Annotated in this window: 49 protein-coding genes, 1 pseudogene and 1 riboswitch (2 of these 51 only partly in view); of the genes and pseudogenes, 20 read left to right on the forward strand and 30 right to left on the reverse strand. The window is 60.8% G+C overall.

The genetic code is table 11. The annotated features are described in order from the left end of the window. From B3N48_RS15625 to B3N48_RS15635, 3 genes are all read left to right on the forward strand, one after another. On the forward strand, window positions 1-2,668 hold the 3' portion of the coding sequence (locus B3N48_RS15625) for a sensor domain-containing phosphodiesterase (protein ID WP_296186157.1). 164 nt of this gene lie to the left of the window's left edge; the window shows 2,668 of its 2,832 coding nt (coding positions 165-2,832); its start codon lies off the left edge, out of view; the stop codon is at window positions 2,666-2,668. 211 nt (window positions 2,669-2,879) lie between these two features. After that, a complete protein-coding gene (locus tag B3N48_RS15630) occupies window positions 2,880-3,227 on the forward strand; it encodes a winged helix-turn-helix transcriptional regulator (protein WP_296185237.1) in 348 nt (115 codons plus the stop codon). Window positions 3,228-3,419: 192 nt separating this feature from the next. Continuing rightward, entirely contained in the window at window positions 3,420-4,031 is a 612-nt protein-coding gene (locus B3N48_RS15635) for a hypothetical protein (RefSeq protein WP_296185238.1), read from the forward strand. 95 nt (window positions 4,032-4,126) lie between these two features. On the opposite strand, the gene B3N48_RS15640 is transcribed toward B3N48_RS15635, so the two are convergent. The 12 genes from B3N48_RS15640 to B3N48_RS15695 all read right to left on the reverse strand — a co-directional run bounded on the left by B3N48_RS15640 (window position 4,127) and on the right by B3N48_RS15695 (window position 15,281). Continuing rightward, window positions 4,127-4,531, reverse strand: a complete 405-nt coding sequence (locus B3N48_RS15640) for a type II toxin-antitoxin system HicB family antitoxin (RefSeq protein WP_296186159.1) — start codon at window positions 4,529-4,531, stop codon at window positions 4,127-4,129. 20 nt (window positions 4,532-4,551) lie between these two features. Continuing rightward, window positions 4,552-4,749 carry a type II toxin-antitoxin system HicA family toxin gene (locus B3N48_RS15645; RefSeq protein WP_296185239.1) on the reverse strand — a complete coding sequence of 66 codons (198 nt, stop codon included), beginning with the start codon at window positions 4,747-4,749 and terminating at the stop codon, window positions 4,552-4,554. Window positions 4,750-4,966: 217 nt separating this feature from the next. Then, the gene (locus tag B3N48_RS15650; RefSeq protein ID WP_296185241.1) at window positions 4,967-5,902 is read right to left on the reverse strand and encodes a carbohydrate kinase family protein; all 936 of its coding nucleotides are present in this window, start codon (window positions 5,900-5,902) and stop codon (window positions 4,967-4,969) included. Between the two features lie 23 nt (window positions 5,903-5,925). Then, a complete protein-coding gene (gene xylB / locus B3N48_RS15655) occupies window positions 5,926-7,407 on the reverse strand; it encodes a xylulokinase (RefSeq protein ID WP_296185242.1) in 1,482 nt (493 codons plus the stop codon). Between the two features lie 24 nt (window positions 7,408-7,431). Further along, window positions 7,432-8,931 carry a mannitol dehydrogenase family protein gene (locus B3N48_RS15660; protein ID WP_296185244.1) on the reverse strand — a complete coding sequence of 500 codons (1,500 nt, stop codon included), beginning with the start codon at window positions 8,929-8,931 and terminating at the stop codon, window positions 7,432-7,434. Window positions 8,932-8,963: 32 nt separating this feature from the next. Continuing rightward, window positions 8,964-10,067 (reverse strand): ABC transporter ATP-binding protein, encoded by a 1,104-nt coding sequence (locus B3N48_RS15665; protein ID WP_296185245.1) that lies wholly within the window; start codon window positions 10,065-10,067, stop codon window positions 8,964-8,966. 133 nt (window positions 10,068-10,200) lie between these two features. After that, window positions 10,201-11,034: a carbohydrate ABC transporter permease gene (locus B3N48_RS15670; RefSeq protein ID WP_296185248.1), complete on the reverse strand. Its 834-nt coding sequence runs from the start codon at window positions 11,032-11,034 to the stop codon at window positions 10,201-10,203. A 10-nt stretch (window positions 11,035-11,044) separates the two neighbouring features. Then, the gene (locus B3N48_RS15675; protein ID WP_296185250.1) at window positions 11,045-11,977 is read right to left on the reverse strand and encodes a carbohydrate ABC transporter permease; all 933 of its coding nucleotides are present in this window, start codon (window positions 11,975-11,977) and stop codon (window positions 11,045-11,047) included. Between the two features lie 79 nt (window positions 11,978-12,056). Further along, window positions 12,057-13,382, reverse strand: a complete 1,326-nt coding sequence (locus tag B3N48_RS15680) for an ABC transporter substrate-binding protein (protein ID WP_296185251.1) — start codon at window positions 13,380-13,382, stop codon at window positions 12,057-12,059. 239 nt (window positions 13,383-13,621) lie between these two features. Beyond that, the gene (locus B3N48_RS15685; RefSeq protein ID WP_296185252.1) at window positions 13,622-14,527 is read right to left on the reverse strand and encodes an AraC family transcriptional regulator; all 906 of its coding nucleotides are present in this window, start codon (window positions 14,525-14,527) and stop codon (window positions 13,622-13,624) included. Window positions 14,528-14,599: 72 nt separating this feature from the next. Beyond that, window positions 14,600-14,920: a helix-turn-helix domain-containing protein gene (locus B3N48_RS15690; protein WP_296185254.1), complete on the reverse strand. Its 321-nt coding sequence runs from the start codon at window positions 14,918-14,920 to the stop codon at window positions 14,600-14,602. Continuing rightward, window positions 14,913-15,281, reverse strand: a complete 369-nt coding sequence (locus B3N48_RS15695) for a type II toxin-antitoxin system RelE/ParE family toxin (protein ID WP_414704248.1) — start codon at window positions 15,279-15,281, stop codon at window positions 14,913-14,915. Before B3N48_RS15695 ends, B3N48_RS15690 begins: the two co-directional genes overlap by 8 nt. A gap of 115 nt (window positions 15,282-15,396) precedes the next feature. On the opposite strand from B3N48_RS15695, the gene cobF reads away from it, so the two are divergent. Continuing rightward, complete coding sequence (cobF, locus tag B3N48_RS15700; RefSeq protein WP_296185258.1) at window positions 15,397-16,158, forward strand: precorrin-6A synthase (deacetylating); 762 nt, start codon at window positions 15,397-15,399, stop codon at window positions 16,156-16,158. Between the two features lie 205 nt (window positions 16,159-16,363). On the opposite strand, the gene B3N48_RS15705 is transcribed toward cobF, so the two are convergent. Continuing rightward, on the reverse strand, window positions 16,364-17,566 hold the full coding sequence (locus B3N48_RS15705; protein WP_296186160.1) for a glycosyltransferase: 1,203 nt from the start codon (window positions 17,564-17,566) through the stop codon (window positions 16,364-16,366). Window positions 17,567-17,657: 91 nt separating this feature from the next. Next, window positions 17,658-18,020, reverse strand: coding sequence for a response regulator (locus tag B3N48_RS15710; RefSeq protein ID WP_296185260.1), 363 nt, complete (start codon window positions 18,018-18,020; stop codon window positions 17,658-17,660). Between the two features lie 272 nt (window positions 18,021-18,292). On the opposite strand from B3N48_RS15710, the gene B3N48_RS15715 reads away from it, so the two are divergent. The 5 genes from B3N48_RS15715 to B3N48_RS15735 all read left to right on the forward strand — a co-directional run bounded on the left by B3N48_RS15715 (window position 18,293) and on the right by B3N48_RS15735 (window position 25,015). Next, entirely contained in the window at window positions 18,293-21,811 is a 3,519-nt protein-coding gene (locus tag B3N48_RS15715) for a response regulator (protein WP_296186161.1), read from the forward strand. 48 nt (window positions 21,812-21,859) lie between these two features. Further along, window positions 21,860-22,681 carry a CheR family methyltransferase gene (locus B3N48_RS15720; RefSeq protein ID WP_296185262.1) on the forward strand — a complete coding sequence of 274 codons (822 nt, stop codon included), beginning with the start codon at window positions 21,860-21,862 and terminating at the stop codon, window positions 22,679-22,681. Further along, the gene (locus tag B3N48_RS15725) at window positions 22,678-23,295 is read left to right on the forward strand and encodes a chemotaxis protein CheB (protein WP_296185264.1); all 618 of its coding nucleotides are present in this window, start codon (window positions 22,678-22,680) and stop codon (window positions 23,293-23,295) included. The genes B3N48_RS15720 and B3N48_RS15725 overlap by 4 nt, the downstream gene beginning before the upstream one ends. Beyond that, window positions 23,289-24,470 carry a hybrid sensor histidine kinase/response regulator gene (locus B3N48_RS15730; RefSeq protein WP_296185266.1) on the forward strand — a complete coding sequence of 394 codons (1,182 nt, stop codon included), beginning with the start codon at window positions 23,289-23,291 and terminating at the stop codon, window positions 24,468-24,470. The genes B3N48_RS15725 and B3N48_RS15730 overlap by 7 nt, the downstream gene beginning before the upstream one ends. 167 nt (window positions 24,471-24,637) lie before the next feature. Then, the gene (locus B3N48_RS15735; protein WP_166595521.1) at window positions 24,638-25,015 is read left to right on the forward strand and encodes a response regulator; all 378 of its coding nucleotides are present in this window, start codon (window positions 24,638-24,640) and stop codon (window positions 25,013-25,015) included. A gap of 643 nt (window positions 25,016-25,658) precedes the next feature. Here the strand turns inward: B3N48_RS15735 and B3N48_RS15740 are convergent. Together B3N48_RS15740 and B3N48_RS15745 are read right to left on the reverse strand one after the other, a co-directional pair. After that, a complete protein-coding gene (locus B3N48_RS15740) occupies window positions 25,659-27,689 on the reverse strand; it encodes a response regulator (RefSeq protein ID WP_296185268.1) in 2,031 nt (676 codons plus the stop codon). Continuing rightward, window positions 27,686-29,170 carry an ATPase domain-containing protein gene (locus B3N48_RS15745; RefSeq protein ID WP_296185269.1) on the reverse strand — a complete coding sequence of 495 codons (1,485 nt, stop codon included), beginning with the start codon at window positions 29,168-29,170 and terminating at the stop codon, window positions 27,686-27,688. The genes B3N48_RS15740 and B3N48_RS15745 overlap by 4 nt, the downstream gene beginning before the upstream one ends. Before the next feature lie 297 nt (window positions 29,171-29,467). On the opposite strand from B3N48_RS15745, the gene B3N48_RS15750 reads away from it, so the two are divergent. Together B3N48_RS15750 and nudC are read left to right on the forward strand one after the other, a co-directional pair. Then, on the forward strand, window positions 29,468-30,280 hold the full coding sequence (locus B3N48_RS15750; protein WP_296185270.1) for a crotonase/enoyl-CoA hydratase family protein: 813 nt from the start codon (window positions 29,468-29,470) through the stop codon (window positions 30,278-30,280). Window positions 30,281-30,381: 101 nt separating this feature from the next. Further along, window positions 30,382-31,236, forward strand: a complete 855-nt coding sequence (gene nudC, locus B3N48_RS15755; RefSeq protein ID WP_296185272.1) for an NAD(+) diphosphatase — start codon at window positions 30,382-30,384, stop codon at window positions 31,234-31,236. Here nudC and B3N48_RS15760 read toward each other — a convergent pair. From B3N48_RS15760 to B3N48_RS15785, 6 genes are all read right to left on the reverse strand, one after another. Next, window positions 31,192-31,965 carry a TSUP family transporter gene (locus B3N48_RS15760; protein WP_296185275.1) on the reverse strand — a complete coding sequence of 258 codons (774 nt, stop codon included), beginning with the start codon at window positions 31,963-31,965 and terminating at the stop codon, window positions 31,192-31,194. The two genes, nudC and B3N48_RS15760, sit on opposite strands and share 45 nt — an antisense overlap. 324 nt (window positions 31,966-32,289) lie before the next feature. Continuing rightward, a complete protein-coding gene (locus B3N48_RS15765; RefSeq protein ID WP_296185277.1) occupies window positions 32,290-33,429 on the reverse strand; it encodes a Gfo/Idh/MocA family protein in 1,140 nt (379 codons plus the stop codon). A 419-nt stretch (window positions 33,430-33,848) separates the two neighbouring features. Beyond that, window positions 33,849-34,616, reverse strand: a complete 768-nt coding sequence (locus B3N48_RS15770) for an SDR family oxidoreductase (protein WP_296185279.1) — start codon at window positions 34,614-34,616, stop codon at window positions 33,849-33,851. Window positions 34,617-34,655: 39 nt separating this feature from the next. Further along, complete coding sequence (locus B3N48_RS15775; RefSeq protein WP_296185281.1) at window positions 34,656-35,723, reverse strand: phosphotransferase family protein; 1,068 nt, start codon at window positions 35,721-35,723, stop codon at window positions 34,656-34,658. Window positions 35,724-35,949: 226 nt separating this feature from the next. Beyond that, window positions 35,950-36,264 carry an SCP2 sterol-binding domain-containing protein gene (locus B3N48_RS15780; RefSeq protein WP_074756613.1) on the reverse strand — a complete coding sequence of 105 codons (315 nt, stop codon included), beginning with the start codon at window positions 36,262-36,264 and terminating at the stop codon, window positions 35,950-35,952. Window positions 36,265-36,321: 57 nt separating this feature from the next. Next, on the reverse strand, window positions 36,322-37,032 hold the full coding sequence (locus B3N48_RS15785; RefSeq protein WP_296185284.1) for a histidine phosphatase family protein: 711 nt from the start codon (window positions 37,030-37,032) through the stop codon (window positions 36,322-36,324). A gap of 203 nt (window positions 37,033-37,235) precedes the next feature. On the opposite strand from B3N48_RS15785, the gene sohB reads away from it, so the two are divergent. Continuing rightward, entirely contained in the window at window positions 37,236-38,258 is a 1,023-nt protein-coding gene (gene sohB / locus B3N48_RS15790) for a protease SohB (RefSeq protein ID WP_296185286.1), read from the forward strand. A 204-nt stretch (window positions 38,259-38,462) separates the two neighbouring features. Here sohB and B3N48_RS15795 read toward each other — a convergent pair whose 3' ends face one another. Both B3N48_RS15795 and B3N48_RS15800 read right to left on the reverse strand, forming a co-directional pair. Then, a complete protein-coding gene (locus tag B3N48_RS15795; protein WP_296185288.1) occupies window positions 38,463-38,957 on the reverse strand; it encodes a DUF934 domain-containing protein in 495 nt (164 codons plus the stop codon). Further along, a complete protein-coding gene (locus tag B3N48_RS15800) occupies window positions 38,941-40,599 on the reverse strand; it encodes a nitrite/sulfite reductase (RefSeq protein ID WP_296185289.1) in 1,659 nt (552 codons plus the stop codon). Before B3N48_RS15800 ends, B3N48_RS15795 begins: the two co-directional genes overlap by 17 nt. Before the next feature lie 558 nt (window positions 40,600-41,157). Between B3N48_RS15800 and B3N48_RS15805 the strand changes: the two genes are divergently transcribed. Continuing rightward, window positions 41,158-42,246 carry an ABC transporter substrate-binding protein gene (locus B3N48_RS15805; RefSeq protein ID WP_296185290.1) on the forward strand — a complete coding sequence of 363 codons (1,089 nt, stop codon included), beginning with the start codon at window positions 41,158-41,160 and terminating at the stop codon, window positions 42,244-42,246. 18 nt (window positions 42,247-42,264) lie between these two features. On the opposite strand, the pseudogene B3N48_RS15810 reads toward B3N48_RS15805, so the two are convergent. Both B3N48_RS15810 and metH read right to left on the reverse strand, forming a co-directional pair. Continuing rightward, window positions 42,265-42,462 (reverse strand): annotated as a pseudogene (locus tag B3N48_RS15810) (DUF2970 domain-containing protein); the annotation flags it as partial. 211 nt (window positions 42,463-42,673) lie between these two features. Beyond that, entirely contained in the window at window positions 42,674-46,384 is a 3,711-nt protein-coding gene (metH, locus tag B3N48_RS15815; protein ID WP_296185291.1) for a methionine synthase, read from the reverse strand. Between the two features lie 172 nt (window positions 46,385-46,556). On the opposite strand from metH, the gene B3N48_RS15820 reads away from it, so the two are divergent. The 3 genes from B3N48_RS15820 to nfuA all read left to right on the forward strand — a co-directional run bounded on the left by B3N48_RS15820 (window position 46,557) and on the right by nfuA (window position 51,034). Next, window positions 46,557-48,872, forward strand: a complete 2,316-nt coding sequence (locus B3N48_RS15820; RefSeq protein ID WP_296185294.1) for a fatty acid cis/trans isomerase — start codon at window positions 46,557-46,559, stop codon at window positions 48,870-48,872. A 436-nt stretch (window positions 48,873-49,308) separates the two neighbouring features. Then, the gene (locus tag B3N48_RS15825; RefSeq protein WP_296185295.1) at window positions 49,309-50,331 is read left to right on the forward strand and encodes an acyltransferase family protein; all 1,023 of its coding nucleotides are present in this window, start codon (window positions 49,309-49,311) and stop codon (window positions 50,329-50,331) included. Between the two features lie 109 nt (window positions 50,332-50,440). Next, window positions 50,441-51,034 carry a Fe-S biogenesis protein NfuA gene (nfuA, locus tag B3N48_RS15830; protein WP_120126365.1) on the forward strand — a complete coding sequence of 198 codons (594 nt, stop codon included), beginning with the start codon at window positions 50,441-50,443 and terminating at the stop codon, window positions 51,032-51,034. Between the two features lie 807 nt (window positions 51,035-51,841). Here nfuA and cobM read toward each other — a convergent pair. From cobM to B3N48_RS15850, 4 genes are all read right to left on the reverse strand, one after another. Then, the gene (gene cobM / locus B3N48_RS15835; protein WP_296185301.1) at window positions 51,842-52,588 is read right to left on the reverse strand and encodes a precorrin-4 C(11)-methyltransferase; all 747 of its coding nucleotides are present in this window, start codon (window positions 52,586-52,588) and stop codon (window positions 51,842-51,844) included. 116 nt (window positions 52,589-52,704) lie between these two features. After that, window positions 52,705-53,118, reverse strand: coding sequence for a cobalamin biosynthesis protein (locus B3N48_RS15840; protein ID WP_296185302.1), 414 nt, complete (start codon window positions 53,116-53,118; stop codon window positions 52,705-52,707). Next, the gene (locus B3N48_RS15845; RefSeq protein WP_296185304.1) at window positions 53,118-53,843 is read right to left on the reverse strand and encodes a CbtA family protein; all 726 of its coding nucleotides are present in this window, start codon (window positions 53,841-53,843) and stop codon (window positions 53,118-53,120) included. Before B3N48_RS15845 ends, B3N48_RS15840 begins: the two co-directional genes overlap by 1 nt. Window positions 53,844-53,854: 11 nt before the next feature. Next, on the reverse strand, window positions 53,855-54,040 hold the full coding sequence (locus tag B3N48_RS15850) for a CbtB domain-containing protein (protein ID WP_296185306.1): 186 nt from the start codon (window positions 54,038-54,040) through the stop codon (window positions 53,855-53,857). Window positions 54,041-54,142: 102 nt separating this feature from the next. Next, window positions 54,143-54,357, reverse strand: a riboswitch (cobalamin riboswitch). A gap of 220 nt (window positions 54,358-54,577) precedes the next feature. Here B3N48_RS15850 and B3N48_RS15855 point away from each other — a divergent pair. The 4 genes in view from B3N48_RS15855 to B3N48_RS15870 are tightly spaced (at most 24 nt apart) and all read left to right on the forward strand, a layout consistent with a single transcriptional unit that may run on beyond the window. Beyond that, the gene (locus B3N48_RS15855; protein WP_296185307.1) at window positions 54,578-55,879 is read left to right on the forward strand and encodes an NAD(P)/FAD-dependent oxidoreductase; all 1,302 of its coding nucleotides are present in this window, start codon (window positions 54,578-54,580) and stop codon (window positions 55,877-55,879) included. Further along, window positions 55,876-56,790: an ABC transporter permease gene (locus B3N48_RS15860; RefSeq protein WP_296185309.1), complete on the forward strand. Its 915-nt coding sequence runs from the start codon at window positions 55,876-55,878 to the stop codon at window positions 56,788-56,790. Before B3N48_RS15855 ends, B3N48_RS15860 begins: the two co-directional genes overlap by 4 nt. Then, complete coding sequence (locus tag B3N48_RS15865; RefSeq protein ID WP_296185311.1) at window positions 56,787-57,596, forward strand: ABC transporter permease; 810 nt, start codon at window positions 56,787-56,789, stop codon at window positions 57,594-57,596. The genes B3N48_RS15860 and B3N48_RS15865 overlap by 4 nt, the downstream gene beginning before the upstream one ends. A 24-nt stretch (window positions 57,597-57,620) precedes the next feature. Then, window positions 57,621-57,671, forward strand: partial view of an ABC transporter substrate-binding protein gene (locus B3N48_RS15870; protein ID WP_296185313.1) — the start only. It continues 1,023 nt past the right edge of the window; 51 of the gene's 1,074 nt are visible here — the first part of the coding sequence; the start codon lies at window positions 57,621-57,623; its stop codon lies beyond the right edge, outside the window.

Consider the following 57,671-nt stretch of genomic DNA (forward strand, 5'->3'; position numbering starts at 1 on the left):
GACCGAATGGCCTCAGCTGATTCCTCGGGAAGGCTTCGATGCGTTCTGTCGCGATCATGGTTTGCATCGCTGGGTCACGGGGCACGGCGAGAGTCCGTTGGGTTGGCTGCTGACGCCCGAGCACGAGTCGAGCAATCCGTTTCTCCTGGCGCTGGCCGGCCAATTGGGGCTGCGCCTGCAGACCGATGCCCTGACCCGCGCCCAGGCCACTCAGCGGGTGCTGTACGAAATCACCTACCTGGCCAGTTCCACACGCGATCGTTCGGCGTTTCTGCAGGGCGTGCATCGGCAGCTTTCGACCCTGATCGACGCTGAAAACTTTTACCTGGCGCTGTACGAAAGTCACAGTGGCAAGGTCACTTACCCCTATTACATCGACATCACCGATGTGGACGCGCTGGAGGCCGAGACCCAGGAGTTCATCGACCCCGAGCGGCTGTCCATGACCGGTTACGTATTGACCACCGAGCAGCCGCTGTTCGTGGACGCGGCCGGGATTGAACAGGCTCAGGCGCAAGAGCGGTTTTACTGCGTGGGCCATCGACCTGAATTCTGGATGGGCGCGCCACTGAAAAATGCTTCCGACGAGGTGTTCGGCATGCTGGCGATGCAGGTCTATGACGTGTCCCGGGTTTACAGCGTCGAGGATCAGGAGCTGTTTCTGGTGGTCGCCCGGCACGTTGCCATGGCGCTGGACCGCATCCTGCACCGTGCTCACCTCGAAGAAACCGTGGTGCGCCGCACGCTGGAGTTGTCGCGGCTCAACGATGCGCTGCGAAACGAAGTGGCCGATCGCGAGCGCGCCGAACATCTGCAGAGTGCGCTGTTCCAGATCACCGAATTGTCCAGCCAGCCCGGCGACATGACCGACCTGTTCAAAAGCCTGCACGGCATTGTCGGCGAGCTGCTGTTTGCCCTGAACTTCTACATCGCGCTGTACGACGACGCCACGGACGAAGTGACCTTCCCGTACTACGTCGACGAGCGTCTGGTACGCCGCCCTGATCCCCGTCGGGGCGAGCGCGGCTTCACTGAATACGTGATTCGCCAGCGAAGACCCTGCCTGATCGACAGCGCCGAAGCCAGGCGCCTGGAGGGCAGCGGCGAAATCACTATCCAGAACGAGATCAATCGCTCCTGCTCCTGGCTCGGCATCCCGCTGTTCGAGGGCGATACGGTGCGCGGCGTGCTGGCGGTGCAGAGCTATTCGCCCCACGTCAGCTATTCGCTGCGCGATCAGGACCTGCTGACTTTCGTGTCGCGGCACATTGACACCGCGTTGTCCCGTCGCAGCGCCGCTGAAGCCATTCACACCGCCAACTTGCGCCTTGAAGCCAGGGTGCAGGACCGCACGCGGGAGTTGGATTACGCCAACGCCAAGTTGCAGCACGAAAATGCTCACGACTCCCTGACCGGATTGCCCAATCGCAGCCATCTGCAACAGCGGCTACAAGTCGCCTGGCAGGCGTTCTGTAACTACGGTCAGGACTTGGCGGTCATGTTCATCGACCTCGACCGCTTCAAAATGGTCAACGACAGCCTGGGTCATCATTCAGGAGACCTGCTGCTGATTCAGGCTGCGGATCGCTTGCGCAGTTGCATGCGCGACAGCGACCTGCTGGCGCGGTTGGGGGGCGACGAGTTTGCGGTGCTGGCCTACGCCGCGCCGCCAGACGTCACGGTGGCTATCGCCGAACGCATCCTGCTGGCGTTTGACGTGCCGTTCTACATTGACGGCCATGCGGTGTTTTCCTCGTGCAGCATCGGGGTGGTGGGTGCTGATTTGCAGTTCCACAAAGAGCCGGCCGACTTGCTGCGCGACGCCGATACGGCGATGTACCGGGTCAAGAATGCCGGGCGTGACAGCTACGCGGTGTTCAACCAGGAAGTGCGGCGCGAGGTGTCCGACCAGATGGAGCAGGAGGGTGCGCTGCGCAACGCGCTCAAGCGCACCGACGAATTGCTGCCGTACTTTCAGCCGATCATCGACGTCGCCACCGGCAAGATCCTGGCCTTGGAAGCGCTGATCCGCTGGCGTCAGGCCGATGGCCGGGTGATCGCCCCGGGCCTGTTTTTGCCTGCGCTGGAAGGATTGCGCCTGATCGGACGGCTGGACTTGTACATGCTGCAACAAGTGGTGGCGATGCTGGCGCAACCGAGCCATGCGCACTGGCCGACCGTGCACGTCAACTGTTCAAGCTACAGCATCAGTCGCCCGGAGTTCGCCGGCGAGGTGCTGGGGCTGCTGGCCCAACACGGCGTGGCGCCTTCACGCATCTGTCTGGAGCTGACAGAGGGCGCGCTGGTGGCAGAACCGGAACTGGCGCGTCAGGCGATGAAGCATCTGGCAGACAACGGCGTTTCCACGGTACTGGATGACTTCGGTGCAGGCTTCTCGTCGCTCAGCTACGTGCACCAGTACCATTTCAGCGGCTTGAAGATCGACAAATCCTTCACCCTTGAGCTGACCACCAGCTCCCGCAGCCGCGCCATCGTGCGGGCCATCGTGCGCATGGCGGAATCGCTGGGGCTGACGGTGGTTGCCGAGGGCGTGGAAGATGCCGATACCCTGCAACTGCTGCGTGAAATGGGGGCAGGGCAGGCGCAGGGGTATTACTTCTCGATGCCGGTGCCACAGGAGAAGCTGGATTTGAGCGGGTTGCTGTGACCCACCGCAGTCGCTGCCGTTGTGCCTCCGATGTCGCCCACAAGACGGGTGGTGTGCCGACGTTTACCGAACGACACAGACCCTGTGGCGGTCCGGCTTGTCGGTGCTGGCTCTGTGATATCGCCACCGTTGGCAAGCCATGCCGATACTACGATGGCGTTCAGATAACCCACGCTTTCCAGCCCAATACGCCCTTGCTAGACTCGCGCTCATGTCCGAATCCGATCCGAATACTCGCCCAGCTCCTCACGACTACGCGTTCTGCCCGGTGATCACCGCGCTGGAGGTGATCGGCGAGCGATGGGTGATTCTCATTCTGCGCGACCTGCTGCGTAATCCCTCGCGACGTTTTCAGGATTTGCAGGACTCGCTCAAGGGGTGCGCCCCGAGCACGCTGTCCACCCGGCTCAAGGCCCTGGAAGCCAATGGTTTGGTCGAGCGTCGTCTGTATGAGCAGCATCCGCCGCGTCTCGAATACCTGCTGACCGCCAAGGGGCGGGAAGTCGGGCCCGTGGTGGCTTCGCTGCGTGACTGGGGTCTGCGTTTGCAGGGTGAATAGCCACCACGCTGAGCGCCCGGAGCGGCTAAGGCCTGCCGATCCCGGCAAGGCAACGCCGACATTGCCGCTTCCTTCGAAACCTCCTACCCCTTGCACCCTGCGCAGGGCGGGCCTTTCCGTAGATGTATCAGCATGTGGCACTGCTTTTGCTGCTGTCGAGGGTGCATCGATAACCTGATAAGGAGGTGAAAGATGATCATTGATAACAGTACGATCCAGCACTTCGTGTCGAAGGCCGTGGCTCACACGCACTACGACACGACGGACAAGGATGCGTATGCCGCTGCGACGCCCAGCGCTTCCGCGCCGGTCGCCGCGCTGGCGAGCATCACCGACAGTTCCACTCAAAGCAGCGCGGATCAGGGCTACAACGAGTCGTTCGCCAAAATGATGGTGAACCTCAAAGCCTCCCTGGCCAATGCCACGGCCGAGGTGTCGGATGACGACAAAGCAGCAGCGGCAGCGGCGTTCGCGGCGACTGGCGACAAACAGATCGCGGCGTCGGACAGCGTCAGCAAAACCGTCGATACCGAAATGGCGGCGGTCGATAACAGCGACACCAGCAACCGTAGCAGTTCTTCGGCCAAGGCCGATTTTCTGGCGTACATGAACCAGACCGATGCCGAGAAGGTGCGTCAGCAGCTGACCGGCGTGAGCAAGGAACAGTACGACAAAATGACGCCGGAGCAACAAGCGGCCGTGGACAAGAAAGTGGCTGACTTGCAGAAACAGAAAACCGAGCTGCAAACCGCTGAGCAAGAGGTCAAAGCCAAGATCGCCATGGCGAAGGCGGAAATGGCCTGAGTCTTGGATGTTGGCGGTGTGGGGCATGAAAGAAGAAGGGGCGGCGGTGATCACCGCTGCCCCTTTTTTTGGATTGAATATTTGTTCCGTCGGGCTTAAAGCCGCGTCAGCTTTTCCAGTGCAGCGTCTGCGAGAAATGACGAGCGACTCTTGATGTTATGGTCACGCACATATCGGTCAATGCGTTGAATTACGAAGCCGGGCAACGTGACGTTGACCTTTTCCGTTTTGCCTAGATAAGGCGCGATATCGATCTCCAGCATCCCCCAGCCCATTCCCGCATAGTCGGGATGATCATGATGCCGTTTTGCGGAGGTCGGCATGGGTACGGGATGGCCTGCGGTCACCTGCTCTTCCAGCATGATATGAGCAACCTCGACGGCGGCGTTGTAAGCCTCCTCGAATGTGTCGCCCGCCGTCACGGCGCCCGGAATGTCCGGAATGTGAATCCCGACAGCAGTGGTTTCGTTGCCCCACTCGATGGCGATGGGATATTGCATAACGTGCTCCTGCGAAAGAATCAGGCCTGTTCTGCTGGGCTGAGCCATGCGCGCCTCCTGATGCTTTTTACGGTTCCTAAGGGCAGATCTTTTTTCGGGTGTGGCACCGCGATGGAATAAGGGCTGCGCGGATGGGTAAACATGTGATGACTTCCACGACTCCGTTGGAACGTCCATCCTGCCGCTTCCAGCTCTGCTATCAGTTCTCTGCTTTTCACCACCCACATCCCTTTGAGGTTCAAGGTTGTCGATGGTCGTCAAGGGGCGATGGTAGATCAAGGAAGAAGATGTATCTAGAGGTATGAATAACCCACACCACTGCAGCCGCTTTTATAGGGCACGCGTTACCCTATGGCGTTAGACGAATGCCAAGAGGCTGGCTCAAGAAACAAAAAAACCGGCGGCGGGCCGGTTTTCTGATCGTGTAGCAGCTGTTCAAACCACCTGATCCCGATACGGCAAATCAGGCCCCTCGCGGGTGCACGTTACAGCTGCAGCCGCCACGGCAAAGTTCAGCATCTCGGTCAGGGTGTCGCGGCTCAACGTCGGCAGACTGGCCGGGGTGTCGAGTCCGCGTTCGGTGAGAAAGGTGATCAGCGCCGCCTGGAAGGTATCGCCAGCGCCGACGGTATCGGCCGTTCTAACGTCCCGGGCCGGAACGGACCAGTGGCCGAGTTCACGGGTGAAGACCGTGGCGCCCTGGCGGCCGCGGGTCATGATCACCAGTTGGCAGTTGTGCTGCAGCCAGCCTTTGGCCACGGTTTCCGCATCGAGATCGGGGTAGAGCAGATGCAGGTCTTCGTCGCTGACCTTGATGAGGTGCGCGTGCTCGGCGAACTTGGCCACTTGGCTGCGCCACAGTTGGATACTCGGGGCCGGGTTCAGGCGCACGTTGGGGTCGAAGGTGATCAGGCGCTTGCCACTTTCGCGCCGCACCAGCGCCAGCAGCGCGTCGGCCACGGGTTGCACGACCAGCGAGAAGGACCCCACATGCAAACCCCGCACGCTGTCGTCCAGATCGGGAAGCTGATCCGCGGTCAGCAGCCGATCAGCACAGCCCTCGCCGCGAAAGCTGTATTGCGGTGAGCCATCGGCGCCCACCGCGACCATTGAAAGCGTGGTAGGGGCGTCGAATGGGATCAGAAAATCATCCCGTACGCCTTCTTTTTCCAGCACCGCCGCCAGGCGTTTGCCGAGATAGTCGGTGGAAATACCGGCGAAGAAACCGGCGTCCACGCCCAATCGGCGCAGGCCGACTGCGACGTTGAAGGGCGAGCCGCCGGCGATGGCCTGGTAGCCGATTTTGTTGAGTTGTGCGCTGTCCGGCTGACTGAAAAAGTCGAACAGTGCTTCGCCACAGACCAGATACATAGGTGCTCCGTTAAGGGCAGTCGTCAGATGCCCTGCAATTGATTGCGGTAGTGCTGATAAACCGTATGGTAAGCGGCCACATGCTCGGGCAACGGCCTCGTTTCGCTGCTGGCGTCCAGACTGACACAGCGTTCGCACAACGCCTGCAACGACTCGCTGCCGCCGCTGACGTGTGAATGGCACCAGGCTGCTTGAATCGCTGCGCCCAAGGCAGCGGCTTCGGTTCCGGTGGTGCAGATGACCGGTGTGTCCATGATGTCGGCGACGATTTGCCGCCAGATCGCGCTCTTCGCACCGCCGCCGATCAGCCGGATATTGGCGCTTTTGATCCCGCTTTCACGCAGCAGGTCCAGCCCGTACCGCAGACCAAATGTCGTGCCTTCGACCACTGCGCGGCACAGGTTGGCCTGGGTCAAATTGGTGCTGTCCAGCCCCAGAATGCTGCCGGTGGCGTGGGGCAGGGCGGGGACCCGCTCGCCGTTGAGGAACGGCAGCATCAGCACCCCTTGGGCACCGATGGGCGACGACGCGATGGCGGCGTTGAACGCGCCGATGTCCAGCGCGAACAGCTCGCGAATGGCGCTGGTGGCGTTGGTCAGGTTCATGGTGCAGATCAGCGGCAGCCAGCCGCCGGACGACGAACAGAAGGTCGCCACCGATGGCTGCGCGCTGACATTGCCTTCGTCGGCAAACGCATACACCGTGCCGGACGAACCCAGGCTCATGGTGATCGAGCCCGGCGCGATGTTACCGGTGCCAATGGCGCCCATCATGTTGTCGCCGCCGCCGCTCGACACGATCGCCTCGGGATTGAGGCCCAGACGTTCGGCGATGGCGGGCAGGATCTTGCCCACAGGTTCGTGGGCTTCCAGTAATGTGGGCAGCGCTTTGACCAAACGGCCCGTCGGGTCGATGTGGTTGAGGATGTCAACGTCCCATTCGCGGGTCCGCACGTTGAAATAGCCGGTGCCGGACGCATCGCCGAATTCGCTGCAGCAGCGCCCGGTCAGCCAGTAATTGAGGAAATCGTGGGGCAGCAAAATCTTGTCGATCTGCTGGAACAGCTCGGGAAACTGTTCTTTGGTCCAGAGCAGCTTCGACACCGTGTACCCCGGGGCGATGGCGATGCCCAGGCGTTCCAGCGACCCGGATTCACCGCCCAGATAATCGAGCAAACGATCATTCTCGGGGGCTGATTCGGTGTCGCACCAGAGCTTCGCGGGACGCAATACGTGGCCCAGCGCGTCGATCATCACCAGGCCGTGCTGTTGGCCGGACACACCAATGCCCTGAATCTCGGCACCGGAAATGCCCGCTTGCGCCAGCGCCGCGGCGGTGGCCTCCTCAAAGGCCGTGAGCCACTCCTGCACATCCTGTTCGCGACGCCCGTTGGCACCGCTGATCATGTGATGCGCCCCTGAGCCTTCGCCCAAGACTTTACCGCTGACTGCATCCAGGACGATGGCCTTGGTGCCTTGGGTACCGCAATCGATGCCGAGAAACATGTTCACCTCATCCTTATCAAGCGCTCAGACGGTTTGTGCCAACAGGTTTTCCAAGGTTTTGCTGACCCCGAGCTGCTTGAGGCTGTTCAGGTTTTTCTCTAACGACGCTACGAACTCAGGGGATTTCGGAATCGCCGCGCCGAAGATTTCCTCGACCTCCAGCAAGCGCTGAGTGATCAGCACGTCGTCGGCCACCAGCGCTTTGCAGAAGTCGGCGCGAGGGTCGACGACCTTGTACTCGACGCCATTTTCGCCCTTGAAATCACCGGTGCTGTTGCCTTGCAGGTACAAGGCCCATGCGGCCACGACCAGCGAAGCGCGGTCCATATTGCCTTGATCGACGATCAAACGGTTGATGGTCGGCACGGTGAATTTCGGAAATTTCGACGAGCCATCCGAACACACGCGTTCCAGCTGGTCGGCAATCGCCTGATTGGAGAAGCGGTCGATCAGCGTCTGCTTGTACTCGGTCAGGTCGATGCCTGGCACGGGCGCCAGCTGCGGCGTGACGTCGAGGTCCATGTAGGTGCGGATGTAGTCGACGAACAGCGGGTCGTTCATGGTCTCGTGAACGAAGCGATAGCCCTTCAGCGCGCCGAGGTAGGTCAGCGCCAGGTGACTGCCGTTCAGCAGCTTGATCTTCATCTCTTCGTACGGCGTGACGTCGTCGGTGAACTGCACGCCGACTTTTTCCCAGGCCGGGCGGCCGTTGACGAACTTGTCTTCCAGCACCCATTGCACGAACGGCTCGCAAACCACCGGCCAGGCGTCGTCGATGCCTTTGGCGTCATGCAGTTGCAGGCGGTGGGCGGTGCTGGTCATCGGTGTGATGCGATCGACCATGGCGTTGGGGAAGCTGACGTTTTCGGCGATCCAGTCGTGCAACTCGGCATCGCGCAGTCGAGCGAACGCCAGCAGCGCCTTGCGGGTCACGGCGCCGTTGTGGGGCAGGTTATCGCAGGACATCAGGGTGAATGCCGGGGTGCCTTCTGCGCGGCGTTTCGCCAGCGCGGCACACAGGTAGCCGAACACGGTTTTCGGCGTGGCCGGGTGCTGCAGGTCGTGTTGAATCTGCGGCAAGTGGCTCATGAACTCACCGGTGCTGTCGTCGATGCAGTAGCCGCCCTCGGTGATGGTCAGCGAGACGATGCGAATCTCGGGGCTGGCGAGCTTGTCGATCAGCGCGAGGTCGTTGTCGGTGGACATCAGCATCTGGCTCATGGCGCCGATGATGCGGGTCTCGGTGTCCGGGGTGTCGCCCAGCTCAAACAGGGTGTAGAGAAAATCCTGGCCCTTGAGCGCCTCGAAGTTGGCGCGGTCTTCTTCCCGCAGGCTGACGCCGCAGACGGCCCAGTCCAGGCCTTCGCCTTTGTTCATGAGTGCATCGGTGTAGAACGCCTGGTGCGCACGGTGAAAGCCGCCAACGCCAATGTGGGCGATGCCCTGGCGGCGGTCTTCGAGGGCATAGGAGGGCAGGTTGATGCCTGCTCCCAGGTTCGACAGGTTCTGTTTGTTCAGTTTCATGACTGCATTCCCGATTCTGTGAGGGCCGCCGTTCAGGCAGCGGCGTGCAAGGCTTTGCGGATGACCTGGCCCTGTGCATCGAACAGGTGGCAGTGGGCGCTGTCCAGGTGCAGGTTGAGGGTTTCGCCGTACTGGCTGGCCAGGTCGCCGCGAATGCGCATGGTCAGCGCTTCGCCGGATTGCGTGCGTACGTGGCAATAGGTGTCGCTGCCCAGGCGTTCGCTGACGTCAGCGACCACCTGCAGTTGGCAGTCGCCTGCGTTGGCCAGCTCCAGATGCTCCGGGCGAATGCCCAGGGTCACGGCATCGCCGACGCTTTGCTGCGCGTTGGTGAACGGCAGACTGATGGTGGTCCCGGCGTCCAGCGTGACATCGCAGCCGCTGGCGTCGACGCGGCTGACCTTGCCCTTGAGGAAGCCCATTTTCGGTGTGCCGAGGAAGCCTGCCACGAACAGGTTGGCCGGGTGGTGATACAGCTCAAGGGGCGAGCCCACCTGTTCCACACGCCCGCCGTTCAACACCACCACCTTGTCGGCCAGGGTCATCGCTTCGACCTGATCGTGGGTCACGTAAATCATGGTCGCTTCCAGCTCTTTGTGCAGGCGCGACAGCTCCAGACGGGTCTGCACCCGCAGGGCAGCGTCGAGGTTGGACAGTGGCTCGTCGAACAGAAAGATCTTCGGGTTGCGCACGATGGCACGGCCGATGGCGACGCGCTGGCGCTGACCGCCCGACAGCTGCTTGGGTTTACGTTCCAGCAGCGGGCCGAGTTCCAGAATGCGCGCGGCTTCGGCGACTTTCTTCTCGACCTCGGCTTTCGGCGTGCCGGCCAGGTCGAGGGCGAACGAGAGGTTTTTGCCCACAGTCATGTGCGGGTACAGGGCGTACGTCTGGAACACCATCGCCAGGTCGCGCTTGGCCGGGGTGACTTGGGTGATCTCGCGGCCATCGAGTTCGATGCTGCCGCTGGTGACGTCTTCCAGACCGGCGATCAGGCGCAGCAGTGTGGATTTGCCGCAACCCGACGGGCCGACGAAGACCACGAACTCGCGGTCTTTGACGTCCAGGTCGATGCCTTTGATGATCTGGTGGCCGTCGAAGCCTTTTTGCAGATTTCTGATTGTCAGGTTAGCCATGTGGGGCTCCAGTTTTATTCTTCAAATTCATCAGTTGTAGGAGTGAGCTTGCTCGCGATTGCGTGATGTCAGGCGATACATTCGTTTCAGATATACCGCGATCGCGAGCAAGCTCACTCCTACAGGGGTCTTGTTACTTGACTGCACCAAACGACAGGCCACGCACCAGCTGTTTCTGGCTGATCCAGCCGAAGATCAGGATTGGCGCGCACGCCAGGGTCGACACGGCCGACAACTTGGCCCAGAACAGGCCTTCGGGGCTTGAATACGAGGCGATCAGCGCGGTCAGCGGGGCGGCGTTGGACGAGGTCAGGTTCAGCGACCAGAACGCTTCGTTCCAGCACAGGATCAGCGACAGCAGTGCGGTCGAAGCCAGCCCGCCTTTGCAGATCGGGATCAGCACCTTGAAGATTTCCTGGCGCGTGGTCGCACCGTCCAGCCGCGAGGCTTCGAGGATTTCGCCCGGGATGTCCTTGAAATAGGTGTAAATCATCCAGACCACGATCGGCAGGTTGATCAGGGTGTAGATCGCGATCAGGGCGAGACGCGAATCCAGCAAGCCAAACGTCTTGGCCAGCAGGTAGATCGGCATCAGCACGCCCACCGGCGGCAGCATTTTGGTGGAGAGCATCCACAGCAGCGTGCCCTTGGTGCGTTTGGTCTCGAAGAACGCCATGGAATATGCGGCCGGCACCGAAATCAACAGGCACAGGATCGTCGCGCTGAAGGAAATCAGGATCGAGTTCCAGGCGAAGTGGAAGTAGTCGCTGCGCTCCTGAATGTGCAGGTAGTTTTCCAGCGTCGGCGTAAAAATGAACTGCGGCGGCGTGGCGAACGCGTCGATTTCGGTCTTGAAGCTGGTCAGCACCATCCAGAAGATCGGGAAGAATATCAGCGCCGCAATCACCCACGACAGGGTGCCGAGCAGCACGCTTTGCAGGCGACGGGATTGTTTGAGCGTCATCATGACCTTGCCCTCAAGACTTGTCGGTGAGGTTTTTGCCGATCATCCGGATCAGGATGATGGCGGCAATGTTGGCGATGACCACGGCAATCAAGCCGCCCGCCGATGCCATTCCCACGTCGAATTGCAACAGCGCCTGGTTGTAGATCAGGTACGCCAGGTTGGTCGATGCGAAGCCCGGACCGCCGTTGGTGGTGGTGAAGATTTCCGCGAACACCGACAGCAGGAAGATGGTTTCGATCATCACCACCACGGCAATCGGACGCGCCAGGTGGGGCAGGGTCAGGTGCCAGAAGATCGCGATGGGACCTGCGCCGTCGAGCCGCGCGGCTTCTTTCTGTTCCTGGTCCAGCGACTGCATGGCGGTCATCAGGATCAGGATCGCGAAGGGCAGCCATTGCCACGAGACGATGATAATGATCGACAGCATCGGGTAATTGGCCAGCCAGTCGATGGGCTGGGCGCCGAACAGCTTCCAGACGGAGGCGAGGATGCCCGAGACCGGGTGGAAAATCAGGTTCTTCCAGATCAGCGCGCTGACCGTGGGCATGATGAAGAACGGCGAAATCAGCAACACCCGGACGATGCCGCGGCCCAGGAACTCGGTCGCCTCCAGCAGGGCGGAAATCAGCACACCGAGGATCACGCTGATCGCCAGTACAGAGCCCACCAGCAGCAGGGTATTCATCGCGCCGGGAAAGAAGCCGGAGTCCGTGACGAAGTATTCGAAGTTCTCAAGGCCGACGAATTCGTTCTCGCCAGGGTTGAGCAGGTTGTAGCGAATCAGCGAGAAATAGATGGTCATGCCCAACGGGACGATCATCCAGACCAGCAGCAACAGCACCGAAGGGCTGACCAGAAACCAGCCAGGCTTGGTCACGCTGCCTTTCTGTTGGTCTTTATCGCCGGCCGTGGCCGTGCGAGGGGGGAGGGTTGAGGTGTTCATGATGACTCCGAACCGGGGCTAACGCAGTGAACGTGGCAGCAGCGACAGGGCGTCGACTGCTGCCTTGAAACAGAGGGGATCAGCCTTTTTTCGGGTAACCCGCACGCTTCATGTCACGCTCGGTGGCGCTTTGTGCCTGAGTCAGCGCAGCGTCCACCGTGGTCGAGCCCACCAATGCAGCGGAGAACTGTTGACCGACGTTGGTCCCGATCTGCTGGAACTCGGGAATGGTCACCAACTGAATGCCCACGTACGGCACCGGCTTGAGGGTCGGTGCTTTCGGCGTCACGGCCTTAAGGGATTCGAGGGTGATGTTGGCGAATGGCGCCGCCTTTTTGTACTCGTCGGTGTAGGTCGATGCGCGAGTCCCCGGTGGCACGTTGGACACGCCGTCGGTTTTGGCGACCAAGGCGGCGTACTCTTTCGAGGTTGCCCACTCGGTGAACGCGCGAGCGTCCTTGTCGTTCTTGGCGCTGGTCGGAATCGCCAGGGCCCACGAGTACAGCCAGGCCGAGCCTTTGTCGGTGACTTCGTGCGGCGCGTAAGTGAAGCCAACGCTGTCGGCGACCTTGCTCTGGGATTTGTCGGTCACGAAAGAACCGGCGACGCTGGCGTCGACCCAGATGGCGCACTTGCCGCTGTTGAACAGCGCCAGGTTTTCGTTGAAGCCGTTGCTGGAGGCGCCGGGAGGGCCGTCCTTTTTCATCACGTTGACGTAGAAATTCAGCGCGTTCTTCCACTCTGGCTGGTCGAACTGCGGTTTCCAATGCTCATCGAACCAGCGTGCGCCGAACGAGTTGGCGACGGTGCTGATCAGCGCCATGTTCTCGCCCCAGCCGGCCTTGCCACGCAGGCAGATGCCGTACTGCTCTTTCGATTTGTCGGTGAGTTTGTCGGCGAATTCGGAAATCTGGGTCCAGGTCGGACGTTCCGGCATGGTCAGACCGGCGGCCTGAAACAGGTCTTTGCGGTAGTAGGTGATCGAGCTTTCGGCGTAGAACGGCAGGGCAAACAGCTTGCCGTCTACGGACAGGCCGTCACGTACCGAAGGGAAGACGTCGTCCAGCGCATAGGATGCGGGCAGGTCGTTCATTTCCTTCAGCCAGCCCTTGGCGCCCCAGAGTGACGCTTCGTACATGCCGATGGTCAACACGTCGAACTGGCCGCCCTTGGTGGCGATGTCCGTGGTCAGGCGCTGACGCAGCACGTTCTCTTCGAGGACGACCCATTTGAGCTTGATGTCGGGATGTTGTTCTTCGAAGGTCTTGGACAACCGCTGCATGCGGATCATGTCGCTGTTGTTGACGGTGGCGATGGTTACATCGCCCGCTGAAGCACTGTTGCAGAGGGTGAAACCGAGAGTGAGACAGGTGCCAGCCAGCAGAACTTTTGCAGAGGTCTTCATGTATCTCTCCTCTTCTGCGCCCAATGAACGACAGAAGCCTGGTTATTGTTTTTGTTCCTTCCGGAGTCTGGAGGAAGTCAGTGGATTACAACGGTCCGCACGGGCAATGACAAATCCTGCCGCACACTTGAACTGATACTTTCTTGCACTGGGAGTTCAGACGCCGAGACCCCCAAACGGCGTTTGGGCATGGCGCGGCGCAGTTCCAGCGTAGTTGACGGGGGCGGATGCGTAGCGAATCAGTACAGGTTTTGTTCGGTCAGGCGTTGCACGGCCAGCCGCCGATAGTGCGACGGCGTCATGCCTTTAAGCTGCTGGAAGCGCCGGTTGAAATTGGAAATGTTGTTGAAACCGGACTCGAAACACACGTCAGTCACCGGTTTGTCGCCATCGGCCAGCAGCTCGCAGGATTTGCTGATACGCAGCCGATTGACGAATTCGACGAACGTCCGGCCAGTGGCTTGCTTGAACACGCGAGAAAAATACGTGGGCTTCATTCCCAGATAGTCCGCCACTTCTTCGAGGGTCAACTCCCGCGCGTAGTGGGTGAAGATATAGTCCACTGCCTTGTTGGTGCGCTCGACCGCATGATCATCCGACAGCTGCGACGCCCTCGTCCCCGACAGCAGCTGAAAATCATCACTGGCGGCCAACAGTTCCAACAGAATGAAGAAATGCCCCAAGCGGGTCATGCCATTGGAATCGGCGATCTTTTGCATCAGCTTCATCGCCTGGCGGATCGTGCGCTTGTCGCGAAACTCGATCCCGTACTGTGCCCGCTCCAGCAAGGGGGTCAGCGTCTTCAATTCGGCGAACACCTGATTGCCGCTCTCCAGCAGCTCTTCCGTGAAATTCACCAGCATGTCGCGCTTGGGCACCACCTCGTCTTCCTCGACCTGGCTGATCCAGTTGTGTGGCAGGTTGGGGCCGGTAAGAAACAGCGTGCCAGGGTAGAAATTGCCGATGTAATCCCCGACGAACACCTTGCCCGAGCTGGCGACGATCAGGTGCAGCTCGTACTCCTTGTGAAAATGCCAGCGCACCAGCGGGCACGGAAAACCATGCTCGCGATAAATGATCGACAGGCCATTGTGATCGTCCATCAACTCATAGGACGGGTCGGTGACTTTTGTTGTTTTGGTCATGCGGGTGCCGGGTGTAGGGGGCTGCGTGGGGTTAATGTGCACTATTTACCGAGCGGAATACAGCGGCGCTCCTCAAACGAAGACGACCTCCACCCGACCTTCCTTGCGTGAGCGAGGGGCCGCCTTCACTACGATCTGCACGTCACGACCAAGGCGCGCCAGGCAGTCGATCATCTTGGTTTCGCTGATGCCGCGAAATTTTCCTCTTAGCATTTCCGACACCTTCGGTTGTGGCATGCCCAGGATTTCTGCGGCCTGAGCCTGGGTCAGGTGACGCGCTTTGAGAATGCTGCCGATTTTCGCTGCCAGCTGCGCCTTGACCAGCATTTCCCCCGCATCCGGGAGGCCAACGTCGGCATAGACGTTGCCGCTGCCATGCTCGATTTCAGTCATGTTTCATTCCTTTCCAATGGGATTCTGCGGCCATGAGCCGAGCCTTGATCATGTCGATGTCAGGCTGTGGTGTCTGGATGCCCCGATTCGATTTTTTCTGGAAACAGTGCAGCACATACACCGCCTCGCCGAACCGTAAGGTGTAGACCGCCCTGTACGTGTTTCCATAGCAGTCCTCGACCACCTCCAATACGCCGGCATGACCGAAACCTTTCAGCGGTTTTGCATTCGAGTGCCTGTTTCCGGTTTGCGCGAGATACAGCGCATAACCAAAAGTGTCCTGAACGTCCGCGGGCATGTTGATGAGGTCCTTTCTACTGCTAGCCACCCAGAAAAGTGGCTTTTCAAGTCCGTGAGACATGGCCGAAATTATACCTATATGGGTATCAAGTCAAACTGTCGCCTTTGCAACGACAGACCAGGCCAGTCACTATCCTGACCCACGGCCTTTGGCGCCAACCTGGAACGGTTACCCCATGAAAAAAATCCTCGTCATCGGCATCGGCGCGGGCAACCCCGAGCACATCACCATTCAGGCGATCAAGGCGTTGAATCGGGCGATGGTGTTTTTCATCCTCGACAAGGGGTATGCCGATGATGAGTTGTTGCGCCTGCGGCGGGAGATTTGCGAGCGGTATATCGAAGGTGATGGGTATCGCCTGGTGCAGGTGCAGGACCCTCGCCGTGAGGAGGATCCGGCTTCCTATCAGCACGGCATCGAACACTGGCACGAGCAGCGGGCGGCGTTGTGGGAGCGCTTGATCACCGAGGAACTGAAGCCGGACGAAACGGGCGGGTTCCTGGTGTGGGGCGATCCGGCGCTGTACGACAGCACGCTGCGGATTCTCGAACGAATCCTGTCGCGGGGGAACGAGGCGTTCGAGTATGAGGTGATTCCAGGCATCACCAGTGTTCAGGCTTTGGCAGCGCAGCATCGAATTGCCTTGAACCGCATTGGCGAACCGATTCGAATCACCACCGGGCGCAGGCTGGCTCAGGAGGAGGGGGGCGACATCGACAACGTCGTGGTGATGCTGGACGCGCAGTGCGCGTTCGAACGGTTTGCCTCGCACGACCTGCACATTTATTGGGGCGCGTACTTGGGGACTGAGGATGAGGTGCTGATTTCAGGGCCGTTGAAAGACGTGAGCGAGCGGATCAAACAGGCCCGGGAAGCGGCGAGGGCGAGGAAGGGGTGGATCATGGACACCTACCTGTTGCGGCGGGATTTAGGGTGAGCGGCTCGGCGCGGGCCGGGATGGATAGTCTGGCTTGGACTGTGGGAGCCGGTTTGCTGGCGAATATGGTGCTTCAGACAACATTGAAGTGTCTGGTGTGACGCATTCGCCTGCAAGCCCGCTGCCACGGGATGTATTCATTCGGAAATCGCCTGCCGTATGCGTAATTGTGTAGAAGGGCGCGGTAGCAAGCCGGGCAGGCGCTTCAGTCTTTCCGATTCTTCGCCTCGATCCACTGCGACATGTATTGCGTGCTTTTGTGCTGGTGGTGCCGAAGCATGGCGCCGGTGAAATTCGCGGCCCGGTGGGCTGGCAAATCTTCGAGTAACTGCCGAATACGCTCAACCAGCGTTTTGCAGTGCACCTCGAAGCGAAAGCGTTCAGCCAGTATGTGCCATCCCGCCGTTTGGGCGTCTTGCCAGGCCACCTGATCGGTGTACAGCCGAACTGCCTCATCTGCCAGGGCCTGAGCATTACCCGCCACTGCGCCGGGAAACGGCAGGTCGCCCTGCATGCCCTCGGCACCGATCGGCGTGGTGACCGTTGGGGTGCCGCAGGCCATGGCGTCCATCACTTTGCCTTTGATGCCCGCACCGAAGCGCAATGGCGCCAGGGAGACCCGCGCGGCCGACATCACTTCCAGCGCATCCTCGGCCCAATCTTTAATGTGAAAGCCCTGGGCCGCATTATGCAGCGCTGTCGCCTTGGGCGGCGTGTAAGCGCCATAGACGTGCAGCTGCGCCGTCGGCAACTGCTGGCGGATCAGCGGCCAGAGGGTGTTCTTCAACCACAGCACGGCATCCCAGTTGGGCGCATGGCGGAAATTGCCGATGGTGAGAAAGTGCTGACGCTGGTCAAAGCCCCGACCGTGGGCAGGTGGGTCGCGCAGCATCAGTGGGCAGAGATGCAGCAATTCGGCAGGCACCCGAAAATACCGGGTCAGCAGATCGAGCTCGACGTCGGACACCAGCAGATTCAGGTCGCAGCGATAGAACGAGGCGATTTCCCGCTGAGCCAGGTCGGTCACGGCCATCCGCCTGAACATCTCTGCATCGGGGGCAGCGAACAGGGCATCCGAACAATCCCTACCCGCTTTTACGACGTCTTTGAGCAACTGCTGCCGGGCCTGCCGCAAACTTTGCAGGTCGCAGGTTTCCAGCACCCGCAGGGCGTCTGGCGCATGTTTCTCGACCCGCCAGCCGAATTGCTCCTCCATCAAAAACTGATCGAACAGCACCACGTCCGGCTGAAGCTCAGCGACAAACGTGTCGAAGCGGCTGTCGTTCACGGCAATGGCGACTTCGTCGATGCCCAGGCGGGTCAGATCGGCGCGTCGCTCGCCCTCGGTGGCCGCGCTGGCGAACGTGATGCGCCAGCCCTGTTCGAGAAAGCAGTCGATCAATTGCATGACATGGCCGCTGGCGGCCGAAGAGCGTGGCTCCGGCCACACATAACCGATGATCAGGACATGCAAATCGGGTGCGGCCAGAGCAGAACGATCACTTGCCAAGGATGCCGTTCACCTTGTCCCGCAACTGATCGATGGAAAACGGCTTGCCGATCGAATGCATGCCTGCGGGCACGTCAATGTTCTCGGCGTAGCCGCTGGCGAACAGGATCGGCAACGTCGAGCGCAGCACCGCCGCCTGCTTCGCCAGATCGATGCCGTCCATGTCCGGGAGGCCCTTGTCGGTCATCATCAGATCGATGACCTGCGTCTCGTCCTGCAGGAAGGTCAACGCCTCGCCGCCATCGGCCGCTTCGAGCACGGTGTAGTCGAGCTCTTCGAGAACGTCGACGATCAACATCCGGACGATGCTGTCATCTTCAACCACCAGGATCGTGCTGGTTGGGTGGGGCATAAAATTTCCTTCGAAATGGCAAAAGACGGAACGAGCGACTTCCGCCCGATCTGCTGAAAAATAAAGCCAGCGATTGTGACAAGTTCCGCGCCGCAAAACGACAATCCAATTGAGTGTGATAGCGCGAGGCAGTCACTCGAACGTATAGTACGCCGACTTTTACTCCCTGACCAAAGTCAGAAAATTCAGTCGTGTATGTCAGAAACTGGAGTCTTTTTCTGAACATTGCGGCAAACTCCGTTGTTTAGCCGAATATGTCCTGGGCCCTTGCGATGATCCACACCTCTGCTGTCGATGAGCAACGTTTCCGCAAACTCCTGAGCCGCAATGTCAGCTTGCCCTTGGCGGTCGGCGTTCTCAGTGCCGCTTTCTTCGTGATCCTGATTACCTACCTGCTGTCGGTGATCCAGTGGGTCGAACACACCGACCGGGTGATCAACAACATCAACCGGTCGTTGAAGCTGTCGGTGGACATGGAAACCGGCATGCGCGGCTTCCTGTTGACGGGAGACGAACGCTTCCTGGACCCCTACGAAGTCGCCAAGCCGAGCATCATCGCCGAGCTGAAAGGGCTGGAGGATCTGGTCGCCGACAACCCCGAGCAGGTGGACCGTTTCAAGCGCCTGGCCGCCATGCAGGAATCGTGGAACCAGTTTGCGCAGGAGATGATCGCGCTGCGTCGCAACGGCGGTGATTACGCCACGCCGATCCAGAACCGTCGGGGCAAGCGTCTGGCCGATGAAATTCGCGATCAATACGATCAGGCAGCGAATATCGAACACCAATTGCGTCTGAACCGAAACACCGACGTCACCCACACCACCGTGGTTTCGGTCGCGCTCTACATCGTGTTTATCCTCATCGTCAGCGGCATTCTGGCCTGGGTCGGGCGTCGCGACATGACCGCGCTGTCGTCCACCTACGCGTCCAATCTCAAGGCCCAGCAAGATGACGCCGAACGCCTGGCCCATGTCGCGTGGCTGCGTAACGGGCAAAGCGATCTGGCCGAGCAAGTCATTGGCCAACTGACCCTGAACCTGTTGGGGCGCAATGTCCTGCAGTTCTTTGCGCACTATCTGGGCGCGGTGGTGGCTGCAGTCTACGTGCGTCAGGAACACGGCGGCCTGGTGCGTGTCGCTTCGTATGGTTTTTCCCGCGAACAGGAATTGCAGGAACAGTCGCTCTACAGCGGCGAAGGCGTGGTCGGCAAATCCGCCGAGCAGGACGAAATCATCACGCTTAATGACGTGCCGATGGACTATTTCAAAGTCTCGTCGGGGCTGGGCGACGGCGCGCCGCGCAGTGTGATTGTGGTGCCTACGAGCAACGATGATCAGGTCAACGGCGTGATCGAACTGGGCTTTCTCCGCGAACTGACCCCGCGCGACATCGAGTTCCTCGAACTGGTGGCTGATAACGTCGGCACCTCGATCGAGGCGGCGCGTTATCGTCAGCGTTTGCAGGAGGTCCTGGCCGAGACTCAGCAACTCAACGAAGAGCTGCAAGTGCAACAGGAAGAGCTGCGCACCGCCAACGAAGAACTGGAAGAGCAGTCGCGGATTCTCAAGGAATCCCAGGCCCACCTGGAAACCCAGCAGGCCGAGCTGGAGCAGACCAACGAACAGCTCGCGGAACAGAGCCAAGCGCTGGCCGACCAGCGCGACGCCCTGGACCGCAACAATGAAGAGCTGAATATCGCTCAGATCGAGCTGCAAGCCCGTGCTGACGAGTTGCAGCGTTCAAGCAAATACAAATCCGAATTCCTCGCCAACATGTCCCATGAGCTGCGCACGCCGCTGAACAGTTCGTTGATTCTGGCGAAACTCCTGGCCGAGAACCCGCTGGACAACCTCACCCAGGAGCAGGTGACGTTTGCCGAGTCGATCTATTCCGCTGGCAACGACCTGCTGAACCTGATCAACGACATCCTCGACATCTCCAAGGTCGAGGCCGGCAAACTGGACATGCGCCCGGAAAACAGCAGCGTCAGCCGCCTGGTGGACAGCCTGCGCATGACCTTCCAGCCCGTCGCCGCCGACAAGCAGCTGCAGTTCTCGGTCGAGGTTCAGCCGGGTGCGCCGGTGTCGCTGTACACCGATCGCCAACGTCTGGAACAGATCCTCAAGAACCTGCTGTCCAACGCGATCAAATTCACCGAAACCGGCTCGGTCAGCCTGACCGTGTCCCGTCAGCCCCACGAAGGCATCGTCTTTACCGTGCGCGACACCGGTATCGGCATTGCCCCTGATCAGCAGGAAAGCATCTTCGAGGCCTTCCGTCAGGCCGACGGCACCACCAACCGTCGCTACGGCGGCACGGGGCTGGGCCTGTCGATTTCGCGGGATCTGGCGCGTCTGCTGGGCGGTTCGATCACCGTCACCAGCGAACCGGGACAGGGCAGTATCTTCACGCTAGTGCTGCCAGAAGAGTACGTCGAACAGAACCCGTTCATTGACGCCACCCCCGTGACCGCGCAGGCCGCCCCTGCGCCTGTTCTGGCTCCGCCTGCACCAGCGCCGGCGCCAGCGCCTGTGGCCACCAGGCCGGCGCCTGCCGCCGAAGCCGTGCCACGCTTCGCTGACGACCGCGACAAGGCGCCATTCAGCAAGCGCTGCATTCTGGTCATCGAAGACGAGGTGCGTTTCGCCCATATCCTCTATGACCTGGCGCACGAACTGGGCTACCACTGCCTGGTCGCCCATGCCGCAGACGAAGGCTTCGATCTGGCGTCGAGCTACCTGCCCGATGCGATCTTGCTGGACATGCGCCTGCCGGACCATTCAGGCCTGACGGTATTGCAACGTCTGAAAGAACTGCCGAGCACCCGGCACATCCCGGTTCACGTCATTTCTGTCGAAGACCGCCAGGAAGCCGCGTTGCAAATGGGCGCCATCGGCTATGCGGTCAAGCCGACCACCCGCGAAGAACTCAAGGACGTGTTCGCTCGCCTCGAAGCCAAGCTCACGCAGAAAGTGAAGCGGGTGCTGCTGGTCGAAGATGACGCCCTGCAGCGCGACAGCATCGCCCGCTTGATCGGCGACGATGACATTGAGATCACCGCCGTCGGCTTCGCCCAGGATGCGCTTGAATTGCTGCGCGACAACGCTTACGACTGCATGATCATCGACCTGAAACTCCCGGACATGCTCGGCAATGACCTGCTCAAGCGCATGTCCACCGATGAAATCTGCGCATTCCCGCCGGTCATCGTCTACACCGGCCGCAACCTGACCCGCGACGAAGAAGCTGAGCTGCTGAAGTATTCGCGCACCATCATTATCAAAGGCGCGCGCTCCCCTGAGCGCTTGCTGGACGAGGTCACGCTGTTCCTGCACAAGGTCGAGTCGCAACTGTCGAACGAGCGGCAGAGGATGCTCAAGACCGCCCGCAGCCGCGACCGCGTGTTCGAAGGCCGCCGGATCCTGGTGGTCGACGACGACGTGCGCAACATTTTTGCCCTGACCAGCGCGCTGGAACACAAAGGCGCCATCGTCGAAGTGGGGCGTAATGGTTTAGAGGCGATCGAAAAGCTCAACACCGTCGAGGACATTGATCTGGTGCTGATGGACGTGATGATGCCTGAGATGGATGGTTTCGAAGCGACCACCCAGATCCGCAAAGACCCGCGCTGGCGCAAGCTGCCGATCATCGCCGTGACCGCCAAAGCCATGAAAGACGATCAGGATCGCTGCCTGCAGGCCGGTTCCAACGATTACCTGGCCAAGCCGATCGACCTGGACCGCCTGTTTTCGCTGATCCGTGTGTGGTTGCCGAAAATGGAACGTATCTAAAGGGATCGGATCAATTGACCACGCCCGTTGAAAGACCAGGTTTTACCGATGGCCCATGAGCGAAACACCGAGATCGAACTGCGTTTGTTGATCGAGGCGATTTACCTGAAGTACAGCTACGATTTTCGCGATTATTCGGGCGCGTCGGTCAAACGACGCGTCGTTCACGCGCTGCGTCATTTCGAGTTGAATACCATTTCGGCGCTGCAGGAGCGGGTGTTGCACGATCCGTCGGCGTTCATGCAACTGTTGCAGTTCCTGACTATCCCTGTGAGCGAGATGTTTCGCGACCCGACGCACTTCCTGGCGATTCGGCAGGAAGTGGTGCCGTTGCTCAAGACCTACCCCTCGCTGAAAATCTGGATTGCCGGATGCAGCACGGGGGAGGAGGTGTACTCGATGGCCATCCTGTTGCGTGAGGAAGGGTTGCTGGAGCGGACGATCATCTACGCCACCGACATCAACCCCACGTCGCTGGAGAAAGCCAAGCAGGGCATTTTCTCGATGGAGAACATGCGCGGCTACAACGAGAATTACCTGAAAGCTGGGGGTAAGCGTCTGTTTTCCGAGTACTACACGGCGGCCTATGATCACGCGATTTTTGACAAGACCTTGCGCGAGAACGTGACCTTCGCCGACCACAGCCTGGCCACTGACAGCGTGTTTTCCGAGACGCAGCTGATCTCCTGTCGCAATGTGCTGATCTATTTCAACAAGAAGCTGCAGGACCGGGCGTTCGGGCTGTTTCACGAGTCCCTGTGTCATCGCGGCTTTCTGGTGCTGGGCAGCCGGGAAACCCTGGAGTTTTCCGGTTTCAAGGACAGATTCGAACCCTTGGTCAAACATGAGCGGATTTATCGCAAATCATGAGAACGACGTTTCCAGGCGGCGCGTCTGACCTGCCCGCGTTACCGAAGGTAGACGCGATTGTCGTCGGCGCCTCTGCGGGTGGGGTCGAGGCATTGCTGAAAATATTCAAATCGCTGCGCCGGGGCTTCAGTCTGCCTATCATCGCCGTGCTGCATTTGCCTGACGAACGCCGTAGCCTGCTGGCCGAGGTGTTCGCTTCGCGCTTGGCGATACCGGTGAAGGAGGCCGATGACAAGGAGAGCATCGTCCCCGGCACGCTGTACTTTGCCGCACCCGGTTATCACCTGTCCGTGGAAGCGGACAGAACCCTGTCGTTCAGTCAGGAAGAGCGGGTTTATCACTCCCGTCCCAGCATCGATATTCTCTTCGAATCCGCTGCGGACGCGTACGATGCACGGCTGGCCGGGGTGTTGTTGACCGGCGCTAACAACGATGGTGCCAAGGGAATGGCACGAATCAAGGAATACGGTGGTCTTACCGTGGTCCAAGACCCTGCCCAAGCGCTGGCACGCACCATGCCCGACGCTGCACTGGCCTTGCTCACACCGGACTTTCTCCTGCCTTTGCCCGACATTGGCCTCTTGCTTGTCGAGCTGGAACGAATTGCATGCTGAGTGAAATCAAAGCCAAGTTGCTGATCGTCGACGATCTGCCGGAAAACCTGCTCGCGCTTGAAGCACTGATCAAGCGCGAAGATCGACAGGTGTTCAAGGCGCTGTCCGCCGACGAAGCGTTGTCGCTGCTGTTGGAGCATGAATTCGCCATGGCGATCCTTGACGTGCAGATGCCGGGCATGAACGGGTTCGAGCTGGCCGAGATGATGCGTGGCACCGAAAAGACCAAAAACATTCCCATCGTGTTCGTCAGCGCCGCGGGCCGTGAGCTGAATTATGCGTTCAAGGGCTATGAAAGCGGGGCGGTGGACTTCTTGCACAAGCCGCTGGATATCCATGCGGTGAAGAGCAAGGTCAACGTGTTCGTCGATCTGTATCGCCAGCGCAAAGCCATGAAGCAGCAGGTCGAGGAATTGGAGCGCAGTCGTCAGGAGCAGGAAGCGCTGCTGCGTGAATTGAAATCCACACAGAACGAACTGGAACACGCGATTCGCATGCGCGACGACTTCATGTCCATCGTCTCCCATGAAGTGCGCACGCCGCTCAACGGGTTGATTCTGGAGACCCAACTGCGCAAGTTGCACTTGGCCAAGGACAACTCGTCGGCGTTTACCATGGACAAGCTCAAGGCCATGGTCGAGCGTGACGAACGCCAGATTCAGAGCCTCATCCGTTTGATCGAAGACATGCTCGACGTGTCGCGCATTCGCACCGGCAAGCTGTCGATCCGGACCAGCGCGTTTGATCTGGCAGAACTGGTGGTCAATCTGGTGGAAAGCTACGCCGCGCAAATTGCAGCTGCCGAAAGCGTGGTGACGCTGCACGCCAGTGAACCGGTGATCGGCGTCTGGGACGAGTTCCGCATCGAGCAGGTGTTGGCAAACCTGCTGACCAACGCGCTGCGCTACGGCGCTCATAAGCCGATAGAAGTGCGGGTCTACAGTGCAGGCAACGAGGCGCGGGTCGAGGTCAAGGATCAGGGCATCGGCATCAGCGCTGAAAATCAGAAGCGTATCTTCCAGCAGTTCGAGCGGGTGTCCGCGAGCCACGCCGTCAACGGACTTGGGCTGGGCCTGTTCATTTCCGACCAGATCGTCGCGGCCCACAGCGGTACGATTTCGGTGGAAAGCGAGGAGGGCAGCGGCTCGACCTTCCGCGTCAGCCTGCCCCTGTAAACGCTCGTTCGGCCTGTCAGCCGCGTAGCAGACGGGCGCGTTCATCGTTGTTGACGCGGCCGTTTAAAACGTCAGCGGCGTCCGGGTAAATATCTGATTTTTCTGCGCAACCTCCAGAGCGAGCCATGGTCGTAATGGCAGCTATTTATAAGATTGAAGGCGTTCCAATGAGCTCTGATGCTGAAAATGTCGTACTGATCGTCGAAGACGAGCCGCTGATCCTGATGCTGCTGTCCGACTATCTGTCAGGGGAGGGATACCGGGTCCTGCAAGCGGAGAACGGCGAGCAGGCGTTCGAGATCCTCGCGACCAAGCCGCACCTGGATTTGATGATCACCGACTACCGCCTGCCGGGCGGGGTTTCCGGGGTGATGATTGCCGAGCCGGCGGTGAAGCTGCGACCGGAGCTCAAGGTCATTTTCATCAGCGGTTACCCCGCAGAAATCATCGAAACCGGCAGCCCCATCGTCGGCAAAGTGCCTATCCTGGCCAAGCCGTTCACCATGGAAACGCTGCACTCGAAGATTCAGAGTCTGTTGAATTAATCGAAGCGGCATGCCGGTTGCGCAGGAACGGCCTGTCCGCGATCTGTAGCGCAGGGCGGCAGATACTCAATTAGCGTTCCGTCCGACGCATTGGGATGCCTGGTTTTACTGCCGCTCCGCGCCAGATCGCAGGCAAGCCTACTCCTACAGGTTTGGCGACGGGCCGAAATTCCCCGCACGGCGCAATCTCCGTAGGAGCCGCCGGAGGAACAACGGCAGCGATGGCGTCAGCTCAGTCAAAAACACATCGCCTGACCCACCGCCATCGCGGCCGTCGTGCCTCCGGCGGCTCCTACAGGTTTGGCGACGAGCCTGAATCCTCCACACGGCGCAATCTCAGTAGGAGCCGCCGGGGGAACAACGGCAGCGATGGCGTCAGCTCAGTCAAAAACACATCGCCTGTCCCACCGCCATCGCGGCCGTCGTGCCTCCGGCGGCTCCTACAGGTTTGGTGGCGGACCCAAATCCTCGGCGTACCGCGATCTTTGTAGGAGCCGCCGGAGGAACGACGGCCGCGATGGCGTCGGGTCAATCAGAGACAAATCATCTGATCCACCACCTCCCTGGCTGCTCCTGCAGGCAATATGTCTGATTCCGCTGCCGCCTTGCGCGGGTGGGCGCTCATACCAGGCCTGGCTGAGGCTCACCCCTCAATCATCTCCCTGACCTTCGCGGTCAATTGATCGAACGCGAACGGCTTGGTGATCATCTGCATGCCTTCTTCAAGAAACCCGGCGCGGGTGCCGGCGTTTTCCGCGTAGCCGGTGATGAACAACACTCGCAGCTCAGGGCGTAACTGGCGGCCGATGTCCGCCAGTTGTCGTCCATTCATCCCCGGCAGGCCAACGTCGCTGATCAACAGATCGATTCGCTGCCCGGATTCGAGGATCGGCACCGCGCCGAGCGCGTCTCCGGCCTCCAAGTATCGATAGCCCAATTCGCTCAACACCTGGCTGACCAGCGCCCGCACTGCCGGGTCGTCTTCTACGATCAGGATCGTCTCGCCCTCGCGGGCTTCCACGGCCTTGTGATGGGCGGGGAAGTCCTCCGCGTCCTTGTGGCCATGGAAACGCGGCAGAAACAGCTGCACCGTGGTGCCGTGGCCTACCTGACTGTCAATGGAGACGTGGCCGCGAGATTGCTTGGCGAAGCCATAGATCATCGACAACCCGAGCCCTGTGCCCTGGCCGATGGGTTTGGTGGTGAAGAACGGGTCGAACGCGCGGCTGATCACGCTTTCCGGCATGCCCGAACCCGTGTCGGTGACGCTGAGGACCACATAATCACCGGGCAGCAGGTTTTCGTAGGCGTTGGTGAATGAGCGGTCGAGGGTACGGTTAAAGGTTTCGATCATCAGCATGCCGCCATTCGGCATGGCGTCACGGGCGTTCAGCACCAGGTTGAGCAGGGCGCTTTCGAGCTGGTTGGGGTCTGCTTCCGCGGTCCACAGTTCGGGCTCCAGGCACATGTCCAGGCGCACGCTTTCGTTGACACTGCGGTGCAGCAATTCGCCCATGGAATTGACCAGCGCATTCATTTCCACTGGCTTGGAGTCCAGCGACTGGCGTCGGGAAAACGCCAGCAGACGATGGGTCAGGGCGGCCGCGCGGTTGGCGGATGTCACGCCCAGGTCGATCAGCCCGTCGAGGTCTTCGGTCCGGCCCTTGGCGATGCGGCGCCTGAGCAATTCCAGGCTGCCGATGATGCCGGTAAGCATGTTGTTGAAGTCATGAGCGATGCCGCCTGTGAGTTGCCCCACGGCTTCCATTTTCTGCGACTGACGCAGCACTTCTTCATTCTGCCGCAGCTGTGAGGTGCGCTCTTCGACTTGCTGCTCAAGGGTTTCATTGAGTCGACGCAACTGTTGCTCGGCCTGCTTGCGTTCGGTGATGTCCGAAGTCACGCCGGCCAGCAGGCTGACCCGGCCATTGCGTGCACGCAGGGCTCGGGCACGCACGTCGACCCAGTGCAGCGAGCCATCGGGCCACAGGTTGCGAAACTCGATGATGAAGTCGTCGCCGGAGTCGAGACTGCGCTGTAACGCTGACTGCATGCGCGGTTGGTCGGCGGCGTACACCGATTCCAGCCACTCGTGGTAGGTGAAAGGTGCGTGTTCGTCGCGCCCGAAGTGCACTTTGCTGATGCCCGAACAGTCCAGTTCGAGGAATTCGACCTCAAGCTGCCACGAACCTAAACGCCCCGCTTTGAGTGCGTGCTGCAAGCGCTGTTCGCTTTCCAGCAGGTCTTCCAAGCGGCTGCGGGCCTCGTACTGCCGACGGCGGCCGCGCACCGCGGTGGTGACCAGGCTGACCAACGTCGCCGGATGAAAAGGCCGTTCCAGGAACGTGACGTTGCCGAGCAACTTGCCGAGGCGGGAAGAGGGGTTCTGCTCCGGGCCGCCGTGGTGGGTCAGTAGCACGATAGGCAGATCAGACCAGGCCGCTTGATGGCTCAACAGGCTCAGCAACGGGTTCAGGTCGATACCGTGCAGGGCTTCGTCGGCAACGATGGCCAGGCCTGCACCGGAAATCAGCTCTTTGCACAGACCTTCCAGGTCATGGGTGATGAGCGCCGGGAACCCTGCTTCCTGCAGGATTCTCAAGGCGATCTGACTGTCCCGGCCATGGGGGGCCAGGATGATGGCGCGTTCCGACAGTTGTCCCGGTGTACTCACACGTCCTCGTCCCGTAACAGCGGATTGCTCTCGCCATAATAATGAGGCACCCCACGCAAGACGCCTTGAAAGGCTTCCAGCGGCGCGCCGATGGTCATGCCGGAGCCGCCGATGCGGTATTCGCGGATGGTCGACTCATGGGTACCCGTGCGTTTCTTGATGATGGAGATCGCGCGACGGACTTTGCCTAGCGCTTCGAAATAACGCAACAGGATCACCGTGTCGGCGAGATAAGTGATGTCCACCGGCGTGCGCATGTCACCGACCAGGCCGTGTTGCGCAACCGTCATGAACGTTGAGGCGCCTTGGCGATTGAGGTACAGCAGCAACTCATGCATGTGCAGCACCAGCGCATTTTCCTCTGGCATTGCCGCCTGATAGCCGTTCAGGCTGTCGATGATCACGGTGCGAATGCCTTTCTCGTCGACGCAGCGGCGCACACGGTGAGAAAACTCGCCCGGTGACAGCTCGGCCGCGTCCACCTGTTCGATCGTCAGGTTGCCGGTGTCCTGCAGTGCTTGCAGATCGATGCCGACTTTTTTCATGCGCTCGAACAGCAGCCGCAGCTCTTCGTCGAAGATGAACAGCCCGACTTTCTCGCCACGAGCCACGGCAGCCGCGGCGAACACCAGGGCGATTAGCGATTTGCCGGTGCCGGCAGGGCCGAGAACCAGCGTGCTGGACCCGCTGTCGATGCCGCCGCCGAGCAGTGCATCGAGCTCGGGGATATCGCTGCTCAGCGGAATGCTCTGGTAGCCGTTCCGGTGTTCGGCTGCGACCAGGCGCGGAAAAACATGAATGCCGTCTTCCAGAATGTTGAAGTCGTGATAGCCGCCACGGTATTTCTGGCCCCTGTATTTGACTACCCGCAGCCGCCGACGCTCGGCGCCGTAGGAGGGAGTCAATTCCTCAAGACGAATGACGCCGTGGGCGACACTGTGGACGGTTTTGTCCAGCGCCTCAGTGGTGAGGTCGTCCAGCAGGATGACCGTCGCGTCGTAACGCGCGAAATAATGCTTGATCGCCAGAATCTGCCGACGGTAGCGCAACGAGCTTTGCGCCAGCAGGCGGATTTCAGACAGGCTGTCGATGACCACCCTTGAGGGGCGGACACGCTCGACCACTTCGAAAATCTGTTTGGTAGCTTCGCCCAGCTCAAGGTCCGACGAGTACAACAGGCTTTGCTGATGCTCGGCGTTGAGCAGGTCTTCTGGCGGGGTCAATTCGAATACATCGATCTGCTCGCTCAATTCCCAGCCGTGGGAGCGGGCGCCATCGCGCAATTCGCGCTCCGTCTCGGACAGCGTGATGTACAGACAGCGTTCACCTGCTGCAGCCCCTGCCAACAGGAATTGCAAGGCCACGGTGGTCTTGCCGGTTCCGGGTTCTCCCTCAAGAAGAAACACATGACTGCGTGAAAGACCTCCTGCAAGGATGTCGTCCAGGCCCACGATGCCGGTTGCCGCTTTTGATGTAGTCAAGAATCGCCCTCTTGCGACCTGAAAAAAATGTGGGCGTCAATCGTGGATCGATCGCCCCGGGCACGCGCAAACACGGCAAATGCAGTGTTCAAGTGCTCTGTCTCTGGACCATGGGTGTACTAGGCGGTTCACTTTTTCTCGGTGGCAGGATGATAGCGCCGGGCGGTTTTCGCGTCTGCCCCGCCACTCCCCGAGTCCGGCAAATGGCGCAACCGTGGCCTGCGACGCCCGGATCGCCTTGATATAGTCCGGCCTCTGGAGTTTTCAACCATCGTAGGCCATTCAAGGATCATCGCCGTGTCCGACTACAGCGCTTTCAACGTCGAACTGACCGAGCACATTGCCCACGTGCAAATCAATCGCCCCGAAAAGATCAATGCCATGAACGCGGCATTCTGGCGCGAAATCATCGAGATTTTTCAGTGGATCGAAGACACCGACGATGTGCGCGTGGTGGTCCTCAGCGGGGCGGGCAAGCATTTTTCGTCGGGGATCGACTTGATGATGCTGGCCTCGGTGGCCAACGAATTGGGCAAGGATGTAGGGCGTAACGCTCGCCTTTTGCGGCGCAAGATTCTGCAGATGCAAGAATCCTTCAGCGTGGTGGACCGTTGCAGCAAGCCAGTGTTGGCGGCGGTTCAAGGCTATTGTATCGGTGGCGCCATCGACCTGATCAGCGCCTGTGACATGCGTTATGCGGCGGACGACGCGCTGTTTTCCATTCGCGAGATCGACATGGGCATGGCCGCTGATGTCGGCACCCTGCAACGCCTGCCTCGGCTGATCGGCGACGGCATGATGCGGGAAATGGCCTACACCGGTCGCAACGTCAAGGCTGACGAAGCCCTGCGCATCGGGCTGGTCAATCGAACCTTCACGGATCAGGCGCAACTGTTGGAAGGCGTGTTCGGCATCGCCCGCGACATCGCCGGAAAATCACCCATCGCCATCAGCGGCAGCAAGCGCATGATTGGCTACATGCGCGATCACAGCGTCGACGACGGCCTGGAATACGTTGCCACCTGGAACGCTGCCATGTTGCAATCGGCAGACCTGAAGCTGGCAATGGCCGCCCACCTGGGCAAGCAGAAGCCGGTTTTCGACAATTGACCGTGATTATCAACCGGCAGGCACCGGGCGCTTCCGGGCTCTGACTCCTTGAGGGTGTCGGGCCGGGAGTGGCGTCGGTCGCGGCCCAGAGGAGTGTTTTCATGACGCGCCCCAGGCGTTGGACCACCGCAGTGCTCGATACGCAGGCTGTGGGCGGGTGGGCTGTGGTCCACAGTGATCAGGGCTTTTTGCTGGACAGCAACGGCGCACTGTTTCCCCGCCAATGGTTGAAGGGACAGGACCTTCCGCTGATCAGCGAACACGGTATCGGCCACTTCGATGGCGAGCCGGTCTACGTTTACGTGCTTGAACACCCGGTTGAGTTGGAAGGCACGCGTTGGCAGACGCTGCGCCAATTCATGCTGGGCGACGATGCCGAGCTGTTTCAGGTGCTGGGCTACGCGGCGCAGATCAGCACCTGGGCCAAGGAGCATCGCTTTTGCGGCAATTGCGGCAGCCCGAATGTGCAGATTCCAGGCGAACGTGCGATGCACTGCACCCGTTGCGACCTGCGCGCCTATCCGCGCATCTCGCCCAGCATGATCGTGCTGATCACCCGTGGCGATGAGGTCCTGCTGGCGCGCTCGCCGCGCTTCGTGACCGGCGTCTACAGCACGCTGGCAGGGTTTGCCGAACCGGGGGAGTCTGCCGAGGACTGCGTGCGTCGGGAAGTCATGGAAGAAGTGCAGATCAAGGTCAAGAACATCGAGTACAAGGGCAGCCAGTGCTGGCCGTTCCCGCACTCGATGATGCTGGGCTTTCACGCTGAATACGACAGCGGTGACATCGTGCCCCAGGCCGACGAGATCGAAGACGCGCAGTGGTTCAGCATCCACGACATGCCGCCGTTGCCGGCCAGTCGCTCCATCGCGCGTTATCTGATCGACCTCTACCTGGCCAAACGGCTGGGCTTAGTGGAACCAGTGCTGCCAGGCCAGGCGGACAGTCAGTCCTAACACAACGGTGATGAAGACAGGGCGGATGAATTTGGCGCCGCCCTGAATCGCCGTCCTCGCCCCCAGAAACGCCCCCACCATCAGCGCAGAGCCCATCACCAGACCGATGGCCCAGTCCACCGAGCCGTTCAGGGCGAAGATGCTCAACGCCGCCGCGTTGCTGACGAAGTTCATGCTGCGCGCCACGCCACTGGCCTTCACCAGGTCAACCGGGTACATCAGCAGCGTGCTGACCGTCCAGAACGCACCCGTGCCGGGACCGGCAACGCCGTCGTAGAAGCCCAGCCCCAGACCCTGAGGAAGCTGCCACTTGGTTTTGATCGGTGCATCGCTGTCCAGCGGTGCCTTGGGCGTGCCGCCAAACAGCAGGTACAGGCCGCAGCCGAAGACGATCACAGGCAGCATCTGGTTCAACAGCTCGGCGGGCAGAAAATGGGCAATCACGGCGCCCACCCACGCACCGATGGCGGTGCCGATCAGGGCGCGGGTCCACTGTTTCGGGTGAAACAGCTTGCGACGATAAAAGGTAAAGCCGGCGGTGGCAGACCCGAACGTCGAGCTGAGCTTGTTGGTGCCCAGCACCAGATGCGGCGGCAGGCCGGCGGTTAGCAGAGCGGGGGTGGTCAACAAGCCGCCACCCCCGGCAATGGCATCGATGAAACCGGCCACGAAGGCGACGAGGGCAAGCACCACGAGCGTGGTGAGGTCTACGGACAGTTCGAACGACATGGGCAAGGCTTACTGGGCAGGCAGGCAGAATGGCTGCCCGGAAGCGCGGCATTCTACCGGTAAGCCAGGCCCCGGTGGAGGGCGAATCCGTTTTTTACGGCACAAATAGCGGATCTGAAACCCGGCCGTGTGGCAGCGGGCTGGCTGGCCTGCCGTCTTCCGGAACTGGCGGTAAACCCTGTCGATGCGGAGTATCAGGGGTACCGCGTCCACCGGGTCTGCGATGGCTTCGGTCATACGTAACCCGGAGCGATCGGGGGCGAACCAACGGCTACGGCCTGGGCCCAGAATCAAAAACGGTTCGCATCACCCGAGCCTGTATCGTCAACTATCTGAAACCTTCACCCAGCGCATCTCCTTCGCCGCCACCCGAATCGCCGTCGCCAGCCGCTCCACCTCCAGTGCTTCCGCAAAGTCCGGTCCTTCACTGCTGTTACCCGCGAGTGCCTGAATCAGCGCATGCACTTCCAGCGTCTTCAATTCGTTGTACCCCAGCTGATGCCCCGGCGCCGGGCAGAACGCGGCGTACTCCGGTTGTGCAGGGCCAGCCAGAATGCGCTGAAACCCATCGCGGCCCGGCGCCCCGGAGCGGTAAAGGCGAAGTTCATTCAGCCGTTCCTGATCGAATGCCAGCGTGCCCAACGTCCCGCTGATCTCGAAGCTCAAGTGGTTCTTGTAGCCGTGCTTCAACCAACTCGTCCCAAAGGTGCCCCGTGCGCCATTGGCGAAGCGCAGCAGGGCGTAGGTGTGGTCGTCGACGGCTATCGGGCGGTGCGCCTGACTGCCCTGCGTCGCGGGCCGTTGCGCATGAACGGTCTGCGAATCCGCGCACACTGCGTCGACATCGCCCATCAGGTAGCGCGCCATGGCCAGCAAATGGCTGCCGAGGTCCGCCAGCGCGCCCCCGGCATGGGCCTGCTCGCAGCGCCACGACCATGGCTGCTGCGGATTGCCCATGAAGTCTTCACTGAACTCGCCCTGGAAACTGACGATCTGCCCCAACTCGCCGCTTTGAATCATCTCGCGGGCCAGGCCGATCAACGGGTTGTGTTGGTAGTTGTAGCCCACCCGAGTGACGACTCCGGCGCTTTGCGCAGCGCTGTGCATCTCGCGGGCCTGCTCCAGACTGACAGCCAGCGGCTTCTCGCAGTACACCGCTTTACCGGCTTCGAGGGCGGCCATGGCCATGGGGAAGTGCAAGTGATTGGGGGTGGTGATCGCCACCAGGTTCACGGCGGGATCGCTGATCAGTTGCTGCCAGTCGGCATAGCTGCGGTCGAACCCCCACGACGTTGCGCAGCGCGCGGCGCGAGCGGGATCGGCATCGGCCAACGCCAGCAGTTTGAGGTTGACCGGCAGGTCGAACGTGGTGCGGGCATTGTGAAAGGCCAAGGCATGTGACCGGCCCATGAAGCCTGTACCGATCAGGCCCACGCCCAGGTCTGGAAGCGACGATTCGCGCATGACAGCGTCCTTGAAGGAGGAGTGTTATGCGGAAAAGGTATTCGCTACAGAGAGTTGATGGAATCTTTATTCCATCAAATGGGCCTCAGATTCGCCTCAGTTCGGCGTGTCAGACGATGCATCGCCACCCGGACCATCGCGTCGCTGCCGTCGTGCCTCCGGCGTCTCCTACAGGATCGGCGGCGTGGCGAAATTTCAGACTCGGCACTGAATCTGTAGGAGCAGCCGGAGGCACGACGGCCGCGATGGCGGAGTGTCAGATAACACGTCATCGACTGACCCGACGCCATCGCTGCCGTCGTTCTTCCGGTGTCTCCTCCAGGGTGGCTCGCTGGCGAATGGGGTGTGTCCGCCGGCTTTGACGTTTCCGGCACGCCGCTTTCGCTAGCAAGGTAGCTCCCGCAAGCGGCACCAGCTATTCAGGACAAAAACCCGCCATCCACATTCAATGCCACGCCTGTGGTGTAGCTCGATGCGTCACTTGCCAAGTAGAGGACCGTGCCAGCCATCTCACTCGGTGCGGCCACGCGTTTGAGGGGGATCTGCGCCAGCGCGGTGTTGAGGATCTTTTCGTTGCTCACCAGCGCCGAGGCGAATTTGGTGTCGGTCAAACCCGGCAGCAGCGCGTTGCAGCGGATGCCGAACTGCGCGCATTCCTTGGCGAAGACCTTGGTCATGTTGATCACGGCGGCTTTGGTCACCGAATAGATGCCCTGAAACACGCCAGGCGAGACGCCGTTGATTGACGCCACATTGATGATGCTGCCGCCACCGTGTTCGCGCATCAGCTTGCCCGCTTCCACGGACATGAAGAAATACCCGCGAATGTTGACGTCAACGGTCTTTTGAAACGCGCCAAGGTCAGTGTCCAGCACGTTGCAGAATTGCGGGTTGGTCGCCGCGTTGTTGACCAAAATGTCGAGGCGCCCGAACTCTTCGCGGATACGGGCGAAGACGCCGCTGATCTGTTCCATTTCGCCGATATGGCAGGCGATGGCTGTGGCTTTGCCGCCGTCGGCGATGATTGCGTCGGCCACATGCTGGCAGCCGTCCAGCTTACGACTGGAGACGATGACGTGGGCACCTTGCTGGGCCAGCAGCTTGGCAATGGCTTCACCGATACCACGGCTGGCGCCGGACACGAAGGCGATCTTGCCGTCGAGGTCAAACAGTTGGGTCTTGGACATGTTGTCTTCCTTATCTTGTCACAAAAGGGCGGAGCGCTTTCAGAGGCTGGAACGGCCAACGACCTGCAAGGCCATGTGTTCCAGCAGCGCGTTCATATGGATGAACGGGGCGAAGCGTTTGTCCTGGGTCTGGCCGTGGAAAAACCGGTAGTAAATCTGCTGGACGATACCGGCCAGGCGGAACAGCCCGTAGGTGTAGTAGAAATCGAAGTTGTCGATGCGAATCCCGGACCGTTCGGCGTAATACGCCACGAACTGCTCGCGGGTCAGCATGCCCGGTGCGTGGCTGGGTTGGCGGCGCATGAGCTGGACCGGTGCAGGGTCGTCGGCCTGAATCCAGTACGCCAGGCTGTTGCCGAGGTCCATCAGCGGGTCGCCCAGCGTCGTCAATTCCCAGTCCAGCACGCCGATGATCTGCATCGGGTTCTCGGGGGACAGAATCACGTTGTCGAAGCGGTAATCGTTATGCACCAGGCTGGAGGTCGGGTGATCGGCCGGCTTTTTGTCGTCGAGCCAGCGGGCGACCTTTTCCCAGCTTGGCGCGTCCGGGGTGCGGGCTTTTTCGTAGCGCTCCGCCCAGCCGCGAATCTGCCGCTCGACATAACCCTGAGGCTTGCCCAGATCGCCCAGCCCGCAGGCGGTGTAATCCACCTGATGCAAGTCCACCAGTTTGTCGATGAAGCTTTTGCACAGCGCTTCGGTCTGCGCCGCGTCGAAGTTCAGCTCGGCCGGCAGCTCGGCGCGCAGGATGATGCCTTTGACACGCTCCATCACGTAGAACTCGGCGCCGATTATCGTTTCGTCGGTGCAGTGCACATAGGCCCTGGGGCAATAGGGGAAGGCGTCTTTCAGTTGGTTGAGAATGCGAAATTCGCGGCCCATGTCGTGGGCGCTTTTTGCTTTATGGCCGAAGGGCGGACGGCGAAGAACGAACTCCTGCTCGGGGTACTTCAGCAGGTAGGTCAGGTTCGATGCGCCACCGGGAAACTGGCTGATCTGCGCAGAGCCGCTCAGGCCCGGAATGTGAGCCTTGAGGTATGGGTCGATCGACGCCGCGTCGAGTTCTTCGCCGGATCGAACCTGGGTGGACTGGTCGGTGAGCGCCATGCGTATCCCTGTTGGTTATTCTGGAGGGTCAGGATCATTGGCTAATCTAATGCGCGGCCCGTTTGCCGGACAAGCCGTGAGGGGGTGTTATTGGCGGGCGTGTTACGCGTCGATCAGTGGCCTTGATCCGCAGTGCCCAGAATCCCAGGCGCACAAAAAACCGAAGCCCGGGGACTTCGGTTGGGCGCGATTTTTAAAGTGGCGCCTGTAGGCGCGCGCAGCGGCCTTACGACGGAAACAGATCGCTCAGTTTCATCGCCAGCATCATGTCGCCTTCAGCGCGCAGCTTGCCGGCCATGAACGCCTGCATGCCATCGGTTTCGCCGCTGACGATGCCTTCCAGGGTTTCGCCGTCCATGACCAGCGTCACTTGGGCGTCAGGGTTTTCGCCTTCCTGCAGCTCGCAGGTCTTGTCCTTGACGATCAGCGAGAAGTTTTTGGTGTCGTCGATACGGAAACCGAACACCAGGTCCAGGCCCGCAGCGGCTTCCGGGTTGAACTTGGCTTTCATGGCTTGTACGGCGTCGGCTACGGAGGTCATGGGGTCATCCTTTTATATGAGTGATTGCAGGCACCTTGCGGGTGCGATTGGCCGGGCTCAACGGTAGGTGATGAGCTCCGGCACCTTCATCAGTTGCAAGTGCGCGAGACTGTTGAAGGAAGCCAGCGACACCTCGCGCCCCTTGAATTTCAGGTGGTTGAGCGAGGTGTTGACGATTTGCCAGTTGAGTTCGAACGCCTGAGTCGCAGGCATCCGGGTAATCAGGTGGAGCAGGGCGGTGATGGTGCCGCCGGACGTGAACACGGCGATGCGGTCGTGGTGGCTGGCGCTGTCGAGAATCCGGTCGAGTCCCGCTTTGACCTGTTCGACGAACGCCAGCCAGCTCTGCAGCGCCGGGGTGTCGTGCTCGCCCCCCAGCCAACGGCCCACAATCAATGCGAACAGGCGTTGGAATTCAGCGCGGTTTTGGCCGGCATTGCGCATGACCTCCAGCGCCTCCGGCTCCTCGGTCAACATGGCAGGGAGCAGGGCGCGGATCACCGCTTCGGCGTCGAATTCATTGAACGCGGCATCGGTTTCCAATGCGGGAGTGATCAACCCTGCAGCGTCCATTTGAGCCAGCGCCGTTTCGGCGGTGTGGCGTTGACGAAACAGGTTGCCGGACAGGCAGCGATCGAACGTCAGGCCCAGCTGTGAGAGGTGCGCGCCGAGCACTTCAGCCTGGCGATAACCGATCGGTGACAGAACGTCATAATCGTCCGCACCAAAGGAGGCCTGGCCATGTCGTATCAGATAGATGCTGCCCACGTCCGCGTCGTCCCGGTACGTTGAAGGTGCAGCGAGGTTATGAGGACCAGACCAGATCTGTCAATGAAAAAACATACGTTCGTTTGAATCGATTAACAGTCATGATCTTTGGTGGTTGTGTCGCTGGTTTGGCGCCGGGAGCGTCGGTATGCTGGGTCATTCGCGATCCCGTCCCGGATCAGACGTACAGGTAAGGAGTTTCTGTGGAGTTTATGTTCGATTACGCCAGCTTTCTGGCAAAGACCGTCACGGTGGTGGTCGCGATCGTCGTCGTGCTGGTGGTCATTGCGTCGATGCGTGGCCGGGGCCGTCGTGGTGGCGGGGGTCAGTTGCACGTGACCAAGCTCAACGATTTCTACAAAGGCCTGCGTGACCGCCTCGAAGGCTCGCTGCTGGACAAGGCCCGGCTCAAGGCGCTGCGTAAAGCCCAGGCTAAAGAGCTGAAGAAGGATAAGAAGCAGCCGGTGGTGAAACCCCGGGTCTACGTGCTGGATTTCGACGGCGACATCAAGGCGTCCGCCACTGAAAGCATGCGCCATGAGATCACTGCGTTGCTAACGCTGGCGACGGACAAGGATGAAGTGGTCCTGCGCCTGGAAAGCGGCGGCGGCATGGTTCACAGCTACGGCCTTGCGTCGTCGCAACTGGCGCGGATTCGTCAGGCGGGCATTCCGCTGACCATCTGCATCGACAAGGTCGCGGCGAGCGGCGGCTACATGATGGCCTGTATCGGCAACCGCATCATCAGTGCGCCGTTCGCTGTCTTGGGTTCGATTGGCGTGGTGGCGCAGCTGCCGAACGTCAATCGCTTGCTCAAAAAGCACGACATTGATTTTGAAGTGCTGACGGCGGGCGAATACAAGCGCACATTGACGGTCTTCGGTGAAAACACCGAGAAAGGCCGCGAGAAATTTCAACAAGACCTCGACATCACTCACGAGCTGTTCAAGAACTTCGTCGCCAGCTACCGTCCGCAATTGCAGATCGACGAAGTCGCTACGGGTGAAGTCTGGTTAGGCATGGCGGCCAAGGACAAGCAACTGGTAGATGAACTGAAAACCAGCGACGAGTATCTGGCCGACAAGGCCAAAACCGCCGAGGTCTTCCACCTGCATTACGCCGAGCGCAAGAGTTTGCAGGAGCGCGTGGGCCTGGCGGCGAGTGGGTCCGTGGACCGGCTGGTGACGGGGTGGTGGAGCAAGTTGACGCAGCAGCGATTCTGGTAACACAGCACGCTTCATTGCTGTGGGAGCCGGCTTGCTGGCGAAAGCGACGGGGCAGCACCATCGCAGTGTCTGGTGCACAGCATTCGCCAGCAAGCCGGCTCCCACAAACAGTGTGTCAGCGCGGGGTGTGGTGCCAGCCCTAAACAAAAAGCCCCGGCTTCTCACGAAACCGGGGCTTTTTGTTGCGCGGCTTTCAGCGGCGATTCAACGACGACGGAACAGTGGCAAAGGCTCATCGGCGGCGGCCTGATAGGTCACCGAGAAGTCTTTCAGGCTGTCCAGTGCTTCGTACGGGTCTTTGTCCGCGCGGATCGCAAAGGCATCGAAACCGCAGCGACGCAGGTAGAACAGCTGATCGCGCAACACATCGCCAATCGCCCGCAGTTCGCCCTTGAAGCCGTAGCGGTCCCGCAGCAAACGTGCGTTGGAGTAGCTGCGGCCGTCGGTGAACGCCGGGAAGTTCAGGGCGATGACCTGAAACTGACTAACGTCGTCGCCAATTTCCTCGGCTTCTTCGTCAGCGTCCAGCCACACGCCGAGGCCGCCGTCGCGGGCCTTGAGTGCGTGCGCATGTTCACGCCACAGGGCCAAGGGAACGATCAGGTCATCGCAGTTGGACAGCCCGTCCAGAGGGGTGTCCTTCGGCAGCAAGTGCCAGGTCTCGTCGATGACCTCGTTGTTCTTAATGATTCGCTGCATAGACGCGCTCCTTGAAAGGGTCGATGCCAATACGCTGATACGTGTCGATGAAGCGCTCGTCTTCGTTGCGTTTTTCGACGTAGACGTTGATCAGCTTCTCGATGACATCCGGCATGGCGTCCTGTGCGAACGACGGGCCAAGGATCTTGCCCAGGCTTGCGTCACGGCTGGCGCTGCCACCCAGAGACACCTGGTAGAACTCTTCGCCTTTCTTGTCGACGCCCAGGATGCCGATATGGCCAACGTGGTGGTGGCCACAGGCGTTCATGCAGCCGGAGATGTTCAAGTCCAGCTCCCCGATGTCGAACAGGTAGTCGAGGTCGTCGAAACGGCGCTGGATGGATTCCGCGATCGGGATCGACTTGGCATTGGCCAGCGAGCAGAAATCGCCGCCAGGGCAGCAGATGATGTCGGTCAGCAGGCCGATGTTCGGTGTCGCAAACCCTTGCTCACGCAGCTCGCCCCACATCGCGAACAACTGGCTTTGCTCGACGTCCGCCAGAATGATGTTCTGCTCGTGGGACGTGCGCAACTGGCCGAAGCTGTAGCGGTCGGCCAAGTCGGCGATACCGTCCAGTTGCTTGTCGGTGACGTCGCCAGGGGCCACGCCGGTGGGTTTCAGCGACAGGGTCACAGCGGCGTAGCCCGGCTTTTTATGGGCCAGAACGTTACGCGAGCGCCAGCGGGCAAAACCCGGGTGTTGCTGATCGAGCTGGGCCAGTTCCGCGCTGTGATCGGCGAGGGTCTTGTATTCAGGGTCGACGAAGTGCTTGGCGATGCGGTGGACTTCGGCTTCGGTCAGTGTGGTCTGGCCGCCACGCAGGTGGGCCATTTCCGCTTCGACCTTCTCGGCGAAGACTTCAGGCGTCAGCGCCTTGACCAGAATCTTGATCCGCGCCTTGTACTTGTTGTCGCGACGGCCATAGCGGTTGTACACACGCAGAATGGCGTCGAGGTAGCTCAGCAGGTCCTGCCATGGCAGGAATTCATTGATGAACGCACCGACCACGGGCGTACGACCCAGACCACCGCCCACCAGCACGCGGAAGCCCAGTTCGCCCGCCGCGTTCTTCACTGGTTCAAGGCCAATGTCATGGACTTCGATGGCGGCACGGTCGGACGTCGAGCCGTTGATCGCGATCTTGAACTTGCGGGGCAGATAGGCAAATTCCGGGTGGAAGGTCGTCCACTGACGAACGATCTCGCACCAGGGGCGCGGGTCAACCAGCTCGTCGGCAGCGACGCCGGCGAATTGGTCCGTGGTGACGTTGCGCAGGCAGTTACCGCTGGTCTGGATGGCGTGCATTTGCACGGTGGCCAGCTCGGCGAGGATGTCAGGAATGTCTTCCAGCGCGGGCCAGTTGAACTGCACGTTCTGGCGGGTGCTGATGTGCGCGTAGCCCTTGTCGTAGTCGCGGGCGATTTTCGCCAGCATCCGTGTCTGACGCGAGGTCAGTTGGCCGTAAGGCACCGCGACGCGCAGCATCGGCGCGAAGCGCTGAATGTAGAGGCCGTTTTGCAGGCGGAGCGGGCGGAACTCTTCTTCACTGAGCTCGCCGGCCAGATAGCGGCGGGTCTGGTCGCGGAACTGCTTGACGCGGTCCTCGACGATCCGCTGATCGTACTCGTCGTATACGTACATGGTGGTCCTGTTCTCAGGCGGTTCACTGCTGTCCGGACGATCTGAGAGGCGATGCGACGCCGCCTGCATTCAGGGTGTCCCGACAAATCTGCGCGCACGGTCGCGCAGCCTCCAACGAGGCCGGGCGGAGGTTACCAGTTTGTGGATATGCGCAAAAGTGATGTTTGAATATAAGCAAAGAACCGAACGTGCTAAGCGCTTCGTCAGTTGGCGATGCCCACACTTGTGATGAGGGAAAGCCTCGACTTTACTCAGTTCAACGCCGGGGTCAACCGTTGCCGGCGCGCGTGTCCTGCAATCAGCCATAAGACCGACAAGAGGCGATGCAATGAGGAATCACCACCCTAAAACTGCCAAGTCCGACAGCCATGTGGATGCCTGGGCCATCTTCTTTATCATCGTGCTTGTCGTGGGGGCCGCGATTTTCTGGGGCACTCACCAATAGCGCCAAGACCTTCGCCGAGGCGGTGGGCACAACTTTAGCCAAGCGTTGCCGATAAGGTATAAGCAGGCCTGTGCAGGTCGTCTGCATACTTTTGGCGTTGAGGCTCGGTGTCCATGATCAGGTGTTTCAGTGGCTGCCTCGTCGGCGTCGCAGGTTGGCTATGGCTGGGCGGTGCCTGGGCCGCGTCAGTGGTGTTTCTCAATCCGGGATCGGCGCCCGATCCGTACTGGAGCAGCTATTCGCGCTTCATGCAGGCGGCGGCTCAGCGCTTGGGCATGGACCTGACCCTTTATTACACCGACCGCGACACGCGCACGTTGCTGACCCTGGCGCGCAACGTGTTGCAGGGCAGCCCGCGCCCGGATTACCTGGTGTTCTCCAACGAGCTGAATGTGGCGCCGGAAGTCCTTCGCCTGTCGCTGGGCAGCGGGGTGAAGCTGCTGGCGGTGAACAACACGTTGACCGACGACCAACTGAGCATCCTTGGCGACCTGCCCAGCCGCTATCCGGACTTCCTCGGCAGTGTGGTGGCCAATGACGACGAGGGCGGCTATCTGGTCGCCAAGCGCTTGATCGAGTCCTATCCCCCCGCGCGGCCCGGGGAAACCATCGACATGCTGGCGTTCTCGGGTACCAACAGCACGCCGGTGTCCTTGCAGCGCGAACGCGGCCTCTATCGTGCGCTGGCCGAGCACCCGGAAATACGCCTGCGGCAGATCGTCCTCGGCGGCTGGCGTCGGGACCGTGCCTACGAACAGGCGCAAGTGCTGCTCAAGCGTTACCCGAACGTGCACCTCATCTGGACGGCGAGCGATCAGATGGCCTTCGGCGTCATCGATGCTGTGCGTGAAGCCGGCAAGCAACCGGGCAAAGATGTTTTGCTCGGTACCATCAACGATTCAACAGCGGCTTTGCAGGCCCTGCTGGAGGGGCAGCTAAGCGTGGTCGCGGGCGGACATTTCACGTTGGGCGGCTGGGCACTGGTGCTGCTGAACGATTACGACCGCACCGATCCACCTGCCCGTCAGCCTGTCGGCGCGTGGATCGTTCGGGCGATGCAGATCAGGGAACGCCGAGACAGTGTGCACTTCATGCAGGTCAATGCCCGCGACGACTACGACATTGACGTGAGAGCGTTTGTCGGTGGCCACAGCCCGGCAGGCGTAACGTACCCCTTCGTGCGGCTGGAAACGTCGAAATGAGTGGTGTCGTCGGTTGAGCGCGAAATACAGCACCCGTTGCACGATGCCCAGCAGCCCCAGCGGGAACATTGCGGCAAAGGCGATGCCCATGATCACCCAATGCGACGGCTTGGCCTAGGTAAAATCCCGCGCGCGGTGCTTGTGGTTGTGCACCCCGAACCTCGCGGCCATGACGCTGTGCAGCCTCTGCCAAAAGGTGGGCGGCTTGGGGGGCATCGGGGTGATGGGGTGAGTGGTTGGATGGGGTGTCCATGTTCGCTCCAGCGCCTGTGAAGGCCTGAAGAAAGCAGAGTCGCAAAATGACGGATGACCCTGTGGGAGCCGGCTTGCTGGCGAAGGCGTCGAGTCAGTCAATTTCTCATTGCCTGATGTATCGCATTCGCCAGCAAGCCGGCTGCCATAGGGTTAGCGCATGGCAGGCGACCCTTTACTCGTCATAGCCCAGGTTAGGCGCCAGCCAGCGCTCGGTCACGCGCATGTCCTGGCCTTTACGGGCGTTGTAGCTTTCGACCTGGTCCTTGTCGACTTTGCCCACGGCGAAGTACTGCGCCTGCGGGTGGGCGAAGTACCAGCCGCTGACCGCTGCCGCCGGGAACATCGCGTAATGCTCGGTCAGGAACACGCCGCTGACGCCTGGTTTGCCGTCGCCCTGGGTCGGGTCGAGCAGGTCGAACAGAACGCCCTTCTCGGTGTGGTCAGGGCAAGCAGGGTAGCCGGGGGCAGGGCGGATGCCGACGTATTTCTCTTTGATCAGGTCTTCATTGTTCAACTGCTCGTCGGTGGCGTAGCCCCAATATTCCTTGCGCACCTGCTGGTGCAGCCACTCCGCGCAGGCCTCGGCCAGACGATCCGCCAGGGCCTTGACCATGATCGCGTTGTAATCGTCGCCCTTGTCCTGATACGCCTTGGACACCTCTTCGGCGCCGATGCCCGCCGTGGTGATGAAGCCGCCCACGTAGTCAGTCACGCCGCTGTCTTTCGGTGCCACGAAGTCGGCCAGCGAGAAGTTCGGCTTGCCGTCGGTCTTGATAATCTGTTGACGCAAATGGTGCAGCTTGGCGAGCGGTCGACCGTGGTCGTCGAACAGCTGAATGTCGTCGTGGTCCACCTGATTCGCTGGCCAGAAACCGAACACCGCGCGGCTGCGGATCAGCTTCTCGTCAATCAGCTTGCGCAGCAGTTCCTGAGCGTCGTTGAACAGCGAGGTCGCCGCTTCACCCACCACTTCGTCGGTGAGGATGCGCGGGTATTTGCCCGCCAGGTCCCAGGAAATGAAGAACGGCGTCCAGTCGATGTAATCCACCAGCACGTTCAGGTCGATGTCTTCCAGCACCTTGACCCCGGTGAAGGTCGGCGTGTGTGGCTGGTAGGCCGTCCAGTCGAACTGCGGCTTCTTGGCGATGGCCGCGCTGTAGCTCAAGCGCTCGGTGCGGGCGCTACGGGCTGAGGTGCGTTCGCGGACTTCAACGTATTCGGCACGGGTCTTCTCGATGAAACCCGCTTTCAATTCCTTGGACAGCAGCTGCGTCGCCACGCCAACGGCGCGTGAAGCATCGGTGACGTAAATCACGGCGTCGTTGCTGTACTTCGGCTCGATCTTCACTGCCGTGTGCGCCTTGGAGGTGGTCGCGCCGCCGATCATCAGCGGCAGGCTGAAGTTCTGACGCTGCATTTCTCGGGCGACGTGGACCATCTCGTCCAGCGACGGGGTGATCAGGCCGGACAGGCCGATGATGTCGCATTTTTCGTCCTTGGCCACCTGCAGGATCTTCTCCGCAGGCACCATTACGCCGAGGTCGACGATGTCGTAGCCGTTACAGCCCAGCACCACGCCGACGATGTTTTTGCCGATGTCGTGTACGTCGCCTTTCACCGTGGCCATGAGGATCTTGCCCTTGGCTTCCGGTTTGTCGCCTTTCTCCGCTTCGATGAACGGAATCAGGTGCGCCACCGCCTGCTTCATCACGCGGGCGGATTTGACCACTTGCGGCAGGAACATCTTGCCCGAGCCGAACAGGTCGCCGACCACGTTCATCCCCGCCATCAGCGGGCCTTCGATGACCTCGATGGGCCGTGCGAAGGACTGTCGCGACAGCTCGGTGTCTTCAACGATGTGGGTGGTGATGCCCTTGACCAGCGCGTGCTTGAGGCGCTCATTGACCTCCCAGCTGCGCCATTCTTCGGTCTCGGCCTCTTTGACCGAGCCGTCGCCCTTGAACTCGTCGGCAATGGCCAGCAGCTTTTCAGTGCCGTCTTCATTGACGTTCAGCACCACGTTTTCCACCGCTTCACGCAGCTTGGCCGGGATCTCGTCATAGATCTCCAGCTGACCGGCGTTGACGATGCCCATGGTCAGGCCGTTGCGGATCGCGTGCAGCAGGAACACCGAGTGGATCGCCTCACGCACCGGGTTATTGCCGCGGAACGAGAACGACACGTTAGACACGCCACCGGAGGTCAGCGCGTACGGCAACTCGTCACGGATATAGGCGCAGGCGTTGATGAAATCGACCGCGTAGTTGTTGTGCTCCTCGATGCCCGTGGCAATGGCGAAGATGTTCGGGTCGAAGATGATGTCTTCCGGGGGGAAGCCCACCTCGTTGACCAGGATGTCGTAGGAGCGTTTGCAGATTTCTTTCTTGCGCGCTTCGGTGTCAGCCTGGCCGGCTTCGTCGAACGCCATCACCACTACCGCCGCACCATAACGTTTGCACAGTTTGGCGTGGTGAATGAACTGCTCGACGCCTTCTTTCATGCTGATCGAGTTGACGATGCCCTTGCCCTGAATGCACTTCAGGCCAGCCTCGATCACTTCCCATTTCGAGGAGTCGATCATGATCGGCACGCGGGAGATGTCCGGCTCCCCTGCGATCAGGTTGAGGAAGGTCACCATGGCCTTCTTCGAGTCCAGCATGCCCTCGTCCATGTTGATGTCGATCACCTGGGCACCGGCTTCGACCTGCTGCAAGGCGACTTCCAGGGCTTCGGTGTAATTGTCTTCACGGATCAGGCGGGCGAAACGGGCAGAACCGGTGATGTTGGTGCGCTCGCCGACGTTGACGAACAGCGAGCTGCGATCGATGGTGAACGGCTCCAGGCCCGACAGGCGACAGGCTTTCGGAATCTCCGGAATCGTGCGTGGCGGGTACTTGGACACTGCGTTGGCAATGGCCTTAATGTGCGCCGGGGTGGTGCCGCAGCAACCGCCGACGATGTTGAGAAAGCCGCTCTGGGCGAACTCTTCGACGACCTTGGCCATCTCGGCGGGAGACTCGTCGTATTCCCCGAATTCGTTGGGCAGGCCTGCGTTCGGGTGCGCCGAGACTTGGGTGTCGGCCTTGTTCGACAGCTCTTCGAGATACGGCCGCAGATCACTGGCGCCCAACGCGCAGTTGAGACCGACGGAAATCGGCTTGGCGTGACGCACCGAGTTCCAGAACGCTTCGGTGGTCTGGCCAGAGAGGGTGCGGCCCGACGCGTCGGTGATGGTGCCGGAAATCATGATCGGCAGCTCGAAACCGATGTCGTCGAAGACCCCCTGCACGGCGAAGATCGCGGCCTTGGCGTTGAGGGTGTCGAAGATGGTCTCGATGAGAATGAGGTCTGCGCCGCCTTCGATCAGGCCTTTGGTGGCCTCGGTGTAGTTCTCCACCAGTTCGTCGAAGGTCACGTTGCGGTAGCCGGGGTTGTTGACGTCCGGCGAGAGCGAGCAGGTGCGGCTGGTCGGGCCCAGCACGCCGGCGACGAAACGCGGTTTGTCCGGGGTCTCCAGGGTCTTGGCATCGGCGACCTTGCGCGCTAGGCGCGCGCCTTCGACGTTCAGCTCGTAGACCAGCGCTTCCATGCCGTAGTCGGCCTGGGACACCTGAGTGGCGTTGAAGGTGTTGGTCTCCAGAATGTCGGCGCCGGCGTCCAGGTACTCTTTCTCGATGGCGCCGATGACGTCCGGGCGGGTCAACACCAGCAGGTCGTTGTTGCCCTTGACGTCGCTCGGCCAGTCGGCGAAGCGTTTGCCGCGGTAGTCTTCCTCTTCCAGTCGATAGCTCTGGATCATGGTGCCCATGCCGCCATCGAGAATCAGAATGCGTTCCTTGAGAGCTTGTTGAAGTGCTTGAAGACGCGCGCTGCGATCTGACATTGGCTTACCCGGACAAAGAAATACGGAAAAAGGGTGATGCTGAAAGGTGCGAAATGATAGCAAACCTGCGTGGTTTTAAACCGGGACGGCTTTTAGATGAATTCTGTTCATGTTGATGGCGCCTCGCCAGGGGTAGAATTGGCGGGTTTTTTATTTTCAGGACGCCCGTTCCATGTTGCATCGCGTTTTCGCCACCCTGGTGGCCCTTTTTGTGTGCGGTGCAGCGTTCGCGCAGTCACCTCCATCGTCTTCGTCAATCCCGCATCCCGTGATGTCCTACAGCCGGGACATTCAGCCGATCTTCACCGAGAAATGCGTGGCCTGTCACGCCTGCAACGATGCGGCATGCCAGTTGAACCTCGGTAGTGGCGAAGGGGTGTTGCGCGGGGCCTCCAAGGTGCCGGTGTATCAGGGCGAGCGCAGCCAGGCGATCGCGCCGACGCGGATTTTCTACGACGCCCAAGGCCCTGAGGCGTGGCGCAGAAAAGGCTTTTATTCGGTGCTGGATGGCCAGAGCAATCAGGCGGCGTTGCTGTCGAAGATGCTCGAATTTGGCCACAGTGCGCCGCTGGTGCCCAATGCCAAGCTGCCAGACGACATCGTGCTGGGGCTCAATCGCGAAAACATGTGTCCGCTGCCTCAGGAGTTCGAGGGCTACGCCAAGTCGCACCCGGGGCAGGGCATGCCCCTTGCAGTCACCGGCTTGACCGATGCGCAATACACCACCCTGCAAACCTGGCTGGCCCAGGGCGCGCCGGTCGAGCAAACCCCGGTGCAGCCGAGCGCAGGCGAAGCGGCGGAAATCAACGAGTGGGAAAACCTCTTCAACCGGCCGGGGTCGACCGAGGCGCTGGTGGCTCGCTGGTTGTACGAGCACCTGTTTCTGGCCCATGTCTATTTCACCAACGGCGAGCAGGGGCATTTCTTTCAGTGGGTGCGTTCGCGCACGCCGAGCGGGCAGCCGGTGGACCTCATCGCTACCCGCCGTCCCGATGACGATCCGGGCACCACCTTTTATTACCGCTTGATGCCGGTGCAGGGCGTGATCGTGCACAAGACTCACATCACCTACCCGATGGGGCCACAGAAACTGGCGCGGGTGAAGCAGCTGTTCTACAGCGGCAACTGGCATGCCACCGAGCTGCCAGGCTATGGCCCTCAGCGGCGGGCCAACCCGTTCGATACCTTCAAAGAAATCCCGGCAGTGGCGCGCTACCAGTTCATGCTGGATAACGCCGAATATTTCGTGCGCACCTTCATTCGCGGCCCGGTCTGTCGCGGCCAGATCGCCACGGACGTGATCCGCGACCATTTCTGGGCGTTGTTCCAGGAACCGGCCCACGACCGCTACATCACGGACGCGGCGTATCGCGGCAAGGCCACGCCGCTGCTGGCGATGCCGGGGCAGAACGACGATGTCGGCAGTGTCTTGAGCCTGTGGCACGGCTACCGCGACAAGCGCAATGCGTACGAAGACTTGCGCCGCGATGCCTACGCGCACATGCCGCCGCCAGGGTGGGCGACGCTGTGGGCAGGCAACGACAACGCCTTGCTGACGATCTTCCGCCACTTCGACAGCGCCACCGTGAACAAAGGCCTGATCGGCGATTTGCCGACGACCGTCTGGCTGTTCGATTACCCGCTGCTGGAGCGCACCTATTACCAATTGGTGGTGAATTTCGACGTGTACGGCAACGTATCTCATCAAGTGCAGACGCGCCTGTATTTCGACCTGATTCGCAACGGCGCCGAGGTCAACTTCCTGCGTTTGATGCCTGCGGACGCCCGTGACGACATTCTCGGCAGTTGGTATCAGGACAGCGGCAAAGTGAAGATGTGGCTGGATTATCAGGCCATCGATGACGACACCCCGTCCGGACTCAAACTGGATGAAAAATCCCCCGAACGTGACTTCGAGCGCAAGCTGATCGAGCGCGCCGGGACGCTGAATGCGGCGCCGGACCCGATCAACCGCTGCAACGGGGCGTACTGCTCGCGACAAGGCGTAGGGCCGGTGTTCAGTGATGTCGAGCAGTCGTTGAGCCGACTGGTGTCGCGTCCGGCGGCCGGCTTGCGGGTCATCGACCAACTGCCGGAAGCGACGATGCTGCGGATTCAGGATGGCAGCGGCAAACGTATCGTTTACAGCATGCTGCGCAACCGCGCGCACAGTAACGTCGCGTTCCTGTTGGGCGAGGCGTACCGCTACCAGCCCGGGCTCGACACGTTGACGATTTATCCCGGCGTACTCAGCAGCTACCCGAACTTCATCTTCAACATCCCGGCCAGCGAAGTGAGCGCGTTCGTTGATGCCATGGAGCAGGCCCGGGAACACAAAGCGGCGTTCGAGAGGATCGTCGAGCGCTGGGGCGTGCGCCGCAGCCATCCGCTGTTCTGGACCTACTTCCACGACCTGGATCGCTACATTCAGGAGACCGAACCGAGAGAGGCGGGGGTGTTGGACATGAATCGGTATGAAAATCTGTAAACGAGTTCATTGACTGGCCGCGTTCCACTTGTAGGAGCCGGCTTGCTGGCAAAGGCGATGTGACAGGCGACTCATTTGTTGCTGACACCGCGCATTCGCCAGCAAGCCGGCTCCCACGCATACGACGTCGGTCACAGATTTTATGAGCTATGCATGACCCCTGTGGGAGCCGGCTCGCTGGCGAATGCGGTTTGCCAGCGAGCATAGAATCTCCCACACTGTTTTGCGCCATCCAATAGCGTGGTGTCACCCCCATTCCCGCTGAGTGAAACCCGAAAACCCTTATAAAACATGGCCTGCAGCCATTATGCAGCCCGTCAGGCCTGCCGAACCTTTTCGCAAAACTCGCAGTCGGATCTCCCAAGCCGTTCCTGCATCATGGGCGTTTTCGATGTCCAGGGGCGTGGGTCAAACCCGAGCAAGCAAGAGGTTTTAGATGTTGATTTCGGTTCAAGCCCTGCGGGCACTCGCCGCGTGGGTCGTTGTGTGTCACCACTTCATGCAGATTTTTTTCGACTTTCATCCCAGCGGCCCCGTCGGCCGATTCTTCACCGAAAAAGGCGCCGTCGGCGTCGACATCTTCTTCGTCATCAGCGGTCTGGTGATCTACCTTTCGACGTTGGACAAAGACATTCCCGTCCGCCGCTTCATGCTCAACCGCATCATTCGCATCGTTCCCGCCTACTGGCTGTACACGCTGGTCATGGGGCTGCTGGTGGTAGTCGCGCATCCGCTGCTGCCTCACCAGGTCGTCGATTGGCAAAGCTTCCTCTTCTCACTGATGTTCATTCCTTCGGAAAACCCCGGCGGTTATGGGTTGTACCCCACGTTGAACGTGGGCTGGACGCTGAACTACGAGATGCTGTTTTACCTGCTGTTCTCGATGGTCTTCCTGTTCCAGCAGCGTCTGCGTCCCTTGATCATCGCCGCTGCGCTGTTCGCCGTGACCGACGTGCTGGGCCGGTCCGGGCTGATCAGCCGGTTCTACGCTAACGACATCGTTTACGAATTCCTGCTCGGGATCGGCATCGGCGTGATCTACCGCCGGGGCTGGATCGGCGAGCGCCTCTGGCTGCCTTTGCTGGCTATCGGCGGGGCACTGCTGACCATCAAGCAACTGCCGCCGGATGTGCGCATTGTCAACTGGGGCCTGCCCAGCGCGGTCATCGTAGTGGCGTGCATTTCCCTCGAACCCTACCTGCGCGGCAACCGGCTGCTGAAAGGCCTGGGCGACTGTTCGTACTCGGTGTACTTGCTGCATGTGCTGGTGCTGTATGGCGGCTGGCTGGCCACCCAACGCTTCGGGCTGAACCCGTACGTGGCGTTCGCGGTGTGCGTGCCGGTCATCGCGCTGGGGGCGTGGTTGAGTTACGAGTGGATCGAGAAGGGCCTCTATCGCCGGATGAAAGGCTGGTTGGACAGTCGGCGGGCAATCAAGGAAGCGGCAGCGCTGACATGAACAGCGGGATGAAATTGCCTCGCAGTTGCATTACCTGACCGATTTACTAGGACTTTGTCAGTTGCCGTGGAATGGCGTAAACTCCGTGCCACGTCTGCGAGGAATTTTCATGACCGCTATTACTATTACCGATGCCGCCCACGATTATCTGGCCGATCTGCTGCAAAAGCAGAACACCCCCGGCATCGGCATCCGCGTGTTTATTACCCAGCCTGGCACCCAATACGCTGAAACCTGCATCGCCTACTGCAAGCCGGGCGAAGAGAAGCCGGAAGACAAGGCCATTGGCCTGAAGAGCTTCACGGCGTGGATCGACTCCTTCAGTGAGGCGTTTCTGGACGATGCCGTGGTCGACTATGCGACCGACCGCATGGGCGGTCAGCTGACGATCAAGGCGCCGAATGCGAAGGTGCCGATGGTCAATGCTGATAGCCCGATCAATGAGCGCATCAATTATTACCTGCAGACCGAGATCAATCCCGGTCTGGCCAGTCACGGCGGGCAGGTGACGCTGATTGATGTGGTTGAGGAAGACGAAGCAAATATCGCGGTGTTGCAGTTCGGTGGCGGTTGCCAGGGCTGCGGTCAGGCGGATGTGACGCTGAAGGAAGGGATCGAGCGTACGTTGCTGGAGCGGATTCCCGAGTTGTCCGGGGTGCGTGATGTGACGGACCATACTCAGAAAGAGAACGCTTACTACTGAGTGGTCTTCGCGGTAGTCGAAAGCCCCGATTTAGTCGGGGCTTTTTTATGCGTGGCATTCGGGGGATTGAGGTGGGGTACGGTAAGAGCGGATAGGTTGCGACCATTCGGATGGGGGCATATCCGTTTCCTTTATCTGGGCGGCCTAAAGTTCCGCCCTCACTTCGGCGACGCTCCGTGGGCCCGCTGGTCGGCGACAGATCAGTTGCCATCGCTACGCCATAAAACCCTAGGAGACGCCGGACGCACGACGGCCGCGTTCTGGCGCGCAGCGGCAGCAGATCCTGTGCATGCGGTGTGTGGAGATGTAACGCGGTATCGACAGCGTTAGGTCAGGAGAGTCGTCGGCAACCGATGGGCCGCCATCGCTGCCGTCGTTCCTCCGGCGGCTCCTACAAGGCATTCCGCATGCCGGAAGACGTGAACGCCTCCAATACGTCAGCAAGGGTGATCACCAACCTTCGATATGCCACAAAGCCCGTAGGAGACGCCGGAGGCACGACGGCCGCGACCTGGCGCGCAGCGGCAGCAGATCCTGCGCATGCGGTGTGTTGGGCGTAAGGCGGTATCGACAGCGTTAGGTCAGGAGAGTCGTCGGCGACCGATAAGCCGTTATCGCGGCCGTCGTCCCTCCGGCGGCTCCTACAAGGCATTCCGCATGCCGTAAGACGTGAACGCCTCCAATACGTCAGCAAGGGTGATCACCAACCTTCGATACGCCACAAAGCCTGTAGGAGACGCCGGAGGCACGACGGCCGCGAGGCGGAGGAGCTGACACCCCTGCGTTTCACAGGCCTCAGCAGTGGGCTCATGGCCGGTAAACGTGCGCATGCCCTGCGTGGTAGAGCGAAGATTCGCTGAATACGTCGTTGCCGAGCACGCGTCCCACGAGGATCAGTGCCGTTCGGCGAAAGCCTTTGACAGCGACTTTGGCTTCGATGTCGGCGAGGGTGCCGATCACCCAATCCTGATCCGGCCAGCTGGCGCGGTGGACGACGGCGATGGGGCAGTCATCGCCGTAGTGGGGGGTGAGTTCGGCGACGATCTTGCCAAGGTTGTTCACCCCAAGGTGGATCGCCATGGTGGCTGTGTGTCGCGCCAGTTCGCCCAGATCTTCCCCTACCGGCATGGCGGTTTTGTCGGCGTAGCGGGTGAGGATCACGCTCTGCGAGATGTCTGGCAGGGTCAGCTCGGTTCCAAGCAGGGCGGCGCAGGCAGCGGTGGCGGTGACACCGGGGATGATTTCGAAGGGGATGCTCAGCTCGCGCAGGCAGCGAATCTGTTCGCCGATAGCGCCGTAGAGGCTCGGGTCGCCGGAGTGCACGCGGGCGACGTCTTGGCCGTGTGCATGAGCCGATTTCATCAAGGCGATGATCTGTTCAAGGTGCAATTCGGCGCTGTTGATCACCTGGACCGCCTGATGGCCCTGCAAAACAGCCTCTGGCACCAGCGATCCGGCGTAGATGATCACCGGGCAGGTGCGGATCAGGCGCTGGCCTTTGACCGTGATCAGGTCGGGATCGCCGGGGCCTGCGCCGATGAAGTAAACGGTCATTGAATCTCCAGAAAACGAAAGGGCGGCACAACTATGGGAGCGCGCTTGGCCGCGATGACGATCTGCCTATAAAAGCTGGGCCGCCTGAGACGACGCCATCGCGGGCAAGCGCGCGCCTACAGTGGAAATGAAACGGAGGTGGCCAACGCGAACGTGGCCCGTGAGCTGTTTCGTCGCTCGATCAACAGCCGCGCCGACGACCCACTCAACCGCGCCGCCATCGCCAGCGCCGCGCTTTCGGCCACGCCATAACAGCCAGTGCTGTCGAACGCGATCTGCGAGTGATGGCTCAACTGCGGCTCGAACATTGCCAGTTCTTCAGCGCTGAAAAAAGCCAACGGCAGGCCGAGCCGTTCCGCGAGTTCGAGCATGCCCGCTTCTGACGATTTGAGGTCGATGGAGGCGAGGGCGGTGATGTCGGGCAGTGTCAGGTGATGCTCCAGCAAACTGACCTCGATCAACCCCTGAAGCACCGACGCCGGGCAATCGCGCTGACAGCCGAGGCCGATCACACGAATGCCCGCGCTCATCAGGCAGGGCTCAGCTCGGTGATAGTCCGCTGCGCGTCGTAACGACGAAACAGCCAAGCGCTGATCAGGCCCATGGCGACCCAGAACGCCGCGTTGGTCAACTGCGAGGCGATCTTGAATTGCGCTTCCAGGTTTTCCGGTGCCAGGGCCGAATGGACCGCCGGCTGCGGCGCGCCAATCACGTGGGGCACCAGCAAAATCGCGGCGCCCAGGACTTTCAACAGCCAGTGACGGGCGAAGACCATCAGTGCCAGGCCAACCGCCGTGGAGGCCGCTGTGCTGATCCACCACGTCTGGCGCAGGGTCAGGTCCGCCGCTGCAGTGCCTGGCAGCTCAGGCGGAAGGCCCAGCGTCGGCGCGAAAACGAACACCGCGTAACCGGCCAGGCCCCACAGCGCACCCTGCCGAACACTAGTGGGCGTGCGCAAGGTGTACAGCGCCGCCAGCATCAGCGCGAAACCCACCGCAACCACCAGATTGCCGCCTGTGGTCGACAGCACGCGCTGCCAGCCGTCCTCCGGCTCCCAGGCCTCTTCGTCATGAACATGGGCCGCCATGGCGTCTCCAGCGTGTTCATGCTGATGCACCTCTGCGGCAGCGGGGGCTTTCTCGTAGGTTTCGGCTTGAAGGATCAGCGGCGCGACCCAAAAGCTTTGCAGCAGGGTCAGCAACAGAGCGGCGAGCAGTCCGGTGAACCCGGCCGTTTGAGCGATTCGCTTGAACATGGCGGCAGGTCTCAGTGGCAAGGAAAGGCAGCGCTGTGGCGGGTGTCGTGGGCAGCATTGTGCACCGCGTCGATGTGCGAGAAACCGGCGAAGTAGACCAGGCACGCGCCGAGGATCATCGCGCTGATGGCGGCGGTGAGGCGTTGGGTCTGGGTGCTGGCGGTGCTCGCAGATTGGGTCGTGGTGCTGATCGACATGGCGCTTCCCTCTGGTCTGGAATGTCAGCGGTGGGGATGCGCAGGGCAAGCTACTGACAGACGTCAGTCGCGAACTCAACAGCGCCCGCCCACCGCGGGTTTGTTATGTGACGTTGTCGGGCCGGTCTCCGGGCTTGCGAGGGGCAGACAACCTGCCGACAAGAATCACCTTCCCATGTCGCGGACCGACACAGTGGCTCTGATTCTTCGCTCGCTTACCGTTGCGGGGGCAGCGCCGGACTTGCACAGACTGAGAGTCTGTACGCACCGGTTTCCCGTTTCACCCTGTGAAGGGCACCCGTAACAAGGTGTGTAGGAGAGCATGGCGCGGGGTGTCAGTCAATGCAGGAGGCAATAGACAGCTCCTCAACGATGGGCGCGAAGCGTCACACGCCTGCTGTGCTATCGAACATCGATACCGTTCAGCCCAATTGACGACGCAAAAATCCCGGAAGCGACATCCGTCCCGGTCATCGCTTGCGCTGGAGCGCTATCAAATATAAATAGAGGCATATCGAATATCGATACAGGTGAATCTTGAAAGCCACGATCGATGTATTCAATTGTCTCTGGCAGACCCAGCTCTCGGTGCCGTCATGTGCGACGACCCTACCGTCTCGCGCACATGTCGTGGTGATCGGCGCAGGCTATACCGGCCTTGCTACCGCGCTTCAACTCGGTGAGGCCGGACGCGACGTGGTGGTGCTCGACGCCATGAACATCGGTGACGGGGCATCGGGCCGTAACGGAGGTCAGGTGATCCCCGGTCTCAAGCTTAACCCTGACGAACTGCATCAGCGCTTCGGTGAGTCAAAAGGCCGGGTGCTGGCGGACGTGGTCGGGGGCGCAGCCGACTATGTGTTCAACCTCATCCGGCGTCTGAACATCGATTGCGACGCCCGACAGGACGGCTGGATTCAGGCGGCCCACCACGATGTGGCGCTCGAAACGCTGCGCAACCGGGCGGCGCAGTGGCAATCCCGAGGCGGCGACGTGCAGATGCTCGATAAGGCCCGCACCGATCAATTGCTCGGCACTTCGATTTACCGAGGTGCACTGCTCGACCGTCGTGCCGGGCAGCTGCAGCCGTATCAATATGTCCATGGCCTGGCTGCGGCTGTGCGAGCGCTGGGGGTGAACATTTTCGAACGCTGCGCCGCGTTGCAACTGCGCCGCAGCGAAGGTGCCTGGACCGTAGTGACGCCGCATGGCGAGCTTCGCGCCGATCAGGTGGTGATCGCCACCAACGCCTATTCTTCCCCTTTGTTGCCTGCGCTGCCGCACACCTACGTCACCCTCTGGAGTTTGCAAGCTGCGACCGCGCCGCTTTCTGACGATCTGTTGGCGCAGGTTTTACCAGGCGGGCTACCGGTGTCTGACACCTATCGGGTGCTTCGTTATTTTCGGCGCACCCAGGACGGACGCTTCGTCCTCGGCACACGCGGGGCGTTCCGCGATGACCTGAATCATGGCGACATCGCCCGGGTGCGCGCTGAAATGCTCGACATTTATCCGATGCTGGAAAACGTGCCAATCACCCATTGCTGGTGTGGTCGCGTGGCGGTGCCGGCGGCGAGTATCCCGATGCTCAGCCAGCCCGAATCGGGGCTGACCGTCGCTTTGGGATATTACGGACGGGGGGTGGCGATGGCGACACGGATGGGCGCGCTGGTCGCGGATCTGGTTCAGGGCTTGCCCCCGCAGGAGAGCGCTTACCCGGTGACACCGTTCAAAGCCATGCCCGCTGCGCCGCTGCATCGCAACGTCGCGCGGGTCGCGGCGAACGTCATGCGCTTTCAGGACCTCTTCGAACGCCGCGTCAGAGGAGTCAGACGATGAGCCGCTCACACGCTGAGGCCCGTGCGTCGATGACCGCGCCCGACATCCCGCCACCGCGCCGCTCCCGCGCCAAGGTGTTCGACGCGTTGCTCAACCTGCCGGGCGGGCTCATCACCTGCACGCTGATTCTGTTCGCGCTGGGGTTGCTGTTGTACATGAGCGTGCGCGTGAATGACGGGCAGATCATCGGCTCGGCGTTCAGCCTCGATAATCTCTGGACGGCATTGACCGATCCGTTGACCCGTCTGGTCCTGCTGCGCTCCATCGTGCTATCGGCGATCGTCACCATCGCCACGGTGGCGCTGGCGTTTCCGGTAGCGTATTTCCTGGCGTTTCGCGCGGGTCGATGGCGCCATCTGCTGTTGTTTCTGGTGACACTGCCTTTCTGGACCAGCTATTTGCTGCGGGTATTCGCCTGGAAAATAGTGCTGGCCTACAACGGCGTGCTGAACTCGGCGCTCATGCAACTGGGCCTGATCGACGCGCCGCTCAACGGCCTGCTCAATACACCAGGCACGGTGGTCGTCACCCTGGCCCACGCCTACGCGGCCTTTGCGGTGCTGCCGCTGTACATCTGTCTGCAAGGGCTGCCAAAGAACCTGTTCGAAGCGGCGGCCGACCTGGGCGCCAGACCGTATCAAGGGTTTTTTCGGGTGGTGCTGCCGCTGTCGGTGCCGGGGGTTCTTTCGGCGGCGCTGGTGGTGTTCGTGCCCACGGTGGGCGACTACGTGACCCCGGCACTGGTGGGCGGGCCGAACAGTTCGATGATCGGCACGCTGATTCAAGCCCAGTTCGGCAAAGCCAACGACTGGCCAGCCGGGGCGGCACTGGCGGTGATCAGCATGATCGCCATCGCTATCGTCGTGGTGGCGGCCCGGTGGATCATCACTCGCTGGAGTACCCGCACATGACCCGCCACCTGTCGCGCAACTGGCTGGTGGCATACGTCGCGGCCTATCTGGTGTTCCTGTACCTGCCGACGCTGCTGATACCGGTGTTCTCGTTCAACGATTCCATCGCGCCCGCGTTCCCGCTCAAGGGTTTCACAGTGCAGTGGTATCAGAGCCTGCTGGACGATCCGCGCCTGCGCAACGCTGCACTCAACAGCCTGATCGTTGCCAGTTCAGCGGCGGCCATCGCCACGGCAGCGGGATGCCTGATCGCATACGCCGATTTGCGTCGCAGCTCCCCCTTGGCTCGCAGCATTTCATTGCTGGCGCGGTTGCCGATCCTGTTGCCCGGCGTGGTGCTGGGCATCGCCTTATTGGTGGGCGTCAACCTGATCGGGCCGGGACCGTCGCTGGGCGCCATCGTCGTTGGGCACGTGTGTTTCTGCCTGCCGACCACCGTAGTGGTGATGCGCAGTCGTTTTGCGGCGTTCCCCCGCAGCCTAGAAGACGCGGCGATGGACCTCGGCGCCGATGAGTGGATCACCTTTCGCCGCGTGGCCTTGCCGCTGGCGATGCCGGGGCTGGTGTCGGCGTTCATGCTCGCGTTCATCACATCGTTCGACGAGTTCATCGTCGCGTTCTTTTTGGTCGGCACCGAACCTACCTTGCCGATTTACATCTGGAGCCAGTTGCGCTTTCCCAAGCAACTGCCGAGCGTGATGGCGCTCGGTACGGTGATCCTCGTGGTCTCCGTGATCCTGGCCGCGTTCGCCGAACACCTGCGTCGTCGCGGCACCCGTTCCTCTGCCCATTCCACAACGAAATAGCTCGGAGGTCTCATGAAAATCCGCATGACTGAATCACGCTCCTGGGTAATGGGGCTGGGCGCTTTCGCCCTCGGT

The organism is Pseudomonas sp. UBA1879 (assembly GCF_002338065.1).
In the GTDB taxonomy this organism is placed as follows: domain Bacteria; phylum Pseudomonadota; class Gammaproteobacteria; order Pseudomonadales; family Pseudomonadaceae; genus Aquipseudomonas.

Excerpts from the sequence above, each read along its gene's own strand:
- B3N48_RS15825 (WP_296185295.1), top strand. The coding sequence starts at position 49,309 with ATGTTGATTTCGGTTCAAGCCCTGCGGGCACTCGCCGCGTGGGTCGTT.
- B3N48_RS15780 (WP_074756613.1), bottom strand. The coding sequence starts at position 36,264 with ATGACCTCCGTAGCCGACGCCGTACAAGCCATGAAAGCCAAGTTCAAC.
- B3N48_RS15675 (WP_296185250.1), bottom strand. The coding sequence starts at position 11,977 with ATGAACACCTCAACCCTCCCCCCTCGCACGGCCACGGCCGGCGATAAA.
- B3N48_RS15760 (WP_296185275.1), bottom strand. The coding sequence starts at position 31,965 with ATGTCGTTCGAACTGTCCGTAGACCTCACCACGCTCGTGGTGCTTGCC.
- B3N48_RS15665 (WP_296185245.1), bottom strand. The coding sequence starts at position 10,067 with ATGGCTAACCTGACAATCAGAAATCTGCAAAAAGGCTTCGACGGCCAC.
- cobF (WP_296185258.1), top strand. The coding sequence starts at position 15,397 with ATGAAAAAAATCCTCGTCATCGGCATCGGCGCGGGCAACCCCGAGCAC.
- B3N48_RS15710 (WP_296185260.1), bottom strand. The coding sequence starts at position 18,020 with ATGCCCCACCCAACCAGCACGATCCTGGTGGTTGAAGATGACAGCATC.
- B3N48_RS15685 (WP_296185252.1), bottom strand. The coding sequence starts at position 14,527 with ATGACCAAAACAACAAAAGTCACCGACCCGTCCTATGAGTTGATGGAC.
- nfuA (WP_120126365.1), top strand. The coding sequence starts at position 50,441 with ATGACCGCTATTACTATTACCGATGCCGCCCACGATTATCTGGCCGAT.
- B3N48_RS15765 (WP_296185277.1), bottom strand. The coding sequence starts at position 33,429 with ATGCGCGAATCGTCGCTTCCAGACCTGGGCGTGGGCCTGATCGGTACA.
- B3N48_RS15820 (WP_296185294.1), top strand. The coding sequence starts at position 46,557 with ATGTTGCATCGCGTTTTCGCCACCCTGGTGGCCCTTTTTGTGTGCGGT.
- B3N48_RS15730 (WP_296185266.1), top strand. The coding sequence starts at position 23,289 with ATGCTGAGTGAAATCAAAGCCAAGTTGCTGATCGTCGACGATCTGCCG.
- B3N48_RS15630 (WP_296185237.1), top strand. The coding sequence starts at position 2,880 with ATGTCCGAATCCGATCCGAATACTCGCCCAGCTCCTCACGACTACGCG.
- B3N48_RS15715 (WP_296186161.1), top strand. The coding sequence starts at position 18,293 with ATGATCCACACCTCTGCTGTCGATGAGCAACGTTTCCGCAAACTCCTG.
- B3N48_RS15640 (WP_296186159.1), bottom strand. The coding sequence starts at position 4,531 with ATGCAATATCCCATCGCCATCGAGTGGGGCAACGAAACCACTGCTGTC.
- metH (WP_296185291.1), bottom strand. The coding sequence starts at position 46,384 with ATGTCAGATCGCAGCGCGCGTCTTCAAGCACTTCAACAAGCTCTCAAG.
- B3N48_RS15795 (WP_296185288.1), bottom strand. The coding sequence starts at position 38,957 with ATGCAGCGAATCATTAAGAACAACGAGGTCATCGACGAGACCTGGCAC.
- B3N48_RS15720 (WP_296185262.1), top strand. The coding sequence starts at position 21,860 with ATGGCCCATGAGCGAAACACCGAGATCGAACTGCGTTTGTTGATCGAG.
- B3N48_RS15690 (WP_296185254.1), bottom strand. The coding sequence starts at position 14,920 with ATGACTGAAATCGAGCATGGCAGCGGCAACGTCTATGCCGACGTTGGC.
- B3N48_RS15805 (WP_296185290.1), top strand. The coding sequence starts at position 41,158 with ATGATCAGGTGTTTCAGTGGCTGCCTCGTCGGCGTCGCAGGTTGGCTA.
- B3N48_RS15840 (WP_296185302.1), bottom strand. The coding sequence starts at position 53,118 with ATGAGCGCGGGCATTCGTGTGATCGGCCTCGGCTGTCAGCGCGATTGC.
- cobM (WP_296185301.1), bottom strand. The coding sequence starts at position 52,588 with ATGACCGTTTACTTCATCGGCGCAGGCCCCGGCGATCCCGACCTGATC.
- B3N48_RS15650 (WP_296185241.1), bottom strand. The coding sequence starts at position 5,902 with ATGTATCTGGTCTGTGGCGAAGCACTGTTCGACTTTTTCAGTCAGCCG.
- B3N48_RS15865 (WP_296185311.1), top strand. The coding sequence starts at position 56,787 with ATGACCCGCCACCTGTCGCGCAACTGGCTGGTGGCATACGTCGCGGCC.
- B3N48_RS15735 (WP_166595521.1), top strand. The coding sequence starts at position 24,638 with ATGAGCTCTGATGCTGAAAATGTCGTACTGATCGTCGAAGACGAGCCG.
- B3N48_RS15660 (WP_296185244.1), bottom strand. The coding sequence starts at position 8,931 with ATGAAACTGAACAAACAGAACCTGTCGAACCTGGGAGCAGGCATCAAC.
- B3N48_RS15800 (WP_296185289.1), bottom strand. The coding sequence starts at position 40,599 with ATGTACGTATACGACGAGTACGATCAGCGGATCGTCGAGGACCGCGTC.
- B3N48_RS15725 (WP_296185264.1), top strand. The coding sequence starts at position 22,678 with ATGAGAACGACGTTTCCAGGCGGCGCGTCTGACCTGCCCGCGTTACCG.
- B3N48_RS15850 (WP_296185306.1), bottom strand. The coding sequence starts at position 54,040 with ATGTCGATCAGCACCACGACCCAATCTGCGAGCACCGCCAGCACCCAG.
- B3N48_RS15860 (WP_296185309.1), top strand. The coding sequence starts at position 55,876 with ATGAGCCGCTCACACGCTGAGGCCCGTGCGTCGATGACCGCGCCCGAC.
- B3N48_RS15680 (WP_296185251.1), bottom strand. The coding sequence starts at position 13,382 with ATGAAGACCTCTGCAAAAGTTCTGCTGGCTGGCACCTGTCTCACTCTC.
- nudC (WP_296185272.1), top strand. The coding sequence starts at position 30,382 with ATGACGCGCCCCAGGCGTTGGACCACCGCAGTGCTCGATACGCAGGCT.
- xylB (WP_296185242.1), bottom strand. The coding sequence starts at position 7,407 with ATGTTTCTCGGCATCGATTGCGGTACCCAAGGCACCAAGGCCATCGTC.
- B3N48_RS15770 (WP_296185279.1), bottom strand. The coding sequence starts at position 34,616 with ATGTCCAAGACCCAACTGTTTGACCTCGACGGCAAGATCGCCTTCGTG.
- B3N48_RS15670 (WP_296185248.1), bottom strand. The coding sequence starts at position 11,034 with ATGATGACGCTCAAACAATCCCGTCGCCTGCAAAGCGTGCTGCTCGGC.
- B3N48_RS15845 (WP_296185304.1), bottom strand. The coding sequence starts at position 53,843 with ATGTTCAAGCGAATCGCTCAAACGGCCGGGTTCACCGGACTGCTCGCC.
- B3N48_RS15705 (WP_296186160.1), bottom strand. The coding sequence starts at position 17,566 with ATGCAATTGATCGACTGCTTTCTCGAACAGGGCTGGCGCATCACGTTC.
- B3N48_RS15775 (WP_296185281.1), bottom strand. The coding sequence starts at position 35,723 with ATGGCGCTCACCGACCAGTCCACCCAGGTTCGATCCGGCGAAGAACTC.
- B3N48_RS15695 (WP_414704248.1), bottom strand. The coding sequence starts at position 15,281 with ATGTCTCACGGACTTGAAAAGCCACTTTTCTGGGTGGCTAGCAGTAGA.
- B3N48_RS15635 (WP_296185238.1), top strand. The coding sequence starts at position 3,420 with ATGATCATTGATAACAGTACGATCCAGCACTTCGTGTCGAAGGCCGTG.